The sequence below is a fragment of the Streptomyces sp. NBRC 110035 genome (genome assembly GCF_000829695.1).
Classification (GTDB): Bacteria; Actinomycetota; Actinomycetes; order Streptomycetales; family Streptomycetaceae; genus Streptomyces.
In genome coordinates, this window is sequence record NZ_BBNN01000022.1 from 171,224 (window position 1) to 228,894 (window position 57,671).

The 57,671-nt window shown below is 72.9% G+C and carries 49 protein-coding genes and 2 pseudogenes (1 of these 51 cut by a window edge); 20 read left to right on the forward strand and 31 right to left on the reverse strand.

The genetic code is table 11. From position 1 onward, the window contains the following. On the forward strand, positions 1-79 hold the 3' portion of the coding sequence (locus TU30_RS12615; protein ID WP_042168675.1) for a GntR family transcriptional regulator. The gene continues 671 nt to the left of window position 1, outside the view; 79 of the gene's 750 nt are visible here — the last part of the coding sequence; its start codon lies beyond the left edge, outside the window; the stop codon is at positions 77-79. Between the two features lie 25 nt (positions 80-104). Beyond that, positions 105-1,355: a type ISP restriction/modification enzyme gene (locus TU30_RS12620; RefSeq protein WP_042168678.1), complete on the forward strand. Its 1,251-nt coding sequence runs from the start codon at positions 105-107 to the stop codon at positions 1,353-1,355. A gap of 300 nt (positions 1,356-1,655) precedes the next feature. On the opposite strand, the gene TU30_RS12625 is transcribed toward TU30_RS12620, so the two are convergent. The 3 genes from TU30_RS12625 to TU30_RS12635 all read right to left on the reverse strand — a co-directional run bounded on the left by TU30_RS12625 (position 1,656) and on the right by TU30_RS12635 (position 3,443). After that, positions 1,656-1,928 carry a hypothetical protein gene (locus tag TU30_RS12625; RefSeq protein ID WP_062192966.1) on the reverse strand — a complete coding sequence of 91 codons (273 nt, stop codon included), beginning with the start codon at positions 1,926-1,928 and terminating at the stop codon, positions 1,656-1,658. Between the two features lie 127 nt (positions 1,929-2,055). Next, entirely contained in the window at positions 2,056-2,901 is an 846-nt protein-coding gene (locus TU30_RS12630; RefSeq protein ID WP_042168686.1) for an anti-sigma factor domain-containing protein, read from the reverse strand. Continuing rightward, entirely contained in the window at positions 2,898-3,443 is a 546-nt protein-coding gene (locus TU30_RS12635; protein WP_042168688.1) for a sigma-70 family RNA polymerase sigma factor, read from the reverse strand. Before TU30_RS12635 ends, TU30_RS12630 begins: the two co-directional genes overlap by 4 nt. Positions 3,444-3,684: 241 nt before the next feature. On the opposite strand from TU30_RS12635, the gene TU30_RS12640 reads away from it, so the two are divergent. The 4 genes from TU30_RS12640 to TU30_RS12655 all read left to right on the forward strand — a co-directional run bounded on the left by TU30_RS12640 (position 3,685) and on the right by TU30_RS12655 (position 10,577). Continuing rightward, positions 3,685-5,217 carry a DUF4331 domain-containing protein gene (locus tag TU30_RS12640; protein ID WP_042168690.1) on the forward strand — a complete coding sequence of 511 codons (1,533 nt, stop codon included), beginning with the start codon at positions 3,685-3,687 and terminating at the stop codon, positions 5,215-5,217. Between the two features lie 210 nt (positions 5,218-5,427). Beyond that, positions 5,428-7,218 carry a lipopolysaccharide assembly protein LapB gene (locus tag TU30_RS12645; RefSeq protein WP_078878247.1) on the forward strand — a complete coding sequence of 597 codons (1,791 nt, stop codon included), beginning with the start codon at positions 5,428-5,430 and terminating at the stop codon, positions 7,216-7,218. Then, positions 7,215-8,855 (forward strand): sulfite exporter TauE/SafE family protein, encoded by a 1,641-nt coding sequence (locus tag TU30_RS12650; protein WP_042168692.1) that lies wholly within the window; start codon positions 7,215-7,217, stop codon positions 8,853-8,855. Before TU30_RS12645 ends, TU30_RS12650 begins: the two co-directional genes overlap by 4 nt. Positions 8,856-8,906: 51 nt before the next feature. Then, positions 8,907-10,577: a serine/threonine-protein kinase gene (locus tag TU30_RS12655; protein ID WP_042168695.1), complete on the forward strand. Its 1,671-nt coding sequence runs from the start codon at positions 8,907-8,909 to the stop codon at positions 10,575-10,577. Between the two features lie 72 nt (positions 10,578-10,649). On the opposite strand, the gene TU30_RS12660 is transcribed toward TU30_RS12655, so the two are convergent. Then, on the reverse strand, positions 10,650-11,456 hold the full coding sequence (locus TU30_RS12660; protein WP_042168699.1) for an SGNH/GDSL hydrolase family protein: 807 nt from the start codon (positions 11,454-11,456) through the stop codon (positions 10,650-10,652). 768 nt (positions 11,457-12,224) lie between these two features. Between TU30_RS12660 and TU30_RS12665 the strand changes: the two genes are divergently transcribed. From TU30_RS12665 to TU30_RS12680, 4 genes are all read left to right on the forward strand, one after another. Next, positions 12,225-13,046 (forward strand): glycosyltransferase family 2 protein, encoded by an 822-nt coding sequence (locus TU30_RS12665; RefSeq protein ID WP_042168701.1) that lies wholly within the window; start codon positions 12,225-12,227, stop codon positions 13,044-13,046. Between the two features lie 74 nt (positions 13,047-13,120). Then, complete coding sequence (locus TU30_RS12670) at positions 13,121-14,137, forward strand: glycosyltransferase family 2 protein (RefSeq protein WP_176726156.1); 1,017 nt, start codon at positions 13,121-13,123, stop codon at positions 14,135-14,137. Beyond that, on the forward strand, positions 14,130-14,930 hold the full coding sequence (locus TU30_RS12675) for a polysaccharide deacetylase family protein (protein ID WP_234307844.1): 801 nt from the start codon (positions 14,130-14,132) through the stop codon (positions 14,928-14,930). The genes TU30_RS12670 and TU30_RS12675 overlap by 8 nt, the downstream gene beginning before the upstream one ends. 95 nt (positions 14,931-15,025) lie before the next feature. Beyond that, positions 15,026-16,123, forward strand: a complete 1,098-nt coding sequence (locus TU30_RS12680; RefSeq protein ID WP_042168703.1) for a DUF5925 domain-containing protein — start codon at positions 15,026-15,028, stop codon at positions 16,121-16,123. A 281-nt stretch (positions 16,124-16,404) separates the two neighbouring features. Here TU30_RS12680 and TU30_RS12685 read toward each other — a convergent pair whose 3' ends face one another. Then, positions 16,405-16,773, reverse strand: coding sequence for a GntR family transcriptional regulator (locus TU30_RS12685; RefSeq protein ID WP_042168705.1), 369 nt, complete (start codon positions 16,771-16,773; stop codon positions 16,405-16,407). Between the two features lie 82 nt (positions 16,774-16,855). On the opposite strand from TU30_RS12685, the gene TU30_RS12690 reads away from it, so the two are divergent. Together TU30_RS12690 and TU30_RS12695 are read left to right on the forward strand one after the other, a co-directional pair. Beyond that, entirely contained in the window at positions 16,856-17,800 is a 945-nt protein-coding gene (locus TU30_RS12690; protein ID WP_042168709.1) for a GNAT family N-acetyltransferase, read from the forward strand. After that, on the forward strand, positions 17,781-18,281 hold the full coding sequence (locus tag TU30_RS12695; RefSeq protein ID WP_042168853.1) for a DUF402 domain-containing protein: 501 nt from the start codon (positions 17,781-17,783) through the stop codon (positions 18,279-18,281). The genes TU30_RS12690 and TU30_RS12695 overlap by 20 nt, the downstream gene beginning before the upstream one ends. 16 nt (positions 18,282-18,297) lie before the next feature. On the opposite strand, the pseudogene TU30_RS33975 reads toward TU30_RS12695, so the two are convergent. After that, positions 18,298-18,459 (reverse strand): annotated as a pseudogene (locus TU30_RS33975) (SAM-dependent methyltransferase); the annotation flags it as partial. Between the two features lie 221 nt (positions 18,460-18,680). Here TU30_RS33975 and TU30_RS12700 point away from each other — a divergent pair. Further along, positions 18,681-19,781: a lytic polysaccharide monooxygenase gene (locus TU30_RS12700; RefSeq protein ID WP_042168710.1), complete on the forward strand. Its 1,101-nt coding sequence runs from the start codon at positions 18,681-18,683 to the stop codon at positions 19,779-19,781. Between the two features lie 82 nt (positions 19,782-19,863). On the opposite strand, the gene TU30_RS12705 is transcribed toward TU30_RS12700, so the two are convergent. From TU30_RS12705 to TU30_RS37135, 4 genes are all read right to left on the reverse strand, one after another. After that, on the reverse strand, positions 19,864-20,727 hold the full coding sequence (locus TU30_RS12705; protein WP_042168712.1) for a triacylglycerol lipase: 864 nt from the start codon (positions 20,725-20,727) through the stop codon (positions 19,864-19,866). Between the two features lie 353 nt (positions 20,728-21,080). Then, positions 21,081-22,127 (reverse strand): S1 family peptidase, encoded by a 1,047-nt coding sequence (locus TU30_RS12710; protein ID WP_042168715.1) that lies wholly within the window; start codon positions 22,125-22,127, stop codon positions 21,081-21,083. Positions 22,128-22,905: 778 nt separating this feature from the next. Beyond that, a complete protein-coding gene (locus tag TU30_RS12715; RefSeq protein WP_042168717.1) occupies positions 22,906-23,811 on the reverse strand; it encodes a S1 family peptidase in 906 nt (301 codons plus the stop codon). Positions 23,812-24,178: 367 nt separating this feature from the next. Further along, positions 24,179-25,444 carry a DUF5685 family protein gene (locus TU30_RS37135; RefSeq protein ID WP_042168719.1) on the reverse strand — a complete coding sequence of 422 codons (1,266 nt, stop codon included), beginning with the start codon at positions 25,442-25,444 and terminating at the stop codon, positions 24,179-24,181. A 290-nt stretch (positions 25,445-25,734) separates the two neighbouring features. Here TU30_RS37135 and TU30_RS12725 point away from each other — a divergent pair, with 290 nt between their 5' ends. Then, positions 25,735-26,172 carry a cell division protein SepF gene (locus tag TU30_RS12725; protein ID WP_042168720.1) on the forward strand — a complete coding sequence of 146 codons (438 nt, stop codon included), beginning with the start codon at positions 25,735-25,737 and terminating at the stop codon, positions 26,170-26,172. Positions 26,173-26,228: 56 nt separating this feature from the next. Here TU30_RS12725 and TU30_RS12730 read toward each other — a convergent pair whose 3' ends face one another. Then, positions 26,229-27,419, reverse strand: coding sequence for an acyl-CoA dehydrogenase family protein (locus TU30_RS12730; RefSeq protein WP_042168723.1), 1,191 nt, complete (start codon positions 27,417-27,419; stop codon positions 26,229-26,231). A gap of 165 nt (positions 27,420-27,584) precedes the next feature. Continuing rightward, entirely contained in the window at positions 27,585-29,252 is a 1,668-nt protein-coding gene (locus TU30_RS12735; protein ID WP_042168724.1) for an MFS transporter, read from the reverse strand. Positions 29,253-29,545: 293 nt separating this feature from the next. On the opposite strand from TU30_RS12735, the gene TU30_RS12740 reads away from it, so the two are divergent. Both TU30_RS12740 and TU30_RS12745 read left to right on the forward strand, forming a co-directional pair. Beyond that, positions 29,546-30,841, forward strand: coding sequence for a mannosyltransferase family protein (locus TU30_RS12740; RefSeq protein WP_042168726.1), 1,296 nt, complete (start codon positions 29,546-29,548; stop codon positions 30,839-30,841). Between the two features lie 266 nt (positions 30,842-31,107). Further along, entirely contained in the window at positions 31,108-32,106 is a 999-nt protein-coding gene (locus tag TU30_RS12745) for a phosphatase PAP2 family protein (RefSeq protein WP_042168727.1), read from the forward strand. 84 nt (positions 32,107-32,190) lie between these two features. Here TU30_RS12745 and TU30_RS12750 read toward each other — a convergent pair whose 3' ends face one another. Beyond that, entirely contained in the window at positions 32,191-32,406 is a 216-nt protein-coding gene (locus TU30_RS12750) for an I78 family peptidase inhibitor (RefSeq protein ID WP_042168729.1), read from the reverse strand. Positions 32,407-32,673: 267 nt separating this feature from the next. Continuing rightward, positions 32,674-33,728 (reverse strand): annotated as a pseudogene (locus TU30_RS12755) (helix-turn-helix transcriptional regulator). Between the two features lie 425 nt (positions 33,729-34,153). On the opposite strand from TU30_RS12755, the gene TU30_RS12760 reads away from it, so the two are divergent. Both TU30_RS12760 and TU30_RS12765 read left to right on the forward strand, forming a co-directional pair. After that, positions 34,154-34,975: a hypothetical protein gene (locus TU30_RS12760; RefSeq protein ID WP_042168730.1), complete on the forward strand. Its 822-nt coding sequence runs from the start codon at positions 34,154-34,156 to the stop codon at positions 34,973-34,975. A 127-nt stretch (positions 34,976-35,102) separates the two neighbouring features. Then, the gene (locus tag TU30_RS12765; RefSeq protein WP_042168732.1) at positions 35,103-35,522 is read left to right on the forward strand and encodes a hypothetical protein; all 420 of its coding nucleotides are present in this window, start codon (positions 35,103-35,105) and stop codon (positions 35,520-35,522) included. Between the two features lie 96 nt (positions 35,523-35,618). Here the strand turns inward: TU30_RS12765 and der are convergent, their stop codons facing one another. The 5 genes from der to aroH all read right to left on the reverse strand — a co-directional run bounded on the left by der (position 35,619) and on the right by aroH (position 40,095). Continuing rightward, complete coding sequence (gene der / locus TU30_RS12770; protein WP_042168736.1) at positions 35,619-37,097, reverse strand: ribosome biogenesis GTPase Der; 1,479 nt, start codon at positions 37,095-37,097, stop codon at positions 35,619-35,621. A gap of 75 nt (positions 37,098-37,172) precedes the next feature. Continuing rightward, positions 37,173-37,820, reverse strand: a complete 648-nt coding sequence (locus TU30_RS12775) for a 1-acyl-sn-glycerol-3-phosphate acyltransferase (RefSeq protein ID WP_042168738.1) — start codon at positions 37,818-37,820, stop codon at positions 37,173-37,175. Continuing rightward, positions 37,817-38,497, reverse strand: coding sequence for a (d)CMP kinase (cmk, locus tag TU30_RS12780; protein ID WP_042168739.1), 681 nt, complete (start codon positions 38,495-38,497; stop codon positions 37,817-37,819). Before cmk ends, TU30_RS12775 begins: the two co-directional genes overlap by 4 nt. 153 nt (positions 38,498-38,650) lie before the next feature. After that, on the reverse strand, positions 38,651-39,736 hold the full coding sequence (locus tag TU30_RS12785; protein WP_042168741.1) for a prephenate dehydrogenase: 1,086 nt from the start codon (positions 39,734-39,736) through the stop codon (positions 38,651-38,653). Continuing rightward, positions 39,733-40,095, reverse strand: coding sequence for a chorismate mutase (gene aroH, locus TU30_RS12790; RefSeq protein ID WP_042168744.1), 363 nt, complete (start codon positions 40,093-40,095; stop codon positions 39,733-39,735). Before aroH ends, TU30_RS12785 begins: the two co-directional genes overlap by 4 nt. Before the next feature lie 349 nt (positions 40,096-40,444). On the opposite strand from aroH, the gene TU30_RS12795 reads away from it, so the two are divergent. After that, positions 40,445-41,137 (forward strand): DNA polymerase beta superfamily protein, encoded by a 693-nt coding sequence (locus TU30_RS12795; RefSeq protein WP_042168746.1) that lies wholly within the window; start codon positions 40,445-40,447, stop codon positions 41,135-41,137. 33 nt (positions 41,138-41,170) lie between these two features. Here TU30_RS12795 and TU30_RS12800 read toward each other — a convergent pair whose 3' ends face one another. From TU30_RS12800 to TU30_RS12850, 11 genes are all read right to left on the reverse strand, one after another. Continuing rightward, positions 41,171-42,202: an ADP-ribosylglycohydrolase family protein gene (locus TU30_RS12800; RefSeq protein WP_042168749.1), complete on the reverse strand. Its 1,032-nt coding sequence runs from the start codon at positions 42,200-42,202 to the stop codon at positions 41,171-41,173. Further along, positions 42,199-42,918 carry an NUDIX domain-containing protein gene (locus tag TU30_RS12805; RefSeq protein ID WP_042168751.1) on the reverse strand — a complete coding sequence of 240 codons (720 nt, stop codon included), beginning with the start codon at positions 42,916-42,918 and terminating at the stop codon, positions 42,199-42,201. The genes TU30_RS12800 and TU30_RS12805 overlap by 4 nt, the downstream gene beginning before the upstream one ends. An 82-nt stretch (positions 42,919-43,000) precedes the next feature. Then, entirely contained in the window at positions 43,001-44,071 is a 1,071-nt protein-coding gene (locus TU30_RS12810; RefSeq protein WP_042168754.1) for a pseudouridine synthase, read from the reverse strand. 21 nt (positions 44,072-44,092) lie between these two features. Next, complete coding sequence (gene scpB, locus TU30_RS12815; RefSeq protein ID WP_042168757.1) at positions 44,093-44,746, reverse strand: SMC-Scp complex subunit ScpB; 654 nt, start codon at positions 44,744-44,746, stop codon at positions 44,093-44,095. Continuing rightward, positions 44,743-46,029: a ScpA family protein gene (locus TU30_RS12820; RefSeq protein ID WP_042168759.1), complete on the reverse strand. Its 1,287-nt coding sequence runs from the start codon at positions 46,027-46,029 to the stop codon at positions 44,743-44,745. The genes scpB and TU30_RS12820 overlap by 4 nt, the downstream gene beginning before the upstream one ends. Before the next feature lie 18 nt (positions 46,030-46,047). Next, complete coding sequence (locus TU30_RS12825; RefSeq protein WP_078878251.1) at positions 46,048-46,602, reverse strand: hypothetical protein; 555 nt, start codon at positions 46,600-46,602, stop codon at positions 46,048-46,050. Continuing rightward, positions 46,599-47,726 (reverse strand): ParA family protein, encoded by a 1,128-nt coding sequence (locus TU30_RS12830; RefSeq protein WP_078878252.1) that lies wholly within the window; start codon positions 47,724-47,726, stop codon positions 46,599-46,601. Before TU30_RS12830 ends, TU30_RS12825 begins: the two co-directional genes overlap by 4 nt. A 450-nt stretch (positions 47,727-48,176) precedes the next feature. After that, positions 48,177-49,301, reverse strand: coding sequence for an alanine dehydrogenase (gene ald, locus TU30_RS12835; RefSeq protein WP_042168768.1), 1,125 nt, complete (start codon positions 49,299-49,301; stop codon positions 48,177-48,179). A gap of 135 nt (positions 49,302-49,436) precedes the next feature. After that, positions 49,437-51,494, reverse strand: a complete 2,058-nt coding sequence (locus TU30_RS12840) for a tetratricopeptide repeat protein (RefSeq protein ID WP_042168770.1) — start codon at positions 51,492-51,494, stop codon at positions 49,437-49,439. Between the two features lie 172 nt (positions 51,495-51,666). Continuing rightward, entirely contained in the window at positions 51,667-52,302 is a 636-nt protein-coding gene (locus tag TU30_RS12845) for an NUDIX hydrolase (protein ID WP_042168772.1), read from the reverse strand. A gap of 100 nt (positions 52,303-52,402) precedes the next feature. Beyond that, positions 52,403-54,049, reverse strand: a complete 1,647-nt coding sequence (locus TU30_RS12850; protein ID WP_042168774.1) for a CTP synthase — start codon at positions 54,047-54,049, stop codon at positions 52,403-52,405. 537 nt (positions 54,050-54,586) lie between these two features. Between TU30_RS12850 and TU30_RS12855 the strand changes: the two genes are divergently transcribed. Then, entirely contained in the window at positions 54,587-56,389 is a 1,803-nt protein-coding gene (locus TU30_RS12855; RefSeq protein WP_042168776.1) for a glycoside hydrolase family 15 protein, read from the forward strand. Between the two features lie 73 nt (positions 56,390-56,462). Here TU30_RS12855 and TU30_RS12860 read toward each other — a convergent pair whose 3' ends face one another. After that, entirely contained in the window at positions 56,463-57,599 is a 1,137-nt protein-coding gene (locus TU30_RS12860; protein WP_042168777.1) for a glycosyltransferase family 4 protein, read from the reverse strand. Between the last annotated feature and the right edge of the window lie 72 nt (positions 57,600-57,671).

The window sequence follows — 57,671 nt, forward strand, 5'->3', positions numbered from 1 at the left end:
GGGCAGCCCGCTGGACGTGGCCGTGATCAACTACCGGGGCGACCGCTTCTCCTTCACCGTGACCCTGGAAGCCACCTGATCCCGCCCACCCGTCAGGTCGTACGATGCCCAGCGTGACGCACGACGACGCTCCGCTGCTGGCGGACCTCATGCCGTGGTCCGTCGCACCGCCGCGGCTCGGCCGGGGGTGGCCGGCGGCACCCGATCCGGCGGCCCTGAAAGCCCGCTGGGAGACCCTGGTGAAAGCGGCGGGACCGGACAGGGAGGCCCTGTTCCAGCCGACCCGCTCGCGGACGGGCCGTACGGCGGTCGGCCGGCTCCCGGGAGGAACGGGCGGGACGGAGCGGCTGGAGCGCGCCTCGGGCCCGTGCCCGGATCCGGTCCGCGTGCTGCGCGCCCCCTTCGACGAGCAGTGGCTGATTCCCGACCAGCGGCTGATCGACGCGGCCCGCCCCGAGCTGTGGCGGGTGGCGGACGAACGGCAGGTCTTCGTCGTCGAGGCCGGACCCGCCCCGGGGCGCGGCGGCCGCTCCCGGGGCGACCGTGCGCGGGGCGGCGGCGTCGGCACCGGCGACGCCGGTGGCACCCCCGGCCCGCCGCTGCTCGCCACGTCCCTGCTGCCGGTGTTCCGTCCCGGCCGGGTCCGCCCGCTGTACCGCCGTCCCGGGGGCGCGGAGCCGAATCTGGCCCCGGGCCTGTCCGAGCACCTCACGGCACGCCTCGGCCGAAAGGCAGCGGCCGTCGACGTGCTCGCCTGGACGGTGGCCATGGTGCGGCCCGGCCCCGGAGGGCTCACGGTGCCGCTCACCGGGGACGTCGGCGTCTGGGACGCGGGTGTGGAGGTGGGGCGCCGGATGCTGTGGCTGATGCGGCGCGACGGGGAACGCCCCCGGCTCCCGGGCGGACGCCGCCCCTATGTCCGCGCCCCGCTCCCGTCCCGCCCGCCGTCCGTCCGGTACGACCGTGACGAGGAGGCCCTGTGCTTCGGCGAGGGCCGTATCTCGCCGGTTCCGCCGGCGGCCTGGGACTTCGAGGTGGCCGGGGTGCGGGTGCTGGAGCGGTGGTGCGCGGCCCGCACGGAGGCGGCCGGGCCGGGGACGCTGGAGGCGATCCGTCCGGCCGGCTGGTCGCAGACCTGGACGTCGGAACTCCTGGAGCTGATCACGGTCCTCGCCCTGCTCGCCGAACTGCGCCCGCGGCAGGTTGCGTTGACGGACGGTACGGCAGCCGATCCGGTCACCCCGGCGGAGCTGCGCCGGGCGGGCGTGCTCCCCGTACCGCGGTCGGCGCGCGGGCCCGCCTCGGTCCTGGACGCACACGAGGAGGGGCCGGAGGGCCAGCTCGCGCTGATCTGACACCACGCGGTTCCCGACCGGGCCGCATCCGGCAACGCTCACGGGCAGGGGCAGGGCACGGGCCGGGGACAGCGGGAGTCCGCACGCCCCCGGATCGCTCGCGCCCCCGGATCACGGCCGGGTGGGTCGGGAGCGCCGAGCCGAGGGGCAACGGGGCCTGAAGGAGGTACCGAGAGGTACCGGAAGGGGAGCCGGGGGAGGACGGCGCACCGGTGGGCGGCGCCGCGCGCCGTGGGGTGACAGCGGCACGCACGGTGTGCCACGCCGGGACGGTGGGCCCGTCCGGACGCGGGCGCGGGACTAGCGGCTGCCGAGGAGGGAGCGGCGCAGCCGGCGCAGTGGGGCGAAGAGCGAGACGCGGCTCGTCCGCGCCCGTGCGCCCTTGGCTCCGCGGTCGTGCCGGTCGCGCGCGGTCAGCTCGCGCATCAGTGACGTCGCCTCGGCCGCCTCCCGCTGCGGGACGGCGGGTCCCGCCAGCACCGAGAGGTGGCGGTCCAGTCGCGTACTGGTCGCGTTGCTCCCGCAGGTGATCGCGGGGACCCTGGCCCTGCCGCGCACCGTTATCTGATCCATGTCACTCCCCACCCGTACGAGTCCGCCCGGCCCCGGGCAGAGTAACCCTATCGTCCCGTCCGGGCACTCGCGTATCCCGGCCGCAGGATTCACCTTCCCCGTAAGGAGGTTGACGAACACACGACGGTTACTCTCCGAATCCAACCGTTTTCAGGGCGAGTTGAACAATCGGCTGCGTGGTGGGCTGCGGCGACCCTCCGTCCGGCTCGACGGTTACGGCCAGTGACGTCGCCGAGGCGTCGAGGCCGGAGGCGACGAGGGGTACGTCGCCCTCGAAGAGCCCGAGGGAACGCGGTTGTGCGCCGGGGCGCATGAGCCAGAGCTGACGCACACGTCCGTTCGGCGGGTTGCCGTATCCGCCGAGGGTGACGACGGCGCTCCGCTCCGATACGGAAGCGATCACTCCGATCGTGCCGCCCCGTGCGTCGCGGCCGCTGCCGGCAAGGGCGTCGGGAGCGGCGAGAACGTGGGCGACCTCACGTGCCCGGTCCCGTTCGGCGGTCAGTTGGTCCTGGGTCCGGTTCGCCTGGACGGCGAACAGCGCGGCGACGACGAGGGCAGCGGCGGCGGTGGCCGTCGCGAAGGGCACGAACAACGGCATCCGGTGCCGCCTGCCGCTCTGCGGCACGGACCGGGTCCCCCGTACGCGGGGCGGGAGTTGCGGCGCACGCGAGTGCGACCGCTCCTGGGATCCGGAGACGGCGGCGGGGGCGGGGTCCTGCGGGGTGGTCCGTACGGCGGCCATGACCCGGTCGCGCAGGGCGGGGGGCGCGGGGGCGGCCGTGGACCAGGCGAGGCGGACGGCGTCCTCGGCGAGGACGCGTACCTCGGCGGCGCAGCGCCGGCAGGTCGACAGGTGCCTTTCGAAGCGGACGCGTTCGGCGGGCTCGAGTGCGTCGAGCGCGTAGGGGGCGGCCAGCGAGTGGAGATCTCCGCGGTTCCCGCGGCCGAGCAGCCGGTCCAGGAAGCTCATGCGGCACCTCCCAGGCAGTCGCGCAGTCGGGTCAGGCCGTCGCGCATGCGTGTCTTGACCGTGCCGAGTGGCAGGGAGAGCCGTTCGGCGACCTCGCGGTAGGTGTAGCCGTCGTAGTAGGCGAGGGTGACCGACTGCCGCTGCAGCGCGGTGAGCCGGTCCAGGCAGCGGCGTACCCACTCGCGTTCGAGGCCTGCCTCGACCTCCTCCGCGACCTGGTCGAACGCGGGCCCGCTGCCGCGCCGGGCGGCTTCGCGCTGCTCGCGCTCGCCGGCCGCGCGGGCGCTGCGCACCCGGTCGACGGCCCGGCGGTGGGCGAGGGTGAGCACCCAGGACAGCGCGCTGCCCCGGCCCGGGTCGAACCGGGCGGCGGAGCGCCAGAGTTCGAGCAGCACCTCCTGCACCACCTCCTCCGACTGGGCGGGGTCGCGCACCACCCTTCGTACCAGCCCGTAGACCGGCCCGGACACCAGTCCGTACAGCGCCTCGAATGCCTTCTGGTCGCCCCCTGCCACCCGCACCAGAAGCTCGTCCGCCTCCAACGCGCACCCCCCTCTCCCGGCCCTTTCGGGCCACCCGTTCGCACGAGGCCCGCGCAGTGAGCGCGCCTCCGGAGGGGAGATACGGATCGGCGGACCGAAAACGCGGGTCGAACGGCGAGAAATGCCGGAGACGTTCAGGCGCGGCGGACCCGTGGAAAAGTTTTCGCCCCTCGACCAATCCGGTCCGGGGCCGGCTCCGAATCCCGGTGCGTCAGGCAAGTTGGCACTGAGGACGGACGGCATGACACCTAACTCCAGGACCGGCGCGGGACGCAGGAGCCTCGCGACCCTGATCTGCGGCGCGCTGGCCGCCGGTGGGCTCGCCGCCGCCGGCACGGCAGCGCTGGAACCGGGGGCGGCCTCCGCCTCCAGCCACCGGGAGGCCCCGCTGATCTCGGGCACCCCGCAGTACGACAACACCGACCTGTACGCGTTCGTCAGCCCCGACAAGCCGGACACGACGACGATCATCGCGAACTGGATACCGTTCGAGGAGCCGGCCGGCGGACCGAACTTCTTCACGTTCGCCGAGGACGCGCAGTACGACCTCCACATCGACACCAACGGCGACGCGCAGGGCGAGCTGCTGTTCCGCTACACCTTCCGGACGCATACGAAGAACGAGGAGACGTTCCTCTACAACACGGGCCCGGTCACCAGCCTGGACGACCCGGACCTCAACATCACACAGACCTACGACATCGAGCTGCTCAAGCTGAAGGACCAGCACCTGGTGTCCCGTACGAAGATCGCGGACGACGTCCCGGTGGCACCGTCGAACGTCGGCAAGGCATCCATGCCGGACTACGACACGCTCCGCAAGCAGGCCGTGCACGAACTGGCGGGCGGCGCCACGACGTTCGCCGGGCAGGCCGACGACCCGTTCTTCCTGGACCTGCGCGTCTTCGACCTGCTGTACGGCGGGAACCTCTCCGAGGTCGGCAACGACACCCTCAAGGGGTACAACGTCAACTCACTGGCCCTCCAGGTGCCCACGGACATGATCACCGAGTCGGCGGACCAGCCGGTCGTCGGCATCTGGTCCACGACCCGGCGCAAGAACGCCAAGGGGCAGTTCACCCAGGTGTCGCGGCTGGGCAATCCGCTGGTGAACGAGGTCGTCAACCCGCTGCGGGACAAGGACACGTTCAACGCGTCCGCGCCGCAGGACGACGCGCAGTTCCTCGAGAACGTCACCCACCCCGAGTTGCCGAAGCTCATCGAGGCGATCTACCAGATCGAGGCGCCCGCCGAGCCGCGCGACGACCTCGTCGACGTCTTCCTCAAGGGCGTCGAAGGGCTCAACCAGCCGCCGCACGTGACGCCGTCGGAGATGCTGCGACTCAACACCTCGGTCAAGCCGGCGGCCGAACCGAAGCGGCTCGGTGTGCTGGACGGCGACAACGCGGGCTTCCCCAACGGGCGCCGGCTGACGGACGACGTGATCGACGCGGCGCTCCAGGTCGTCGAGGGCGAGCTGGTCGGCGCGGAGAACGACCTCGGTGACGCGGTCGACGCCAACGACAAGGAGTTCGGCGCCTCGTTCCCGTACCTGGCCAACCCGACGGAGGGGTCGCGCGGCCCGCTCGCCGAGGGTGTGGACAGCGGCAACGACGTACGCAACCAGCTCGGTGACGCGCTGCGGCCGGCCGGGGCCGAGGGCTCCGACGACACCACCCTGATCGCCGCGTCCGCGGGTGCGGGAGCCTTCGGGATCCTGCTGATCGGCGGGGCCCTGATGTGGTGGCGCAGGATGCGCGGCCGGGCGTACTGAACCCACCGCGCCCGCCGGGGCGGGGCGGGGCAAAGCGGGGCCGAGGCCTTTGGCCCCCGCCCCCTCCCCACCGGCAGGCGGGCCTTTCGGCCCGTCCCAGTGACAGGCGCGGCCCGTCCCCTCCGTCCCCCACGGCACGGGCCGCGCCGCCGATTTCCCGCACCGAGTGAGCAAGCGGCCAAGCGGGCCAGCGAGCAACCGAGGAGAGGCATGCCTCCGCGTACGAACGACCACGCCCCGGAGAGCGGCCGGGACCCCGGGCCGACCAGGCTCACCGGACTCACCGGACTCACCGGACTCACCGGACTCACCGGACTCACCGGACTCACCGGGGCCACGGAGCCCACCGCCCCGCCGGATGCCGGACCCGCTCGACCGGGCACCGGGGGCGAGTCCGACACCTCACCCGAGAACCAGGCCGACACCGAGGCCGGGGCCAAAGCCGAAGCCGACACCGAAGCCGACACCGAAGCCTGGGCCGAGGCCGACACCAGGGCCAGGGCCAGGGCCGAGGCCGACACCGACACCAGGGCCGACACCGACACCAGGGCCGGGGCCGACACCGGGGCCGGGGTCGACACCGGGGCAGCAGAACCCGCCGTCCGAACCTTCTCACCCGGCGTGCGAGTGGCTGCCCTGCGCCGGTTCTCCGCCGTTGCGCGCCGCTCACGCGGTGCGCATCTCACGGTGTGCGCGGCGTTGTTGGCGGTCGCGATGACCGCCGGAGCGGTCGCCGTCGGCAGCGGCCGGGACGGAGCGCGGGCCGGTGCCGATGCCGCTCCCGCGGCCGGGACGCTCGCGGCCGGTGTGCTCGCCGGAGGCGACCTGGACGCGGGGATCCGGGCCCTGCAGTCCCACCTCCGTTCCCAGCCCAGGGACTTCGCCGGATGGGCAGGCCTGGGGCTCGCCTACGTCGAGCAGGCGCGGACCAAGGGGGACCCGTCGCGCTATCCGCAAGCCGATCGGGCGTTCGACCGCTCTCTCGGGCTCGAACCCGGCAACGAGCCGGCCCTGGCCGGCCGTGCCGCCCTCGCCGCGGCCCGCCACGACTTCTCCGGCGCCCTGGAATACGCCGACCGGGCCCTGCGGCAGAACCCCTACAGCGAGCGGGCCCTGTCCTCCCGTATCGACGCCCTCGTGGAGCTCGGCCGGTACGACGAGGCTTCCGACGCCGCCGACACCGCCGACAGCCGGCGGCCGGGGCTGCCCGTCTTCACGCGGTACGCGTACGTACGGGAGTTGCGCGGGGACGTGCGGACCGCGCGCGAGGTGCTGGAGCGGGCCCTGAACGGTGCGTCCGCGCCCACCGATGTGGCGTACGTGGCAACCGCTCTCGGCCAACTGGCCTGGAACCAGGGCGACTACGAGACCGCGCTCACCCACTTCGCCCGTGCCCTCGCCGCCGACGAGGAGTACCTCCCGGCGCTGGAGGGCCGGGCCCGTGCCCAGGCCGCGAGCGGTGACCGCGCGGGGGCGATCGGGACGCTGGAGCGGGTCGTCGCCCGCTCCCCGCTGCCCGGCCCGCTGGTCGCCCTCGGCGAGCTGTACGAGGCCCGGGGCGCCGACGGCGACCGTACGAAGGCTGCCGACCAGTACGCCCTCGTCGACGCCCAGGCCTCCCTCGCCCGCGCCGGCGGGGTCAACGCCGACCTGGACACCGCGCTCGCCGCCGCCGACCACGGCGACCCCGAAGCGGCCCTGCGGGCGGCCCGCGCCGAATGGGCCCGCCGGCACAGCGTGCACACCGCGGACGCCCTCGCCTGGGCCCTGCACCGCAGCGGGCGCTCCGAGGAGGCACTCCCCTACGCACTCCGGGCGACGGCCACCGGCTACCGCAACGCCGCCTTCCTCCACCACCGCGGCATGATCGAACGCGCCACCGGTCACGACGCCGACGCCCGCCGGTCCCTCACGGCCGCCCTGGAACTGAACCCCGGGTTCTCCCCCCTCGGCGCGCGTGCAGCCCGTGCCGCCCTCGAGGACCTGGAGGCGGCCCGGTGAACCTCCGCCGTTCCTCCGCCGGCGGCACCGGCCGCCGTCTCGCCACCGGTGCCGCCGTCCTCGCCGCCGCCTGCGCGCTCACGCTGCTCCCGGCGGCCGCGGCGAGCGCGCACCCGCTCGGCAACTTCACCGTCAACCGGTACGACGGTCTGGTCGCCGCGCCGGGCGAACTCCGCGTCCACCATGTCGAGGACCTCGCCGAGATCCCGGCCACCCAGGCGAAGCCGGACGTCGAGGCGCTGGGCACGGCCGGGTGGGCACGCCGACGGTGCGCCGACGCCGCCCGCGGCAGCGAGGTCCGTGTGGACGGGCGCGAGGTCCCGGTCACCGTGCGGAGCAGCCGCGCCCGTGTACGTCCCGGTCAGGCCGGGCTCGACACGCTGCGCGTGGAGTGCGGGCTGACCGCTCCGCTGCCCGAGGGCAAGGCGGTGAACGTCTCCTTCCGCGGGGCCGGGGCGTCCTCGGGGCCCGGCTGGCGGGAGGTCACCGCCCGCGGTGACCGGATGACGCTGGCCGCGTCGGACGTGCCCGAGACATCACTCTCACGTGAACTGACCCGTTATCCCCAGGAGTTGCTGTCCTCCCCTGCGGACACGGCGGCCGCGTCCCTTCGGGTGCGTACCGGCGGGCCGCCCCTGGCGGGTGAGGGGGAGGAGACCGAAGCGCCCGCCGCCTCCGTGCTGCCCCGCGGCGCGGACCGGTGGACGCGCGCCCTCGACGACCTCGTCGCCCGGCACGACCTCACGGCGGGCTTCGCGGCGCTCGCGCTGTTGATCGCGGTGGTCCTGGGCGCGATGCACGCCCTCGCGCCGGGTCACGGCAAGACGCTCATGGCCGCGACGGCGGCGGCCCGGGGCGGCAGGGCCCGGCTACGGGACGTCCTGCCGATGGCCGCCTCGGTGACGGTCACCCACACCCTCGGCGTGGTGGCGCTCGGCCTGCTGGTCACGGCCGGTTCGGCCGCCACGCCCTCGGTCGTCGCCTGGCTCGGCGTCGCGAGCGGCGCCCTGGTCACCCTGGCGGGCGCGAGCCTCCTCCGCCGGGCCCTGCGCAACCGGAAGGCCGCGCAGGGCCACTCGCATCGCCACGGACACGGGCATGACCACAGTCACGACCACACGCACGAGCACGACCACACGCACGGCCATGACCACGGACACGGGCGCACCCACCCGGACGGCGCCCACGACCACCCCGGTCACGCACACCCCCACGCTCACCTCCACCCGGCCGAGCACACCCACACCGTCGAGCACACCCATGGCGGTCGCACGCACACCCACGCCGTCGCCCCCACCCTGCGCGGCACGATCCTGCTCGGTCTCGCCGGCGGGCTGGTGCCCAGCCCGTCCGCGGTGGTCGTGCTGGTGGGCGCCGCTGCGCTCGGCCAGGCCTGGTTCGGGCTGCTGCTCGTCGTCGCGTACGGCGTCGGGCTGGCTCTCACCCTCACCGCCGCCGGGTACGCCGTGGTGAAGGCGGGCAGCGGTGTGAACCGGCTCCTGGCCCGGCGCCCGCGCTGGACCGCACGCCCGGTGGTCTCGCTGATGCGCCGGAGCGCGCCCCTGGGGTCGGCGTTCGTCGTCGTGGCTCTGGGGGCCGGACTGGTGTTCAGGGGGGCGGCATCCGCACTCGGCTGAGCTACGTTCATGAGGAAACGGAGAATTCGCCCGGATGCGATGGGGGGCGCCATGTCCGAGGAACCGGGCAGTGAGCGGGTGATCGCGGGCCGGTACCGGCTGCTGTCACCGCTGGGCGAGGGCGGCATGGGGGCCGTGTGGCGGGCCCGTGACGAGCTGCTGCACCGCGAGGTCGCCGTCAAGGAGGTCCGTGCCCCGGCCGGACTGCCGGCGTCCGACGTGGAGCGGATGTACGCCCGGCTGGAGCGGGAGGCGTGGGCGGCGGCCCGGATCGCCGATCGCAACGTGGTGACGGTGTACGACGTGGCGACCGAGGACGGGCGCCCGTGGATCGTCATGGAGCTGGTCCGCGGCCTGTCCCTGGCCGAGGTGCTGGACGCCGGGGGTCCGTTGGACCCCCGGCGGGCCGCCCACATCGGCGCGGAGGTGCTCACCGCGCTGCGCGCCGCGCACGGCGCCGGGGTGCTGCACCGGGATGTGAAGCCCGCCAACGTGCTGGTCGCGAACGACGGGCGGATCGTCCTCACCGACTTCGGGATCGCCACGGTCGAAGGCAGTTCCGCGCTGACCATGACCGGCGAGGTGATCGGATCACCCGAGTTCCTCGCCCCGGAGCGGGCACTGGGCCGCACCCCCGGCCCCGAGTCCGACCTGTGGTCGCTCGGCGTACTGCTGTACGCGGCGGTGGAGGGCAGCTCTCCGTTCCGTCAGGACACCCCGCTGAGCACGCTGCGCGCCATCGTCGACGAGGAGTTGCCGCCCCCGCGCCGGGCGGGGCCGCTGGCCCCGGTCATCGAGGGCCTGCTGCGCAAGGACCCGGCCGAGCGGCTGTCGGCGGTGCGGGCGCAGCAGGACCTGCGGCTCCTCGGCGCGGGAGGCGCACCGGGCGCCGGTACGACGACCGCCGGTACGACGGGACCGGCCCCGTACGCCCCCACCGTGACGGCCCGCGCGCACCCGCACCCGTCCGGGGCCCCCACGTCCCGGCCTGCCGCGGCGGCCCCGGCCCCGTTCCCACCCCCGTCCGCCGGGAGCACCGCGGTCGCCCGTCCCGGGCGCGGTCGCCGGGCCGCCGTCGTCCTGGTCGCGGGCGTGGCCGTACTGGCCCTGGCGCTGACCGGTCTGACGTACACGCTGCTGAACCTCGGGGACGGCGCGGACGGCCGTGCGGGCGGGGCGGGTTCGTCCGCGCGGACCGGCGACGGCGGCGGGTCCGGGAGCGACGACGGGAGCGGGCGGACCGGCGGATCCGCCCCGGCGACCCCCGAGTACGACGGCGAGGACGGCGACGGAGAGGACGGCGACGGAGAGGAGAGCCCCCCGCCGCGGCAGTCGGTGCGGGTGACCGTGGAGGGTACGCACACGGAGTACTCGGGTGCCTGTCCCCCGCCGCGCGAGGGGACGCCCTCCTTCACGGCGACGTTCACCGTGGGGCGGCTGCCCGCGGAGGTGTCCTACCGCTGGGTGGGCGAGGACGAGTCGGTGGCCGATCCGGGGTGGCGGACGCTGTCGTTCCCGGAGGGCGGCGGGCGTACGAAGCAGGACACGGTGACCGTGACGACGTACCTGGAGTCCGGGACGTTCGAGAACAGCATCGGGGTGGAGGTGCGGGAGCCCGTGCACACGGCGTCGGACTCGGTGCCGTTCTCGGTGACGTGTGAGACGGAGGCCCCGCCGGACGGGGCCTCCTCCTCTCCTGCCGGTTCGGCGGCCGCTCCCTGAGGGAGGAGGTGCGCGGCCTTGGGGTGACGTGGACCTGAGGAAGCGGCCCCGGGGAGCACGGCTCCCCGGGGATCAGGCCGCGCTGTCGAAGGCCGGGAGGTAACCGCCGGACTGGCCGGCCGCCTTCGGGTGGTAGGACTCGCCGATGTTGGCCCAGTTCACGCTGTGCAGCCAGGAGTTGCCGGAGCAGATCTCGTGGCCGGTGAAGGGGGTGCGCACGTCGGCGAAGGTGAAGCCGTGGGCGTTGGCGCGCTGGGCGGTGACGCTGTTGAGGAGGTCGGCCGCGTCGTTGACGGCCGCCCGCTTGGCTTCGGAGAGGCCGATGCAGGTGGTGCCGAGCCGGTAGAAGCGGGGGTAGCCGAGGACGACGACCTCGGCGTTCTGGGCCCGGGTGCGGATGGCCGAGTAGACATTGTCGAGCTTGCCGGGGAGCGTCGAGGTGGCGTACGAGCGGGCGGTGTTGATCCGGGAGAGACAGGTGCTCTCCGACTGGAGCACACAGGTCGTCATGACGTCGGCGAAGCCCGCGTCGTTGCCGCCGACGCTGATCGAGACGAGACCGGTGCCGGCGCTGAGCGGGCCGAGCTGCGACGCCAGAACTTCATCCGTTCGGGCGCCCGAGCAGGCGGTGAAGTCGAAGGACGAGGGTGAGTTGGCGGCGTTCCAGAGGTACGGATAGGCCTTCGTGCTGCGCTTGCAGTCTCCGCTGGAGCTGATGTAGCTGCCTGCGCCGACCCCGGAGGAGTAGGAGTCGCCGAGCGCCACATAGCCGTCTGCGGCGGCCTGTTGGGACGCGTGCGCCGTGGCTGCCCCGGTGAGGGTGGTAGCGACGGCGAGGAGGACGGAACCGAGAAGGACGGAAAGCCGGGAACGTCTCATGGAACCTCCTTTAGCAGGATCTCTGCCGCACCCTTCATAGCGACTACGCGCGTTGACTGGAAGTGTCCATGCCAAAAACGTCGCCCCCTCCCCAGGAACCCCGCAATTCGTCCACAGGAAAACCACCGTACGACCACCACGGGGCCACCATCCGGCCTTCACCGGGCCATTGACGAACCGTCACGGGAGCAGCGCCGGGCCGCCGCCGGCCACCGGAACATCTGTTCAATCCCGGACGAATTCAGGCCTTGGGGCCGTTCGGCCCTTGACGCCCACAACGGGCTGCGCCAGATTGAAGCCCGGCATCCGACGCTTCAGGGGGCAAAGTCGGCCATGCAGACCATCCGCACCGGCACGCCGCTTCGCGTGAGCCACCACGGCCGGAACCGCACGTAACACTCAAACCGACAAAACGTGGGGCCCGGCTCGAGGCCTTGCCATCCGGGCTCAATCGTCAATACCGTCATACATCGCAATACATCTCACCCGCGTCGATCCGTCAGCAAGCGGCTCCAGGGGAGGGCTCAGGGCCGCGACGCACCGGCGCGGGGCGCGGTAGGGGGGTGCCGTGCTCGGTGACCGCAATGGGGACCGGGCCGGGCCGCGCGGTCGGCCGGCGTGTGCCGCGGTCGGCCAGTTTTGCCAGCTCACCCGGCGTGCACGGAGCTCTTGTCGCGTCGTGCGCGGGTGAGAACCCCCCTTTCGAACCGGACGAACAGCCGGGCTGCCCAGGGGCGGGCGGCCCACCGGACGAGAGGGATCAGACTCATGAGTTCCGTTCTGCAGCCGGCGACCGAGGACCAGAACCCGCCGGCCACCGGAAAGTACCGGCCCGTCTCCTCGCACCTGGCCATCGCACCACCGGTGAGCGTGGTGATACCCGCCATGAACGAGGCCGAGAACCTGCCGTACGTCTTCAAGACGCTTCCCGACTGGATCCACGAAGTCGTCCTGGTCGACGGCAACTCCACCGACGACACCGTCGAAGTGGCCCGCGAGCTCTGGCCGGACGTCAAGGTCGTCGAACAGCGCGGCAAGGGCAAGGGGGACGCCCTGAACACCGGGTTCCAGGCCTGCACCGGCGACATCATCGTGATGGTCGACGCGGACGGCTCGGCGGACGGCAACGAGATCGTGTCGTACGTCTCCGCCCTCGTCTCGGGCGCGGACTTCGCCAAGGGGTCCCGCTTCGCCAACGGCGGCGGCACCGACGACATGACCTTCATCCGCAAGCTCGGCAACCGGGTCCTGTGCGGGGTCGTCAACCGCAAGTTCGGCGCCCGCTACACCGATCTCTGCTACGGCTACAACGCGTTCTGGCGGCACTGCCTGAACAAGATCGACCTCGACTGCACCGGCTTCGAGGTCGAGACCCTGATGAACATCCGGGTCGTCAAGGCCGGGCTGAGAGTGCAGGAGATCCCCAGCCACGAGTACCTGCGCATCCACGGCGCGAGCAATCTGCGGGCCGTGCGGGACGGGTTCCGCGTCCTCGGGGTGATCCTCCAGGAGCGCTCCAACCGACGTGCGCTGCGCCGCCGCCCGCACCGCTCCCCGCTGCTCGACACGGTCCGGGGGAAGGTGTCTTGAGCGAGCCCGGCATCACGGGTGCTCCGGGCGGGCCGGGCGGGCCCGACGCGTCCGGCCCGCCCGGCGTCTCGGTCGTGATCTGCGCCTACACCGAGGACCGCTGGGAGGACGTCCTCGCGGCGGTCGCCTCGGTGCGGGCGCAGTCCCGGCCGGCCCTGGAGACCCTGCTGGTCGTGGACCACAACCAGGTTCTGCTGGACCGGCTGGCCGAGGAGTACCAGGAGACCGAGGACGTGCGGGTGCTCGCCAACGCGGGCCCCCGCGGCCTGTCCGCGGGACGCAACACCGGCATCGCCGCCTCGCGCGGCGGGATCGTCGCGTTCCTCGACGACGACGCCGTGGCCGAACGCGACTGGCTCGGGCACTTCGCCGAGGCGTACGCCGATCCGCGCGTGATGGCGGTCGGCGGGCGCACCGAACCCCTCTGGGCGTCGGGGCGGCGCCCCGGCTGGTTCCCCGAGGAGTTCGACTGGGTGGTGGGCTGCACCTACCGGGGACTGCCGCCCGGACGCGTGCGGGTACGCAACGTCCTCGGCGGCAACGCCTCCTTCCGGCGCACCGCCTTCGACGCGGCGGGCGGCTTCGCCACCGGGATCGGGCGGGACGGGAACAAGCGCCCGCTGGGCGGGGAGGAGACGGAACTGTGCATCCGCCTCAGTCGCGCCCGGCCCGACGCGGTCCTGCTGATCGACGACCGCGCGGTGATCCACCACCGGGTGCCCGAGACCCGCGAGCGCTTCCGCTACTTCCGCACCCGCACCTACGCCGAGGGCCTGTCCAAGGCGCTGGTGGCGCGCAGCGTGGGCGCCGGGAAGGGGCTGGAGTCGGAACGCCGGTACACCACACGGGTGCTGCCCGCCGGGGTGGTGCGGGGGCTGCGGGACGCCCTGCTGGCCCGGCCGGGCGGGGCGGGGCGCGCGGGCGCGATCGTCGCCGGGGTGCTCACGGCGGCGGGCGGATACGCGGTGGGGAGTGTGCGGGCGCGGCGGGGCGGGGTCACGTTCTCCGTGGTCGACGTGTCGGACCCGGAAGGCGGGGCGCACGGCGGGGAGGACCGGCCGGACGGGGAGCCAGGGGGTGTCCGTGGCTGACGAACGGGTGCCGATCCTCATGTACCACTCGGTGGCCGACGCCCCCAGCGACGCCACCCGTGCGCTGTCCGTGTCCCCGCGGGCGTTCGCCGGACAGATGGCGGTGATCGCCGCGCGGGGCCTCACCCCCGTCGGCACGGCCGAACTGGCCGCCCGCTGGCGCACCGGGCGGCCGCTGCCCGCGCGGCCGGTCCTCATCACGTTCGACGACGGCTACGAGGGCGTGCACCGGCACGCCCTGCCGGCCCTCGCCGAGCACGGCTTCCCCGCCACGCTGTTCGTCTCCACGGGATGGCTCCGGGGGCCCCACGACACCGGCGGCGGCCCGGACGCCATGCTCGACTGGGAGCAGGTCCGCGAACTGGCCGCCGCGGGCGTGGAGATCGGCGGCCACAGCCACAGCCACCCGCAGCTCGACCAGCTCGACGACCGGCGGCTGCGCTCCGAGCTGATCCTGTGCAAGGAGATCGTCTCGGACCAGCTGGGCCGCGCTCCCACGTCGTTCGCCTATCCCTACGGCTACTCCAGCCGCCGGGTGCGGGAGGCGGTGCGGGAGACGGGGTACGCGCAGGCACTCGCCGTCGGCAACGGGCTCGCCCGCCGCGTGCAGGGGCCGTACGCGCTGCGGCGCGTGACCGTGCGCCGGTCGACGGACGCCGCCGAGTTCGAGCGGCTGGTGGACGGCCGCGACCTGGCGCGCGTCTTCGCCCGGGACCGGGCCCTGACCAAGGGGTACGCGGTGCTCCGGCGGGCACGGCACGCGCGGCGGGCGGCGGCGCGCGTCCTGCGGTGACCCGGGCACACGGTGCGCTTCACGTACGGCGCGCGTCCCGCGCGCCTCGGGGAAACCGGGTGCGCGGGGGCGTCCGCGTGCCCGATCATGGCGGTATGCCAGCGAACCCGCACGACGCACTGCCGATCCGGCTCAACGTCGACGACAGCGACTCCCCGTCCGACGTCGTCGACGCGCTGTTCCTCGGCCGCTTCGCGACGGGCGAGCAGCCGTTCTCGCACGCGGCGAGCATCGACCGCGTGCGCTCCGGCGCGACCCTGCTGCCGAAGGGCGCCGAGGTGCTGCGGACCGCCCGGGACGACGACCGCAGCGCCACCCTGGCCCAGGGCGACGGCTGGACGCTGCTGGTCTCCCGCTGGAACCGGGGCGCCGACGTCACCGTCACCGCGACCACCGCCGAACTCGCGGCGAAGATCCTCGACGAGGCCACGGACGGCGCTGCGGACGAAACGGAACCGCAGCCGGAGAACGTCACCATGGGCTTCTGGTACGTGTCCCCCCGTCGCGGCCCGCACCGCACCACCCGGCAGATCTCCGCGGGCACCTGGGACGAGATCCGGTCCAACTACACCGCGCCGGTGGCGGACGCCATGGACGGTCTGATGAAGACCGGGCCCGAGGACATCGCGGGCCGGCTGCTCCTGCTGCACGGCCCGCCGGGCACCGGGAAGACGTCCGCGCTGCGCACGCTGGCCCGCTCCTGGCAGGACTGGTGCCGGGTGGACTGCGTCCTGGACCCGGAGCGGCTCTTCTCCGACGTCGGCTATCTGATGGACATCGCGATCGGCGAGGAGGACACGACGACGGGCAAGGGGCGCTGGCGGCTGCTGCTGCTGGAGGACTGCGACGAGCTGATCCGCGGCGAGGCCAAGCACACCGCGGGGCAGGCCCTGTCCCGGCTGCTGAACCTCACCGACGGCCTGCTCGGCCAGGGCCGCAACGTACTGGTGGGCGTCACCACCAACGAGGACCTGGAGCGCCTCCACCCGGCCGTGGTCCGCCCCGGCCGCTGTCTCGCCCGGATCGAGGTGGGGCCGCTGACCCGGGCCGAGGCGGTGGACTGGCTGGGCCACGAGGACGGCGTCGGCCGCGAGGGCGCCACCCTGGCCGAGCTGTACGCCCTGCGCAGGGGCACCTCCCCGACGGCACTGCCGCAACCACGGAAGGACGCGGAGGCGGGGCTGTACTTGTAAGCACGAGGGCACGGGGCCGGTGCTCCGGAACCGGGCCGGCCTGCTCCCGCACGACGGCCCGCGGCTGGGGCCTGTGGCGGAAGGGGCGTCGTCGCCCGGAGGGCGGCCGCGCGGCGTCCTGGGGGTCCCCTGCTCGAGCGAAGCCGGGAGCTCGGGGGAGCGTGCTCGGGGCGTGCCGCCCGGAAGCCCTCGCACCGGGCGGGCGCACCCGGGCTTCCGGGAGGTGCGGCGGGAGCGCGTGCCGGGCGTCGCGCGGCAGACGCCTCTTCCGTCCCAAGGCCCTACGCCTCGTACGCCGCCCGCAGCGCGTCCCGGGCGGCGGCCAGGGCCGCGTCCTCGTCCAGCCCGAGCCGTCGTGCCCGCTCCGCGTACGCCCGGGCCGCCACCGCGACCTCACGCTCCGCGGCCGAGCCCGCGGCGGCGACGAACGTGCCGTTGCGGCCGCGGGTCTCGATCACGCCGTCCGCCTCCAGCGCGCGGTAGGCCTTGGCCACCGTGTTCGCGGCGAGGCCGAGGGACTGGGCCAGGCCCCGTACCGTCGGCAGCCGGTGGCCCACCGGCAGCACCCCCGACCGGGCCTGCTCGGAGATCTGCACCCGCACCTGCTCGTACGGCGGCGCGCTGTCGTCGATATGGATCTTCAGGGTCACGGCCCGATTGTCCCGCACCCGGCGAGGAACGAGCGGAAAATGAGAGGCTGCCCCGGCACGTCTCCCCGTAGCGTGCGCGTCCATGACTGTGACCGTCCGCGATCTGCGCCCCGAAGCCCGAGCCGACCTCGAGGGCTTCGCCCGCGTCCGGCACGCCGCGCTGCCGTTCGTCCTCCTGACCCCGGAGTCCCTCGCCCACGACCTCACCCGTCTGCACCCCGACGCCCGCTGCCGTCCCCTCGTCGCCGTGGCCGACGGCGAGGTGATCGGCACGGCGCAGGTGCACCTGACCCACGAGAGCTCCGAGCCGGGCCAGGGCAACATCAACGTGTACGTGCATCCCGGGCACACGCGCCGGGGCGCCGGGACGGCGCTCGTGCGCGCCGCCGAGAAGCACCTGACCGCGCACGGGGCGACCAGGCTGTTCGCCCGGGTGCTGGACGAACCCGGCAACCGCGCCTTCGCCGAACGGCACGCCTACCGGGCGAGCCGCACCGCTCACTTCCTCCGTCTGGACCTGGCGAACGGCACCCTCCCCCCGCTCCAGGACCCGCCACCCGGCGTCGAGCTGCGCACGGGCTCGGACTTCGCCGACGACCCGCACCCGCTGTTCGCGCTGGACGCGGAAACCAGCGCGGACGAACCGAGCGATGTGGACACGGAGTTCACCGACTACGAGGCCTGGCTGGAGGGGACCTGGCTGGAGGAGACCTGGCGGCACCCGCTGTTCAGCCCCGAGCTGACCTCGGTGACGGTGCTGGACGGCCGGCCCGCCGCCTTCTCCGCGGCCCGCACGGACGGCGGCACCCGGTACGGCACGGCCATGACCGGCACCGCCAGGGCCCACCGCGGCCGGGGTCTGGCCAAGCTCGCCAAGAACGACTCCCTGCACCGCGCCCGCGCCGCCGGGTGCACGGAGGCGTTCACGGGCAACGACACCGGGAACGAGCCGATGATCGCGATCAACCGGTGGTTCGGCTACGAGGTCTGTGGCACGGAGGTGCGGTATGTCCGTGAACTCGGCTGACCGCCCGGTCCTCCTGGACGTCGTCCTCGTCAAGGGGGGGCGCACGAAGACCGCCTACCCGGCCGAACTGCTCGCCGACGACGGCACCCGCGTCACCGTGCGCGCCCCCTGGGCGGGCGACGGCGTGCGGGACTTCGGCTTCGTCCGCTTCGAGCCCGGCGACGTCTTCACCGAGTACTACTGGCGGGACCGGTGGTACGCGGTGAAGGAGGTGCGCACCGCCACAGGCACCCTCAAGGGCCACTACTGCGACATCACCCGTCCGGCCGAGCTCTCCGGCAACCGGCTGGTGGTCGAGGACCTCGACCTGGACCTGTGGGTCCCGGCGGACGGCACGGACGTACGGCGGCTGGACGAGGACGAGTTCGAGGCGAGCGGCCTCGCCTCGACGGATCCCGGGGCCGCTGCCGCCGCGGTGGCCGCCCTCGACGAACTGGACGCCCTGGCCCGCGGGGGCGGACTGGGCACGCTGCTCGCGTGAGGGGGCCGGGTCCGGGTCAGTCGTCCGTCGCCACGACCACCGCGTAGCGCCCGTCGTCCACCTCCCGGCCCCACAGCGCCACGTCGTCCGACAGCCGCTCCGCACTCACCCGCCCGCCGAGCGGGGCCAGGAGGGCGGTGAGCCGGTCCGCCGGTGTCCCGACCGGGCTCACCGTCCCCCGCCTCCCGCACGTCCCTGCCGCCCACCCCCACAACTCCTCGGCCGGGGCCGCTCACGGGTGGCAACCTGATCCCAGCCTGAGCACCCCCTTAACGGGGCCATAAGGATCAGCGCGAGCGGCCTTCGGCAGGCGATTTCCGGGATTCCTGGCGCTAGTTTCTGAGCCACCCCCCACAGGATCCCCCCGAGCCCGTTGATCGTCCGAGGAGTTGCTGCCCCATGCCCGCACGCCGCAAGGCCGCTGTCGCCGCCGTCGGTATCGTCCCGCTCGCCCTGACCGGACTGTCCGCCTCGCCGGCGGCCGCGCACGGTTCGATGGGTGACCCGGTCAGCAGGGTCGCGCAGTGCTTCGCCGAGGGTCCGGAGAGCCCGAAGTCGGCGGCGTGCCGGGCGGCGGTCGCGGCCGGCGGCACCCAGGCGCTCTACGACTGGAACGGCGTACGCATCGGCGACGCGGGCGGACGTCACGAGGAGCTGATCCCCGACGGCACGCTGTGCAGCGCGAACAACGAGGCGTTCAAGGGGCTCGACCTGGCCCGCGCCGACTGGCCCGCGACCTCGGTGAGCAGCGGCTCGTACACCTTCAAGTACCGGGTGACCGCCCCGCACAAGGGTGACTTCAAGGTGTACATCACCAAGCCCGGCTACGACCCGGCGGAGCCGCTGGGCTGGGGCGACCTGGATCTGGCGAACCCGGTGGCTTCGTCCACCGACCCGGCCGCGGCCGGCGGTTTCTACACGTTCTCCGGCGCCCTCCCCGAGCGGTCGGGCAAGCACCTGCTGTACGCGGTGTGGCAGCGCTCGGACAGCCCGGAGGCGTTCTACTCCTGCTCGGACGTCTCGTTCGGCGGAGGGCAAGGAGACGCGAACGGGGGCGCCGACGACAGCGGAAGCGGGTCCGGCGCCGGTGACACGCCCACCGGTGACACGCCCAAGGGCGAGGCCGCCCCGGCGCCGGTCGCCTCCGCGCCCTCCGAGGAGCAGATCGACGACGGCACCGACAGGTCGACCGTCGAGAACCACGGTCACGGGGACGACGACCCGCACACCACCGCACAGCCTGCCCCGGCCGGCGCGGACACCGCCGGCGGGAAGACGGGCGACGGCGCGGACGCGGACGCGGACGGCGCCGACGGTGCCCCCGAGGCCGCCGTCAACCAGCCCAAGGCGGCCGGCGCTTCGGGGAACCTCGCGGAGACCGGCGGCGACGGGGCCGCCCCGTACCTGATGGTCGGCGGGGCCGCCGCCCTGGCGCTCGGTTCGGCGGCGCTGTTCGCCTCCACCCGGCGGCGCGCGGTGAGCGGGCGGCACGGCCGCTGACCTCACGTCGACCGCGACCCGGGGCCTGTCCGGCGGCTCAGGCCGGACAGGCCCCGACACACGTACGGGCCGGTTGCACGTGTCAGCTGAACGCCGAGGCGCAGGTGGTGGGGCGGGCACGGGCCGGGTCGAGGGCGTTGGCGACCTCGTGGAAGGCGATCCGGTCGATCAGCCCGATCGCCACGTGCTCGGACAGGTCGACCGGACACAGGTCCTGGAGCAGCACGTTGCGCACGTTCGGCCCGCTCAGGTACTGGCTGCGGTAGGGGGTGACCACCTGGTCGTACCGGGTGGCGATGACGGTGTAGCGGACGCCGGGCACGGTGTCCCCGCCCGCGTTGAGCCTGGTGAGGAAGTCCGAGCCGGCGACCTGCTGGGCGAGGGCGGGGGTGGCCTCGGTCAGGAGGTCCCCGACGCCGGGGAAGTACGGCAGCAGGTCGGTGAAGCCGGCGAGGGTGGTGCCGTGGTTGCTGGGGGCGATCCCGACGAGGGCGTTCACCTCGTCGGCACCCCCGAGGAACTTGAGGTAGTGGCGGGGCATCATGCCGCCCTGCGAGTGCCCGACGATGTCGGCCTTCGTCGCTCCGGTCGCGGCGAGCACCTTGCCGACGAAGGCGTCGAGCTGTTGCGCGGACTCTTCGATGGGGCCGAGGCCGTGGAAGAAGGGGACGCCGTCGAGCTGCCCGTAGTCGAGGGAGAAGACGCAGTAGTCACGGTGGGTCAGGTAGGGCGCGAGGCCCAGCCAGTTGTCGACGGAGTTCCCGAAGGTGCCGTGGACCAGGACGACGGGGCGGGGATGGTCTGCGGACGGCTTGCAGGAGTAGTCGTTCCAGCCCGAGCTGGGCGCACCCGCGGCGTGGGCACCGGTGGCGGTGGGGACAGCGAGGGCCGCGGCGGCCAGCAGGAGCGCGGCCAGGGGTCTGACCACTCGTTTCCAGGGCAGCATCGTGTGATCTCCTTGCACGTCAAGGGGAGGATGCGAGGACCTTGCGCCCTGTGACCCGGATCACGAGGCTGTTGTTCATCCGTCAAGTTACGGACGAGTAGCCCCAGAGGGAAGTTACGCGTCGGTAAAAACTTCCGGCGGTGCCCGGCGGGACGCCGATGACACCTGGTACGGCGTCACCGGACATCGGGAGCCGTCGCGTCGAGGGCGACGTCCCGCCTCGCGGGCGAGCCGCGCCGCCGGAACCCGTCCGCCGGCGCGGCTCGCCCCGAAGGGACGCGCCCAGGGGGCACACGCGGACGTCCCGCCCCTCGCGTGGAGGGACGGGACGTCGGTGGAGTGCCGCGGGTGGATCAGCCGATCCGGGTACCGGTCGCCGAGAGCGCCTCCGTCACCGGCTGGAAGAAGGTCGTACCGCCCGAGGTGCAGTCGCCGCTGCCGCCGGAGGTGAGACCGACCGCGCTGCTGCCCGAGAAGAGCGAGCCGCCGCTGTCGCCGGGCTCGGCGCAGACGTCGGTCTGGATCAGGCCGTTGACGATGTCGCCGCTGCCGTAGTTCACGGTGGCGTCCAGGCCCGTGACCGTGCCGGAGTGCACCTGGGTCGTGGAACCGCTGCGGGTGACCTCCATGCCGACGGTGGCCTCGGCGGCGCCGGAGATCGCCTGCACGGAACCGTCGTAGAGGTTCACCTCGCTCGGGTGGTCCACGTCGGCGGTGTACTTGACCAGGCCGTAGTCGTCGCCCGGGAAACTGGACGCCTCGTTCTCACCGATCACGGTGCCGGAGGAGTCCGACCAGGTGGTGGCGCCCTCGGTGCAGTGCCCCGCGGTGAGGAAGTACGGCTCGCCGCCCTTGGTCACGTTGAAGCCGAGCGAACAGCGTCCGCCGTTCCCCGTGATGGTGTCGCCGCCTGCGGCATACGGAGTGAACTCGCTCTTGGTGCGCTGGAGTTCGGCCTTGTCACCGAGCCCGGCGACGACCTTCGTCAGCCTGGCCCACTGGGCGCCGGAGACCGTGCGGTCCGCGGTGACGACGACCTTGTTGGCGGTCGGGTCGGTCACCCAGGAGGTACCCGGGATCGTCGCGTCCCGCTTGAGGGTGGTGCGCGCGCCCTTCAGCTCGGCGAGGGAGTTCGCCACGACTCCCGCCCCGGCCCCGGCCTCCTCGACGGTGCCGGCGGCCGCCTCGTCGAGCACGTTCACCACAAGGCTCCTGCTCTTCGCGTCGTAGTACGCCCCCGCCGCGTCGGCACCGAGGCCCTCGGCGAGCGTCGAGGCGAGGTTTCCGGCCGCCGCGACGGAAAGGGGCCGGGGCACGGAGACCTCCGGAGACTCGCTGGCGTTCGCAGTCTGGAAGGTGACTCCGGCGGCGACCAGTGCGGCAACGCCCGCACCCGTCATCGCTGCACGCCGCCCGGGTATGCGTCGGTGCTTCAACTCGCGTCCTCCTGTGGGGGGGGCCGGCCCGGGAGGTTGTGGGGACCCCACGGGCCGGAAGACATACGGCCACGGGCGCGGCATACAGAAAAAGCCGAGTCCAGGGCCGTTGAACGCCGTCCACTATTCCGAGGCCCGCGGGGAGCACACAAGGTCGACTTCAGGACGCGTGCACGGCAACGAGCCCGCGCCCTCCATGTCCTGACAGATCGTGGACACGCAGGACAGTTCGCGCTGCAAACACTACGGGCGAGTAACCGGTGGGCCGATCCGGGAGATCCAGCCGTGTCTTGAAATCGCCCTTGCGGGGTCCGGATTCGGACATGACGCGGCGGGCGGAAAGTGCCCCTGCACCGATTCCAGTACCGGCCGCGGGGCCTCCCGGCACTCCCTCGGCTGCCGCCGCGGCGGCGACTGCCGCTGCGGCTCCGCCGGTGCCGGCGGCCGGGCCCGCTCCAGGAAGCACAGCAGTTCCACCGGGAAGGGCGGCACCGGCGTGGTCTTCTCCTCGGCCACGACCGCCCGCAACACCCGCGGCTGCGGTGCGGGGGGCGTGTCCGCCATCTGCCGGGCCGCTTCGGCGGGCCTCCTGGACGCCTGGAGTTCGGCGTCGTCGGCGGCGGCGAAAGGGCGAGCCCCCGCACGCTGGTTGCGTGCGGGGGCTCGTCGCGTGTCGGCCACTGCGAGGTCCTGCGCCGCGGGACCGGTGGTACCGGCCGGTCCCGGCCGGCGGACGTCCGGCCTAGTAGACGCTGACTCCGTAGGCGCTCAGGGCCTCCGTCACCGGCTGGAAGAAGGTCGTGCCGCCGGAGGAGCAGTTGCCGCTGCCGCCGGAGGTCAGACCGTACGCGGTGCCGTTGCTGCCGTAGAGCGAGCCGCCGGAGTCGCCGGGCTCGGCGCAGACCGTGGTCTGGATGAGACCGGAGACGATTTGGCCGCTGCCGTAGTTCACGGTCGCGTTGAGGGCGGTGACCCGGCCGCTGCGCGTACCCGTGGTGGACCCGTCGCGGATGACGGTGGTGCCCACGCTCGGGGTGGCCGCACCCGTGATGTCCACGCCGTTCGCGGTGCCGGGGCGGCTGACGGACCCGGTGTACCGGACGATGCCGTAGTCGTTGCCCGGGAAGCTGGAGGCGGCGGTCGTGCCGAGCACCGTGGTACGGCTGGAGTTGCCGTACCAGGTGCCTGCGCCGGCGGTGCAGTGACCGGCCGTCAGGAAGTACTCGACGCCGCTGCTGCTGCGGACGTTGAAGCCGAGGGAGCAGCGTCCGCTGTTCGAGTAGATGGCGTCGCCACCCTGGATGAGCTTGGTGAACTTTCCGGGCGTGCGCTTGATCTGCAGCGCGCCGGCGTCGGCGCCGGCCTCCTGCTTGATCTGCGCGATCTCGGCCGCGGACACCGTGCTGTCGACGGTGACGACAACCCGGTTGGTCTTGCTGTCGACGGCCCAGGCGGTGCCCGGGACGTCGGCTTCCAGCACCGAACCGCTGACGCTCTTGAGCTCGGCGGAGCTGAAGGTGGTGGGAGCCTCGGACGCGTTCGCGCTGGGGATCGCGATCGCGGCGGCGGCCACGAGACCGGTGGAGACGGCGATCAGCCGGGTACGTCTCGACATACCGCTGCGGGGGGTGGTGCGCTTGATCCTCACTTCTCGTTCCTCCATGAAGGAAGTAGGGGGCCCTCGTGGGGTTGGGGCCCGTGAGGCGCAGTCAGGGGAGCGGTCACCCGGATTCCGAATATGCCGTGCCCCTGACAAGCGCTGGGGGTGAGTATTCGGTCCAAGGCCCGGTCGACGCAAGAGTGCCTTTCGGTCGTCGCCCTGCGCACCGCCCGTACGGCACGCCCCTCGGCACCCTCGCTTCACCAGCCGATACCTCTGCGCCGCAACCGGTCGCCCGCACCCCTGGGATGTCCGGAAGTAACCCCTCCGAATACTCGTGCCCACGAGTCTCCGAACAGGCACCGAAGGCCTCGGCAACCGCCGGACGGCATGCCGGGCCCCTTGTGTCCCGGGCTCAGCAGTCGCACCCGCAGCCGCCGTCCTCGCCACAGCAGCTGCAGCACTCGCAACAGCTGCAGCAGTCGCAGCACCCGCTGCAGTCGTAGGAGGAGCAGGCCTCCTTGCGCTCGCCGGTCCAGGGGTCCTCATAGGTCCCGCAGCACAACTGGCACGTGCAGAACAGCCCCGCCCACACCGCGCACCCGGCGATCAGCCCGCGCCGGCGCGGCGGCCCGGGCGGCACCGGGCCGCCGGGACCGCCCGGGACTCCGGGGGTGCCGGGGGTGCCGGGGGTGCCGGGGGTGCCGGGGGTGCCAGGGGTGCCGGGGGTGCCGGGGGTGCCGGGGGTGCCGGGGGTGCCGGGGGTTGCGTAGGGATGAGAACCGTGGGCACAAGAAACGGTGTTGAAGGCACGGTCTACGGAGTGGGGCAGTTCATGGACGAGCAACTGGTGAGCCAGTCCGCCGTCGGTGCTGTGCCCTCCCGGGGACGCCCCGGCCCCCCAGTCCACCTCGCGCAGCGCGAGCCGGATGCCACGCACGGCGTCGTCGGCGAGCCGGCGCGCCTCGGCGAGCGGGGTGCCGGTGGCGGTGAGGGGGTTCCACGCACCCGACGCGGCGTCGGCCTCCCGGTCCTCCACGGCGTCCAGGAGATGGGCGAGCCGGCCGAAGAGCCGCCCGGCCTCGGCGAGCGGCCCGGCGTTGCGCGGCCGCCCGGCGAGTACCGCGGTGTGCGCGAAGGCGGCCGCGGTGGCGGTCTCGGCCGGTTCGGTGACGGTGAGGATCGGGGTACCGAGGCCGGCGAGGGTCTCGATGCCGGTCTGCCGGTCGACGGCGTCGACCAGGACGGCCGTGTCGAACCCGACGTCCGAACCGGTCCGCGCCCCGGCCCGGTCCCAGCTCGCGGCGACGCGGCGCGCGGCGAGCGCCACCGGGCGGCGGGCCAGCAGCCCGTCCCGGTCGGCGACGTGGTCGCGCACCTTGGCGGAGGCCAGGACCAGCGAGACGGCCGCCGCGAGCCGCGCGCCCTCACCGTGCGCGACGGAGGCGGTCCGCATCCCGCGCAGCGGACACGGCCCCGCCGTGCGCCGTCCGGCACCGGCCCGTCCGGCCTGAGCCTCCGTCAGGACGGAGACGAGCAGCCCGTCGTAGTGGGTGACGACGCGCGCGAACTGTCCGTGGTCCCCGCGCAACGCCAGACACAGTCCGCACAGATGTGCCGTCCACTGGGCCGTGAGCCGTTCACCGAGCCGGTGCCGGCAGGGCCTGACGATTCCGAACATGACGTCCCCCCGTGGGCGATCCGATATGGAGCGGCGGCATCGTACCCAGGGGCGCGTTCACCCGTACGCGCCGCCGATCACCCATACGCCGAAAAGAATCATATTTCACTCACAGTCAGCATCCCTTTACATCAGGACCCTTGGGGGGCTTGGGCTCTCGACGGATGCGCCCTGCACCAGTACCGTCACAAACCCCCCGCGCGGCGTCCAATCGCTTGGCGCGCCATCCGCATCATGGACGACCATAGGGATGCGGAAAGCAAGAAGGACCGCTGTGAGAGGAGGCGTCCATGGGATCGGTACGCAAGGCAAGTGCCTGGCTTGGCCTCGTCGACGACAACGAAGACGAGCGTTACTACGACGACGACTACTCCGACGGGGCCGAGCCCGGGGACGCCTGGGTCACTGATCCGCGGGTCAAGGTGGCCACGGACGTCGCCGCGGAGAAGGGCCGCCGCATCGGGACGGTGACCCCGGACGGCTTCCGGGACGCCCGCGCCATCGGCGAGCTGTTCCGGGACGGGGTCCCCGTCATCATCAACCTCACCGCGATGGACGCCGGTGACGCCAAGCGCGTCGTCGACTTCGCCGCCGGGCTGATCTTCGGTCTGCGCGGTTCCATCGAGCGTGTGTCCAACCGCGTGTTCCTGCTGAGCCCGGCCGACACCGAGGTCGTCAGCGGGGAACCGGCGGCGCACCGGTCGGACGGCTTCTTCAACCAGAGCTGAGGCGGGGCCGCTCGCCGGCCCCGCACCCGCCCTCCCACCCACACGTCCCACCCGGCCTACCGGAACGCGTCGATCCCGGTCAGCGCCTTGCCCAGCACGAGCTGGTGCATCTCCACGGTGCCCTCGTAGGTGAGCACCGACTCGAGGTTCGTCGCGTGCCGCATGACGGGGTACTCCAGCGAGATCCCGTTGGCACCCAGGATCGTGCGGGCCGTACGGCAGATGTCGATGGCCTCGCGGACGTTGTTCAGCTTGCCGAAGCTGACCTGCTCGGGCCGCAGGCGGCCGGCGTCCATGCGCCGCCCGAGATGATGGGCGAGCAGAATCCCCTTGTGGAGTTCGACCGCCATGTCGGCGAGCTTGGCCTGCGTCAGCTGGAACCCGCCGATGGGCCGCCCGAACTGCTCCCGCGATTTCGCGTAGCCGACGGCGGACTCGAAGCAGGCGCGCGCCGCGCCCATCGCGCCCCAGACGATCCCGTACCGGGCGTGTGTCAGGCAGCTGAGCGGTCCGCGCAGACCGGTCGCCCCGGGCAGTACGGCGTCGGCGGGCAGCCGTACGCCGTCGAGGACCAGCTCGCTGGTGACGGAGGCGCGCAGCGACCACTTGTGCCTGATCTCGGGCGCCGAGAACCCCGCGCTGCCGGTGGGCACCACGAAGCCGCGGATCCCGTCGTCGGTCTGCGCCCACACCACGGCGACGCCGGCGACCGAGCCATTGGTGATCCACGTCTTGCGGCCGTCCAGCACCCAGTCCCCGCCGTCGCGCTTGGCGTGGGTCCGCATGGCGGCGGGGTCGGAGCCGTGGTCGGGTTCGGTGAGCCCGAAACAGCCGATCACCTCGCCGGCGGCCATCTCCGGCAGCCACTGCCGCTTCTGCTCCTCACTGCCGAACCGGTGGATCGCGTACATGGCGAGCGAGCCCTGGACGGAGACCAGGGACCGGATGCCGGAGTCGGCGGCCTCCAGCTCCAGGCAGGCGAGCCCGTACTGCACGGCCGAGGCGCCCGCGCAGCCGTAGCCGCCGAGCGGCATGCCGAGCGCGCCGAGCGCGCCGAGTTCCCGGGCCAGCTCGCGGATACCGGGCAGTTCACCCTTCTCGTACCAGTCGGCGACGTAGGGCAGCACCCGGTCCCCCGCCCAGGTGCGCACGGTGTCCCGGACGGCCAGGTCCTCCGGCTCCAGCAGGTCGTCGAGGCCGAGCGGGTCGGCCGGGTCGAAGGGGGGCGACTTCACGGACATGGACACCCTCCGGGGCGCTCGGGCCGGGGCCGAACCGGGCCGGATGCGGCCGGTACGGACCCGGCCGGTGCCGATGCGGCTCGTGCTGCTCGACCAGCACTGCCGGCCAGGTTCGGAGCGACGTTACGACGCGGTGCCGCGCACGTCCACCCGTCCGCACCGCGGCACGCCTCACACCGAGACGCGGGACTCCGCGGCCTCCCTCGGCGCGGGGACGTCGGCCACCTCGGCGGGCACGTCGGCCGGCCCACGGGCGGGCCCGCCCGTGGGCACCTCGGCGGGCGCCTCCCCCGCGGTCGCCGGCTCGCACTGCATCGTCCGCGGCAGCCGCAGCGCCATGACGGCCCCGAGCAGCAGCAGGGCCGCGCTGACCAGCAGGGTCACATGCAGCCCGTGCACGAAGGCATGGCGGGCCGCGTCCCTCAGAGCGGCTCCGGCGGGCCCGCCCAGCTGTGCGGCGACCCCGTAGGCCTCACCCAGTGAGTGCCGCGCCGCCGAGGACTCCGGGGCCGAGACCCCGGGAACGTCCCTGAGACCGGGCGCGTAGGCCGCGTTCATGACGCTGCCGAGGAGCGCGATCCCTATTCCGGCGCCCAGTTGGTAGGAGGTCTCGCCCATGGCGGCGGCCCCTCCCGCCTGTTCCGACGGCGCCTCGCTCAGCATCGACTCGTACGCCCCGAACAGGGTGGTCTCCAGACCGAAGCCGAGCAGGACGAACCCGCTCAGCAGCAGGAGGCGGTTGTCCTGCCCGCCCATCGGGGTCAGCAGCAGCACCGCGGCGGCCGTCAGACAGAATCCGGAGAAGACCATGCGGCGCGGTCCGAACCGGCGCAGCAGCCGCGCGCCGGCCAGCCCCGCCGCCATCGCGGCGAACGTCAGCGGCAGCAGGCGCAGTCCGGTCTCCAGCGGGGAGAGTCCGAGGACGAGCTGGAGGTACTGCGCGGCGATCAGTTCCAGCCCGACCAGGGCGAGCATCGCCAGCACGATGCAGCCCACCGACGTGCTGAACGCCGGCCGGGCGAACATCCGCAGGTCGACCAGCGGATGCGCGCGCCGGCGCTGCCGGCGGACGAAGGCGGCCAGCAGGGCGGTGCCCCCGGCCAGCGACAGTACGGTCCACAGGCCTCCGGCGGACTCGCCGCCGAGCCGCTTCACGCCGAGGACCACCGCGAACAGTCCGGCGGCTGCCATCAGCGCGCCCGTCACGTCCCAGGGGCCGGTGCCGTCCCCCTTCGACTCGGGCAGCAGGATCCTGCCCACCGGGAGGCTGACCAGCATCAGCGGGATGTTGATGAGGAAGACCGAGCCCCACCAGAAGTGCTCGAGCAGGAAACCGCCGAGCAGCGGTCCGACCGCCGCGCCCACCGCGGCGACCGCGCTCCAGATGCCGATGGCGAGCGCCCGCTCGCGCCGGTGGGGGAAGACCTGGCGCAGGATCGACAGCGTCGCCGGCATGATCATCGCGCCGCCGACGCCGAGCAGCGCCCGCGCCGCGATCAGCACCGGCGCGCTGTCCGCGAGCGCCGCCAGTCCGGAGGCGACCCCGAACAGGGCGTAGCCGAGCAGGAGGACGCGTCTGCGGCCGACCCGGTCGCCCAGTGTGCCGAAGAGGATCAGCAGCGAGGCGCAGACCAGCGGGTAGGCGTCGACGATCCAGAGCAGTTCCATCGCGCCGGGCCTGAGGTCCTCCGTGACGGCGGGGACCGCCACGTGCAGCACTGTGGCGTCGACGGCCACGAGCAGCAGGCTGACGCAGAGGACGACGAGCACGACCCAGCGGTTGGCACCGGCCCCGGCCGCCCGACGGCGCAGCGCGGCAACCGTGGTCGTCCCGGACATGTACAGACCTCCCAGATGTTCCCTCGCCCTCGGCGGGCTCACGGGTGGGGGACTCCCCCGTGACTCGGCCGGAGAGGAGCGGTACGGCTCCGGCCCGCGCAACGAACGGCGAGTGACAGGCAGCGTACGCGAGGCCGCGCCGGTGTCGAGTGGCGGGTCTCTCACATCTCGGGCCCACAGGTGTGGCGTGCGCCACTTCCGCACCGCTGCCCACCGCTTCCGCGCGGCCCCCTCCAGGGGTTCGCACGCCCCGTGGGCCGGACCGACCGCGCGCCCGGTCGATAATCGGGCCCGTGATCGTTCTCGAGAGACATGCCGCCCCGGCCCGCCCCGGAGCACTGCGCAGGGCCGCGCCGGCGCTCCTCGGGTACGCCGCCGTGCGCGCCCTGGGCCTGCTCGTCCTGGCCCTGTGGAGCGAGGCCCGCGGCAAGAGCGCGTACACCTTGCTCACCGCCCGCTGGGACGCCCTGTGGTACACGAGGGTCGCGGAGCTGGGGTACGGCTACGAGGTGCGCCTGGCGAACGGGGACGTGCACTCGAACCTGGCCTTCTTCCCCCTGCTCCCCTGGCTGGAGCGACTGGTGGCGGCGGTGTCGCCGCTGTCGTACGCGGACGGGGGCTTCGTGGTCGCCGTGTCGGCCTCGCTCGCCGCGGCCTGGGGGATCTTCGCGGTGGCGGACCATGTGTACGGGCCGCGGGCCGGGGTGGGCGCGGTGCTGCTCTGGGCGGTGCTGCCGGTCGGGATCGTCCAGTCGATGGCGTACAGCGAGTCCCTGTTCACGGCGCTCGCCGCGTGGTCGCTGTACGCGGTGCTGACCGGGCGCTGGGTGACGGCCGGTGTCCTGGCGGCGCTGGCCGGTCTGACCCGCCCGGTCGGGCTGGCGGTGGTCGCGGCCGTCTGGGCGGCGGGCGTCGTCTCCTTCCTGCACGAGCGCCGCACGCGTGAGGACGAGCGCCGCTCGTTCGGTCGGAGTGGTGGCTCGACGACGGTGGACGGCGCGCGCTCCGGGAAACGCGCCGCCCCGGAGGGGAACACCCGGCGCGTGACCCGCGCCGGGGGCGTGCCCACCCTGCCGGGCGCCCCCGGGACGGGTGTCCGCCGGGCGCTCGGCCTGTTCGTCGCTCCGCTCGGTGCCGCCGGTTACGTTCTGTGGGTCGGGCACCGGACCGGGCAGGGCCCGTTCGGGTATCTCGAGGTGCAGGCGGGCTGGCGGAACGGGTTCGACGGCGGTTTCGCCTTCGCCCGGTTCACGGCAGAGAAGTTCACGTCGTTTCCGTCGGCCCCGGCGGGACTCGGGCTGGTTCTCGGGGTCGGGCTGCTGGTCCGGCTGTACGTGCTCTGCGTACGGCAGCGTCAGCCGCTCCCGCTGCTGGTGTACGCCGGTGCCGTCACCCTCCTCGCCCTGTGCGCCTCGAGCTACTTCGGCTCGAAGCCGCGTCTGCTGATGCCCGCCTTCCCGTTGCTGCTGCCCCCCGCCCTGGCCCTGGCCCGGCTGCGTACGCCCGGGGCGGCGCTGGTGGTGGGGTCCGTCGCGGTGGCCTCCGCGGTGTACGGCGCCTTCTGGCTGAACGGCTCCGGGCCACCCTGACCGCTCCCGCGGGCCGTGCCCGGCCCTTCCCCTGCCGACGGGCGGTGAGCACCGGGGAAAATCTGCGCCAGCCCTCGGTGAACACATTCCAAAAGCGCGACAAAAACGCCCTCTCGAATGATCAAAGGAATTGAGACCGACGCCGTCCGGGGATTGCCGATTCGCGGAAAACAAAGGCCTCCTTGAGAGCAATCCCACATCACATCGTCATCACAAAGCCGCCGATTCGACGGGCAAGCGCGTTCACTCCCTGTAACGTCGATTGGGTGCGTACCGAACGGAAGACCACCCGTCTGGACCGGGTGTTCGCGAGGCTGGATCGTGAGCCGGAACGACCGGCCCACCTCGACGTGCCTCGAATGAGCCGGCACCGGACGGTGCTTTTCGGCTCCACCCTGGCCTTCTACGTGGCGATCGTGTGGGCCGTGGTCATCACGTCCTGGCTGGTCCGGCTGGACTGGCAGGTGATGTTCTTCCGCCCGTACGAGCAGTGGGCGGAGCTGCACGCCTTCGTCGACTACTACGTGGTGCTCGGCCAGCGCGGTCCGACCGCGGTGATGGTCGCGGCCTGGCTGGGCTGGCGCTCCTGGCGGCAGCACACCCTGCGTCCGCTGCTCGCGCTCGCGGTCTCCCTGCTGTTGCTCAACGTCACCGTCGGTGCCGCGAAGTACGGCATGGGGCGCCTCGGACCGCATTACGCGACCGAGATCGGCTCCAACGAGATGTGGCTCGGCGGCAGTATATTTCCCAGCGGCCACACCGCGAACGCCGTGGTGACCTGGGGGATCCTGGCCTACCTGGCCTCCACGCCCTGGGCGCGGCGCTGGTTGTCCGCCCTGTCCGCGGTGACCTCGCTCGGCGTCGGGCTCTCCACCGTCTACATCGGCACCCACTGGCTGAGCGACGTCCTGCTCGGCTGGGTGGCGGGCCTGCTGATCCTGCTGGCCCTGCCCTGGTTCGAGCCGCTGATCGCCCGTGCCGAGGACCGGATCTTCGACTGGCGCGACCACTGGCGGGACCGCCGGGGCCGGACGCCGCTCCCGGCCCCCGCCGTCGCGACACCGGTCATGCTCAAGCCGCTCACCGGCCGCGAGGCCCCCGAGCCGGTCCCGGCGTCCCGGCCGGCCGGGCGGCCGGGCGCGTATCTGGCACCGGGACCGCACTCGACACGCGGGGAGCGCGCACCGGTCACCCCCGCCGGCAGCCGCCGCCCGCCGCACGGCGAGCGCCATCCGCGCGGCAACACCCCGGCGCCCCGCCCCTGACGGCCCCACAGGGCCCCGCGGCGGCGGCCCGGTGCACGCACCCCGGCCCCGGTTCCCTCGTGGAACCGGGGCCTTTGCCGTGCCTCAGCCCTTCCAGGACCTCGCCACCGTGCCGTCCTTCACCTCGAAGTTCAGCCGTCCCACCCGGTACTCCATGGTGATGATCGCGCCCGGCGGCAGCGCCCGGACCGTCGCCCAGCCGCGCTCGCGCGCGAGTTGCTCGGCCCGGTCCGCGGGCAGGCCCACATAGACGTCCGGGCTGTCGTCGGGTTCCGCGGAAGGTGTCGGAATAGGTGCCATACGGTCACGCTATGCCCTGCCCGGCGGACGGGGAAGGCCGGACCGGGAACACCTGCCCGAGATCCCCCGGCGGTCACACTTCTGTCACAGGACCACGACAGACGTTTATGCTCGCCACCCTCACACGAATGGATGATTTGAAGCCTCTTCGCTCGGGAGGCGAACACAATTTCCGGCCATCGCGCCGACGTCGCGGATAAACCCGGAGAAGGGTTCCCGAAGAAGTACCCCGGGGCCCCTTCAGGTCATTCCATTCCGTCGCCGTGACTACAGGGGCACGCCCCCGGCGACGACTCTCCACGGAAAATCCGCCGGTCCCCCACACGGTCCGCACGCTCCGGTGTCAGCTCGCCGCGTCCGCTTCCCCCGCCCGGGACAGGGCGCGGGAGAGCCGGTCGCGGGCCGTGGCGATCTCCTCGACCAGCCCTGCCGGCTCCAGCACCTCGAACTCGAAGCCCAGCAGCAGCACGTGGACCATCAGGGCGTCGAAGCTCGCCGCCCCGGTGCTCAGGACACAGGCGTCCGGCCCGTCCGCCCGGAGCGCGCCGGTGGAGGGCGAGATCCGCTCCGCGGCCTCCTCGACGGGCACCAGCAACCGGATCGCGGCCTGCGAGGCGTACGCGCGCGTGGAGACGCCCCGGGAGACATAGGAGGCCAGGTCCCCGGCCGGGGGCTCGCGCGGGACGAAGCGGGGGCCGTGCGGGGGCTTCGGGGTGACACGGTCCACCCGGAAGGTGCGCCAGTCCTCGCGGCCGAGGTCCCAGGTACCAGCGGCGTTCCGAGCACACCAGACGGTGCGGTTCCACGGTGCGGCGTCTTGTCGCGCCCTCGTGGTCGCGGTACTCGAAGCGCAGGCGCCCGGTGTCGCGGCAGAGCTGGGCGAGTTCGGTGAGCAGGGCCGGGTCGACGGCGTCGGCACCCGGTCCGCGCAGCATCGGCACGGTGACGGCGTTCAGGGCTCCGACCCGGCGGCGCAGCCGGTTCGGCAGCACCTGTTCCAGTTTGGCCAGGGCCCGCACCGAGGTCTCCCCGATGCCTTCGATGCCCTGCCCGGCCGCCGTACGCAGGCCGACCGCGACGGCGACCGCCTCGTCGTCGTCCAGCAGCAGCGGCGGCAGTTCGGCCCCCGCGCCCAGCTGGTAGCCACCGCCGGTTCCGGGACTGGCGTTGACGGGATAGCCGAGTCCGCGCAGCCGGTCCACGTCCCGGCGCAGGGTCCGGGAGCTGACCCGGAGCCGCTCGGCCAGATCGGCTCCGCACCACTCACGATGGGCCTGGAGCAGGGACAGCAGACGCAGCAGACGTGCCGAGGTCTCCACCATGGGCCGAGTCTGTCAGCCCTTGCGGACAGCCGTTGTCCGCAAGGAGGCGGTCCCGCCCGGCGGCCGGGAACCGGCGGCCGGGCGGCACCTCACCTCGGGGCCCAGCCCCTGATCAGCCCCGGTAGCGACATTCTCAGGACACCCGCTCCACTCCCTGGTCTCAGGACGTGCCGACCAGCGGGCCGCGCGCCGTGTGAGCCACCTCACTCGAGCAACAGCATTGGTGTTGCAGACAGTTGACGATGGGTGTCCGGTTCCGTGCCGGAAGTGACCGCGCGCGCGGGACGGTTCGGTTCCGTTCGCTCCCGGGCGTGACTCCCGCCACAGATCGCCCGTTGTCATCTGTACGAGCCGGGGACCCGCCCCGGACCACGGGCCGGGACCCACCCGGCCTCGCCACGCACCGCATCCCGAGGGAGCCACCCGTGCCGCGCATGCTCGACGTCAGCGACGAGGTACGCGCCGAGATCGGCGACGAAGAAGCCGACCGTCTGCTCGCCGGAGATTCCGCCGCGGGCGGTTACGACTGCACCTCCTGCCGCACACCGGGCGATCCGGAGCAGGAGCGGACCAGCACTGTGCTGTTCATCGGGGACGAGACCGCCGTTCTCGCCTTCGCCCATTCCACCTGCCTGCCCTCGCAGGTCGTCCAGGTCACCGAGGCGCAGCTCCAGGGCGCCGTGCGGTCCATCAACGGCGACGCCGCGGCCCCGCCGGCGCCCGTGCAGAACGCGCAGGCCGCCCCCGGCCGGGCCGCACCGCACGTCGTACCGGAGCAGGCGGTGCTCGGCGTGACCAGCGGGCTGGTCCTGATCTCCGGGGAGTTGCACCCGGCGCTGGTCGTCGAGCCGACCGCGCCGGTGGCGCGGCCCGGTTCGCCCGGGTTCGGCGACGACTTCCTGCCGCTGCTCGTCGAGCAGGGCTTCATGCCCGTGACCGAGCTGTCCACCGCGCCGTCCGTGCTGCACGGCTGGTCGGTCCTGCTGGCCGTGGGGCAACTGCACGCGGTGCTCCAGCCGAACCCGAACGGCGGGCAGCCGGTGGCCTGGTGGCAGGCGCACCAGCCGCTCCAGGTCACCGAGGGCTGGCGGGCGGCCGCCAACAAGCACCAGCAGGTACTGCTGTTCGCGGCCCCGGTCGGCTCGATCGGCCGTCAGCCGCGCGAGGACCTGCTGCGCGACGCGCTGGACAGGGCCGCGGCGGACGGAAGGCTGGTCGCGGCGGCCCTGCCGCTCGCCGGTCTCTGACCGGCTGACGGCCGATGACCGACGGCGGACACCCGACTGGCATCCGGCCGCCGGCCGACAGGCCGGTAACCGGCGAAAACCCGTACCACGGCCGCATCCCTTGCCGGGCGGGGTCGTTGGGAGACATGTGCACGCATACGACGCTCCCCGCCGCCAGCCCTTCCCCTTGGTCCCCGCCCCCGTGCGGTCGGCTCAGGACTCCGCGGGCGGCCCTTCGGCCACGCCGATCTACGACGCGCTCTACGCCGAGTACGTGAAGTCCTTCCGCTCGCTGCCGGGCGACCGCAGCGGCGAGGAGAAGCTGGGCTTCACCTCCTTCGGAAGCGGCCCGCACAGTACGGGAACGCCCGTCGGCCACGGGTCGGGGACGTTCGGCGGTTCCGTCGGCGGCGAGTCGTACGGCGCCTACAGCGCGGGGGCGAGCAGCGCCCGTCAGGGTGCGGACCGGCAGCCGCAGTGGCAGCGCGTCCCGGCGGTCGGCCGGCACGCCGTCGGACGGCCCCACGCGCCGGCGGCGCTGCCCCCGGCCCCGCGCCGGGAGACCTGACCCGGGGCCACCGACCCCCGGCCCGGTCGACCGGGCATGGTGGAGGGGGCGGTCCCGGCCGGGACCGCCCCCTCCACCATGCCCGCCGTCGTTACGTCACTTCTTCTTGCCGCGCTTCTCGCGCACCCGCACCGAGATGTGGACGGGCGTGCCCTCGAAGCTGAACTCCTCGCGCAGCCGGCGCTCGATGAACCGTCGGTAGCCCGCCTCGATGAAGCCGGAGGCGAACAGCACGAACCGCGGCGGCCTGGTGCCCGCCTGCGTGCCGAACAGGATGCGCGGCTGCTTGCCGCCCCGCACGGGGTGCGGGTGGGCGGCGACCAGCTCGCCGAGGAAGGCGTTCAGCCTCCCCGTCGGGACGCGGGTCTCCCAGCCCTCCAGAGCCGTCTCGATCGCCGGGACCAGCTTCTCCATGTGGCGTCCGGTGCGGGCCGACACGTTCACCCGCGGCGCCCAGGCGACCTGGCCGAGTTCGGTCTCGATCTCCCGCTCCAGGTAGTAGCGGCGCTCCTCGTCGAGGGTGTCCCACTTGTTGAACGCGAGGACGATCGCGCGCCCCGCCTCGACGGCCATGGTGACGATGCGCTGGTCCTGCACCGAGATGGAGTCGGCGGCGTCGAGGAGGACGACGGCGACCTCGGCCTTCTCGACGGCGGCGGCGGTGCGCAGCGAGGCGTAGTAGTCGGCGCCCTGCTGGAGGTGGACACGCTTGCGGATGCCCGCGGTGTCGACGAACTTCCAGGTCTTTCCGCCCAGCTCGATCAGCTCGTCGACGGGGTCCCTGGTGGTTCCGGCGATCTCGTTGACGACGACGCGCTCCTCACCGGCCACCTTGTTCAGCAGCGAGGACTTGCCGACGTTCGGGCGGCCGATCAGGGCGATCCGGCGCGGGCCGCCGACCGCGGCGTTGAAGGTCTGCGCGGGGGCCTGGGGCAGCGCCTCCAGGACCTGGTCCAGCATGTCGCCGGTGCCGCGGCCGTGCAGGGCGGAGACCGGGTGCGGCTCGCCCAGGCCCAGGGCCCACAGGTAGGAGGCGTCGGCCTCGCCGCTCGGGCCGTCCACCTTGTTGGCGCACAGGACGACCGGCTTGCCGGCCTTGCGCAGCAGCCGGACGACGGCCTCGTCGGTGTCGGTCGCGCCCACCTTGGCGTCCACCACGAACACCACGGCGTCGGCCGCCTCGATCGCGTACTCGGCCTGCGCCGCCACGGAGGCGTCGATGCCGAGGACGTCCTGCTCCCAGCCGCCGGTGTCGACGACCTTGAAGCGGCGGCCCGACCACTCGGCCTCGTAGGTGACGCGGTCGCGGGTGACGCCCGGCTTGTCCTCGACGACCGCCTCGCGGCGGCCGATGATGCGGTTCACCAGGGTCGACTTGCCGACATTGGGCCGGCCGACGACGGCGAGCACGGGCAGCGGGCCGTGTCCGGCCGCCTCGAGGGCGCCCTCGACGTCCTCGAGGTCGAAGCCCTCCTCCGCGGCGAGCTCCATGAACTCCGCGAACTCGGCGTCGCCGAGCGCCCCGTGGTCGTGCTCGTGCTCGGCCGAGCCGTCGGGCTGGATGTGGTCGTTCATGAAGTCCGTACCTCGTTGTTCATCGTGGTGGTCGGTGGAACACCCGGTTCCGGGTGTTCCACTACTCAGTGTCCGCTAACGCCCGGTGAGGCGCCTGGCGTTTTCCAGGTGCGCGGTGAGCTGCTTCTGGATGCGCTCGGTCGCCTCGTCCAGCGCCTTGCGGGTGCGCCTGCCGCTGCCGTCGCCCGCGTCGAACGGGTCACCGAAGACGACGTCGACGCGGGAGCGCAGCGGGGGCAGCGTCTTTGTCAACCGTCCGCCCTGCCCGGAACTTCCCAGGACCGCGACGGGCACGATCGGCGCGCCGCCGCGCAGGGCGAAGTAGGCGAGCCCCGCGCGCAGCGAGGCGAAGTCGCCCTCCCCGCGGGTGCCCTCGGGGAAGATGCCGAGGACGCCGCCCTGTTCCAGGACGCCCAGCGCCCGGGAAATGGCCGTGCGGTCGGTGGTGTTCCGGTCCACCTTCACCTGGCCGATGCCGGTCAGGAACGGGTCGAGCGGCCCGACGAACGCCTCCCTCTTGATCAGGAAGTGCGTCGGCCGGGGCGACACGCCCATGACCATCGGGCCGTCGATGTTGTGGGAGTGGTTCACGGCGAGGAGCACCGGGCCGGCCGTGGGCATCCGCCAGGCGCCCAGCACGCGCGGCTTCCAGAAGCCGTACATCAGGCCGACGCCGATACGCCGCCCGACCTCGGCGCCCCGCGCCGACGGAAGCCCGGTCACCGGCCGGCTCGCTTCTCCTCGACGAGGGTGACGACGCACTCGATGACCTGGTGCAGGGACAGGTCGGTGGTGTCCACCTCGACCGCGTCGTCCGCCTTGGCCAGCGGGGAGGTCTTGCGGCTGGAGTCGGCCGCGTCCCGCTTGACCAGGGCCTCGCGCGTGGCGTGCAGGTCGGCGCCCTTGAGCTCGCCGCTGCGGCGGGCGGCCCGCGCCTCCGGGGAGGCGGTGAGGAAGATCTTCAGGTCGGCGTCGGGCAGCACGGTGGTCCCGATGTCCCGTCCCTCGACGACGATGCCCGTGACGGCGGAGGCGGCGATCGTGCGCTGCAGCTCGGTGATCCGGGCGCGCACCTCGGGGACCGCGCTGACCGCGCTGACCTTGGAGGTGACGTCCTGCTCGCGGATCGGGCCGGCCACGTCGACCCCGTCGACCGTGATGGCGGGGCTCTCCGGGTCGGTGCCGGAGACGATCTCGGGCTTGCCGGCCGCGGCGGCGATCGCGGCGGGGTCGGCGGTGTCGATGCCGTTGGTGACCATCCACCAGGTGATCGCCCGGTACTGGGCGCCGGTGTCCAGGTAGCTCAGGCCGAGCTGTGCCGCCACGGCCTTCGACGTGCTCGACTTGCCCGTGCCGGACGGGCCGTCGATGGCGACAATCACTGGCGTGGAGCTTTCCACAGTGGGGACCTTCCTGGACCTGGCTGCCGGGGGACGGGGCGTGCGAATGCCCCGCACAAGGTTACTGGGTGTGCGTCCCCCGATCGGCCGTACCCGGGCCCGGCCGCCCGTCACCCACCGCGCTCACTGCTCGCCGCCGCCGTCCGGCAGGTGTCACTGCCGGATCGACCAGCCCCGTTCCCGTAGCGCCGCGGTGAGCACCGCAGCCGCCCTGGGCTCCACCATGAGCTGCACCAGGCCGGCCTGCTGCCCGGTCGCGTGCTCGATCCGGACGTCCTCGATGTTGACGCCCGCGCGGCCGGCGTCCGCGAAGATGCGTGCCAGCTGGCCCGGCTGGTCGTCGATGAGCACCGCCACGATCTCGTACGCACGCGGGGCCGTGCCGTGCTTGCCCGGGACCCGGACCTGGCCCGCGTTGCCGCGGCGCAGCACGCCCTCGATGCCGGTGCTGCCCCCGCGCCGCTTGTCCTCGTCACAGGACTGCAGCGCGCGCAGGGACCGCACGGTCTCCTCCAGGTCGGCGCCGATGTCGGTGAGCAGGTCGGCGACCGGCCCCGGGTTCGCGGAGAGGATGTCGATCCACATCCGGGGGTCGGAGGCGGCGATCCTGGTCACGTCCCGGATGCCCTGACCGCACAGCCGTACGGCGGCCTCCTCGGCATGTTCCAGGCGCGCGGCGACCATGCTGGCCACCAGGTGCGGCATGTGGGAGACGAGGGCCACGGCACGGTCGTGGGCGTCGGCCTCCATGACGACCGGGACGGCCCTGCAGTGCGAGACCAGTTCGAGGGCGAGGTTCAGCACCTCGGTGCCGGTGTCCCGGGTGGGCGTGAGCACCCAGGGGCGGCCCTCGAAGAGGTCCGCGCCGGCGGCCAGCGGGCCGGACTTCTCACGGCCGGACATGGGGTGCGTACCGATGTACGCCGAGAGGTCGAGGCCCCGCCGCTCCAGTTCACGGCGCGGCCCGCCCTTGACGCTGGCGACGTCGATGTAGCCGCGTGCCACACCGCGCTCCATGGCGTCGGCGAGCACTTCGGCCACGTGGGCGGGCGGGGCGGCGACGATCGCCAGGTCCACCGGCCCCTCGGGGGCCCCGTCGGTGCCGGCGCCGAGCGCGGCGGCCGTACGGGCCTGCTCCGGGTCGTGGTCGACGAGGTGGACGGTGACGCCCCGCTGGGACAGGGCGAGGGCGGCGGACGTGCCGATCAGTCCGGTACCGATGACGAGTGCGGTTCTCACTGGGCGATGTCCTTGCGCAGGGCCGCCGCGGCACCGAGGTACACGTGGGCGATGTCGGCGCGCGGCCGGTCGGACTCCAGGTGCGCGAGGATGCGGACGACGCGGGGCAGGGCCCCCTCGACGTCCAGTTCCTGGGCGCAGATCAGGGGGACGTCGACGATGCCGAGCTTGCGGGCGGCGGCGGCCGGGAAGTCGCTGTGCAGGTCGGGCGTGGCCGTGAACCAGATGCTGATCAGGTCGTCCGTGGTCAGACCGTTGCGCTCCAGCACCGCGGTGAGCAACGCACCGACCTGTTCCTCCATGTGGCCGGCCTCGTCCCGCTCGAGCTGGACGGCGCCCCGGACCGCTCGTACCGCCACGGCGATGCTCCTTGCTGACGTGCTGAATGTGCCGGATGTTCTGGACGTGCCGGGATTGCCGGGCGTACCGGCGCGCAGGCCGGCCGTCCGGTCGTCCAGCCTAGCCAGAACGGGCACGGCCGGCGTCCGGCGCCCGCCCGCCGAGACAGGGGACGGACAAGTGCTCCGCTCTGCCACGAACCACCCGGGGCCCCTCCCTCCGGAGTGACGGCACCGCCGGCCCGGCGCGACGCACGGCTCTTCTCGCCACGGGCGTGACAGCGCCGGACCGCCCGGCGGGCCGGACAGCGGATCGCGGTGGAGGGAAATCCGGTTCGCCCGGCGCGAGCCGGCCCGTACGCTCCCGGGCCTGCACTCCGCCGCGTACCTGGTCCGCGACCACACGGTCTACGCCTGCGTCACGGGCTCGCGTGCCTTCGGTCTGGCCACCGAGGGCAGCGACACCGACCGCCGGGGCGTCTTCCTCGCCCCCACTCCCCTGTTCTGGCGCTTCGAGAAGCCGCCGGCCCATGTCGAGGGACCGGCCGAGGAGCAGTTCAGCTGGGAGCTGGAACGCTTCTGCGAGCTGGCCCTGCGCGCCAATCCCAACATCCTGGAATGCCTGCACTCACCGCTCGTGGAGTACGCCGACGACACCGGCCGCGAACTGCTCGCCCTGCGCGGTGCGTTCCTCTCCCGCCGGATCCACGAGACGTTCACCCGGTACGCGTACGGCCGGCGCCGCAGACCCGAGGCCGACGTCCGCGTCCACGGGGCGCCCCGCTGGAAGCACGCGATGCATCTGCTCCGTCTGCTGGCCTCCGCCCGCGACGTGCTGCGCACCGGCGAGCTCACCGTCGACGTGGGCAAGCGGCGCGAGCCGTTGCTCGCGGTGAAGCGGGGCGAGGTTCCCTGGTCCGAGGTCGAGGCCCGGATGACCCGGCTGGAGCGGGAGGCCGGTGAGGCGCTGCGCCGTACGACGCTCCCGGCACAGCCCGACCGCCGCCGGGTCGAGGACTTCCTCGTCGGTGTCCGCCGGGCCTCCGCCCTGCGGACACCGTAGGGGCGACCGCTCAGGGGCTCTCCCAGGCCCCTGTCAGGGCCTTTCCCCGGCATCCCAGAGCGCCCCCAGCGCCAGCAGTTCGTCCCGGTACTCGATGCGGTCGGCCCAGGCGTCCGGCCAGGCGTCCGCCCCGAGGTGGGCGCCCGCGAAGGCACCCGCCAGGCAGGCGATGGAGTCGGAGTCGCCGGAGGTGCAGGCGGCGCGGCGCAGGGCGGTGAGCGGTTCGTCGACGAAGAGCAGGAAGCACAGCAGCCCGGTCGCCAGGGCCTCCTCCGCGATCCAGCCCTCCCCCGTCGCCAGGCACGGGTCGGTCTCCGGCGAGACGGTGCGCACGGCGCGCTGGAGGCGTTCCAGGACCTCCAGGCACTCGTCCCAGCCGCGCGTGATGAAGTGCTCGGGGCCGGGGTCCCCCGTGCGGGTCCACAGATCGCCGAGCCACACCGCGTGGTAGCGGGTGCGGTTCTCGTAGGCGTAGGAGCGCAGCAGGCCGATCAGCCCGGCCGGTTCGGCACCTCCGGCGAGCAGGTGTACGGCGTGGGCGGTGAGGTCGGAGGCGGCGAGCGCGGTCGGATGCCCGTGGGTGAGGGCCGACTGCAACTGGGCGGCGCCCGCACGCTGTTCCTCGCTCAGCCCGGGGGCGAGTCCGAGGGGAGCGACCCGCATGTTGGCGCCGCAGCCCTTGGAGCCGACCTGGCTGGCGTCCTGCCAGGGGCGGTCCTCCCCGGCCAGCAGGTGGCATGCCTTGAGGCAGGTGCTCCCGGGCGCCCGGTTGTTCTCGGGCGAGCGGTACCAGTCCACGAACTCCTCGCGCACCGGCCGCTCCAGCCGCTTCGGAGCGAGCCGTCCCCGGTCCATCGCCGTGCGCAGCCCGCGCCCCAGGGCGAGCGTCATCTGGGTGTCGTCGGTGACGGTCGCGGGCGTCGGGAGCCCCACCCCGCGCCACGGCCCGCACGTGGCGAGGATCGAGGGGACGTCGTGGAACTCGGTGGGAAAACCGAGCGCGTCCCCGAGGGCGAGGCCGGTGAGGGCGCCCGTGGCGGCGCGCTTGGTGACGGTGGTGGTCATGCGGGACGTCCTTCCGGAGTGGGCCGGAGCAGCGGCGGGTGGAGGGCGGTGGCGGTGCCGGCCCGGTAGAGCGCGGCGGGTTTGCCCCGGCCGCCGGTGAGGCGTGCGGCCCCCGGGACCGCTTCGACGAAGCCCGGGGAGGCGAGCACCTTGCGCCGGAAGTTGGGCCGGTCGAGCGTGGTGCCCCACACGGTCTCGTAGACCTGCTGCAACTCGCCGAGGGTGAACTCGGGCGGGCAGAAGGCGGTGGCGAGGCAGGTGTACTCGAGCTTGGCGCCGACGCGGTCGCGGGCGTCGGCCAGGATCCGGTCGTGGTCGAAGGCGAGCGCCCGCGCGGAGCCGTGCGGCATCCAGCGGGCCTGCGCCGCGTCGCTGCCGCCGCGCACCTCGGGCGCGTCGGCCAGCAGCGCGGTGAAGGCGACCGAGACGACCCGCATCCGCGGGTCGCGGCCGGGTTCGCTGTAGGTCCGCAACTGCTCCAGGTGCAGTCCGGACGCGTCCGTCAGCCCGGTCTCCTCGGCGAGTTCACGCCGGGCGGCGGTCTCCGCCGACTCGTCCGGCTGCACGAACCCGCCCGGCAGGGCCCAGCGGCCCGCGTACGGCTCCTCGCCGCGCTCGACGAGCAGGACGCGCAGCGAGCCCTCGCGGAGCGTGAGAACAGCGAGGTCGACGGTGACGGCGAAGGGCTCGTAGGCGTACGTGTCGTAGCCGTCCATGAACCACACCCCCTTTTATAGTCGGGGCGACTATAAAAGGGGGTGTGGTTCCCTCACAAGCCCCGGCCTCAGCCTCCGCGCCTCAGAGCTCGACTTCCTGCATCAGCATGCCGACCTCGGTGTTCGACAGCCGCCGCAGCCAGCCCGACTTCTGGTCGCCCAGGGTGATCGGCCCGAAGCCGGTGCGCACCAGCTTGTCGACCGGGAAGCCCGCCTCGGCGAGCATGCGGCGCACGATGTGCTTGCGCCCCTCGTGCAGGGTCACCTCGACGAGGTAGTTCTTGCCGGTCTGCTCCACGATGCGGAAGTGGTCCGCGCGCGCGTAACCGTCCTCCAGCTGGATGCCGTCCTTCAGCCGCTTGCCCAGATCGCGCGGGACCGGACCGACGATGTGCGCGAGGTAGGTCTTCTTCACCCCGTAGCGCGGGTGGGTCAGCCGGTGCGCCAGCTCACCGTGGTTGGTGAGCAGGATCACGCCCTCGGTCTCGGTGTCGAGCCGGCCGACGTGGAACAGCCGGGTCTCACGGTTGGTGACGTAGTCGCCGAGGCACTGACGCCCCTCGGGGTCCTCCATCGTGGAGACGACACCGGCGGGCTTGTTCAGCGAGAAGAACTGGTAGGACTGGGTGGCGACGGTCAGCCCGTCCACCTTGACCTCGTCCTTCTCGGGGTCGACCCGGCGGCCCTGCTCCAGCACGATCTCGCCGTTGATCTCGACCCGCGCCTGCTCGATCAACTCCTCGCAGGCGCGCCGGGAACCGTACCCCGCGCGGGCGAGGACCTTCTGCAGCCGCTCGCCCTCCTGCTCGGCACCCGGGAAGGTCTTCGGGGGCCTGACGTCCTTCTTCTCCGCGTACCGGTCGCGGTTGCGCTCCTCGATCCGCGTCTCGTACTCGCGCGAGCGGCCGGGAGCGGTACGGCCCCCGCCGCCCTTCTGCCCGGACCGGGAGCCCTGGGCGGAGCCACCGGACGGCTTGGCGCCGGTGCGGCCGGATTTCGGGCCCTCCTTGGTGGCCCCGGGCCCCACGTCGTAGCGGCGCTCCTCCGGGCGGGGCTTGCGGGGGCGGCCCTGCCCCTGCTTCTGGTCCCTGTTGCCGCCGGAACCGCGGGGGTTACCGCGTCCACCGCTCTTGCCGCTGCCGCTGCTTCGCATCACATGTCCGTCGTTGTCGTTTTAGGCGTGTTCGTCGGATGGGCCGTCGTCCGGGTCCGGGGCGTCCGGATCGAACGACGGTACGGCTTCCTGGGTCTCGGCCTCGATCGCCTCCGCCTCGGGGAGGAAGGGCGCGAGCTCCGGGAGCTCGTCCAGACCGCGCAGGCCCATCCGCTCCAGGAAGTAGTTCGTCGTCGTGTACAGGATCGCACCTGTTTCGGGTTCCGTGCCCGCCTCCTCGACCAGACCGCGCTGCAGCAGGGTGCGCATGACGCCGTCACAGTTCACTCCGCGCACGGCGGAGACCCTGCTGCGGCTGACCGGCCGGCGGTAGGCGACCACGGCGAGGGTTTCCAGGGCGGCCTGGGTGAGCCGGGCCTGCCGGCCGTCCAGGACGAAGCCCTCGACGGCCGCGGCGTACTCGGGACGGCTGTAGAAACGCCAGCCGCCGGCCACGAGCCGCAGCTCGAAGCCGCGGCCCTGGACGGTGTACTCGTCGGCCAGCGCGCGGAGCGCGTCCGCGACCTGCCGCTCGGGCCGCTCCAGAATCCTCGCCAGGTGCCCCTCGGTCGCGGGCTCGTCCACGACCATGAGAACCGCCTCGAGCGCGGGCCTCAGGTCGAGGTCCGCGGCGGTGCCCGGCCCCGCGGGAACAGCGGCTGTGTCCTCACTCACGTCGTGCCCTCCCCTTTCTCCTTCTGCGGCCCCTTCGGCTCCTTCTGCGGTTCTTCCGGTGGTTCGGGCGGGCGGTCGAACTCGTCGGTGACCGCGGGGACGGCGTCCCCGTCGCCGCCGGTCCAGCGCACGGTCAGTTCACCGAGCGCGGTCTCCTGGTCGAGGGCGACGGCCTTCTCCCGGTACAGCTCCAGGAGCGCGAGGAACCGGGCGACGACGGTCAGCGTGTCGTCCGTGTCCTCGGTCAGGGTCCGGAAACCGGCCTCGCCGAGCTCCTTCAGCCGCGCGACCACGATCCCGGCCTGCTCCTGCACGCTGACCAGCGGCGCGTGGATGTGGTCGACGTACACCTGCGGCTCGGGCCTGGGCTGCATCGCCTTGACGGCGAGCCTCGCGAAGCCCTGCGCGCCGATGCTGATGACGACCTCGGGCAGCAGCTCGGCGTGCTGCGCCTCGAGCCCCACGGTACGGGGGTATCGCCGGGCCTCCTCGTCCAGCCGCCGGCTGAAGATCTCCGCGATCCGCTTGTAGGCGCGGTACTGGAGCAGGCGGGCGAACAACAGGTCCCGGGCCTCCAGCAGGGCGAGGTCCGCCTCGTCCTCCAGCTCGGCGGCGGGCAGCAGGCGGGCCGCCTTGAGATCGAGCAGCGTGGCCGCGACGACCAGGAACTCGGTCGTCTCGTCCAGGTCCCAGTCCGGTCCCAGTGCCCGGATGTACGCCATGAACTCATCGGTCACCCTGGACAGCGCGACCTCGGTGACGTCCAGCCTGTGCTTCGAGATCAGCTGAAGCAGCAGGTCGAAGGGCCCTTCGAAGTTCGACAACCGGACCTTGAACCGGCCGTCGTCCTCCCCCTCGGCCCCCTCGGCCCCCTCGGCCCCCTCGGCCGCCCCGGCCGCCGTGGCCTCGTCGGCCGCCCCGGCACCGGAGGCCACCGCGGGTGCCGTACCGGGTCCGGCCGGACCGTCGCCCGTCCCGGGACCCGCGAGCGCCGTCCCGGACGGCGGACCGGCGCCCGGACCCGGTACGTCGTCCCGGTCGGCCGGTGCGGGCCCCGAAGTCCGTGCGGCCACCGGAGCCCGAACCGCAGCGGGGGGCGCGGCCGCGCGGCCGGCGCCGGCCGCCGCTTCCCTCCCGGTGCCGGCGGTGCCCTCGGTGTCCGTCTCCACTCCCGAGCCCACGGGCCGCGGGGCGGGCGGAGCCGCACCCGGCCCCCGCCCCAGCGCGCGACGGCGGCCGGGCCGCGGGCCGCGGCCGGTGGCGGGGGTGTCGTTCGAGGTCATGGCCTCCGCAGGCTACCGCTACCGTCCACGCAGGCGTCGTACGAGGATGCTGGCGTCTCCGCGGGCTTCGAGGTCGGCGAGGACCACGGCGACCGCCTCGCGGACGATCCTGCCCCGGTCGACGGCCAGGCCGTGCTCCCCCCGGAGTACCAGACGGGCGTGCTCGAGGTCCATGAGCTCCTCGGCGGACACGTACACCGTGATCTTCTCGTCGTGCCGCTCGCGGCCGCTGGGCCGCCGGGCCGCCGCTCTTCCGCGCTTGCGCGGGGCCGCCTCCGCGGCCGGCCCCTCCGGCGCGCCCTGCCGTCGCGCGGAGCGTTCCGGCGCGGCGCGGCTGCGGGACTCGCCCGCTTCGGCCGGCTCCGCGTCCGTGGCGACGTGTTCGGCGCCCTCTCCGTCACCACCCTGCGCGGGCACCGACTGCGGGGTGTCCTCCTGAGCCGCGGCCGCGTCGCCCTCCCCCGCGGGAGCGGGGACCCGGGCCTCACCGCCCCCCTGGCGCCTGGGGGTGGACGCCTGGAGCGCCATCCCCCCTGTCGTACGGAAGAGTTCGTCGGCCCCCGGCAGACTCACTCGGCGTGACACCGGGCGAGCACCTCCCTGGCAAGCTGGCGGTAGGCGGCGGCACCGACGGAGTTGGACGCGTACGTGGTGATCGGCTCACCGGCGACGGTGGTCTCCGGGAAGCGGACCGTACGCCCGATGACCGTGTGGTAGACGTGGTCGTCGAAGGCCTCGACGACCCGCGCGAGCACCTCACGGCTGTGCACCGTGCGCGAGTCGTACATCGTGGCGAGGATCCCGTCGAGCTCCAGCTCGGGGTTGAGCCGCTCCTGGACCTTCTCGATGGTCTCGGTGAGCAGGGCCACACCGCGCAGGGCGAAGAACTCGCACTCCAACGGCACGATCACCTTGTGCGCGGCCGTCAGCGCGTTGACCGTGAGCAGGCCGAGCGAGGGCTGGCAGTCGATCACGATGTAGTCGTAGTCGTCCATGAGCGGCTTCAGGGCGCGCTGCAGGGTCGACTCGCGGGCCACCTCGGAGACCAGCTGGACCTCGGCCGCCGACAGGTCGATGTTGCTGGGCAGCAGGTCCATGTTGGGGACCGCCGTCTTCAGCAGTACCTCGTCGGCCGCCATGCCCCGCTCCATGAGCAGGTTGTAGACGGTGAGGTCGAGTTCCATCGGGTTGACGCCGAGTCCGACCGACAGCGCTCCCTGCGGATCGAAGTCGACGAGCAGCACCCGGCGTCCGTACTCCGCGAGCGCGGCACCCAGGTTGATGGTCGACGTGGTCTTGCCGACGCCGCCCTTCTGGTTGCACATCGCGATGATCTTCGCGGGGCCGTGGTCGGTCAGCGGGCCCGGGATGGGGAAGTACGGCAGCGGGCGTCCGGTCGGGCCGACGCGTTCACGGCGCTGGCGGGCCGCGTCGGGCGCGAGGGTGGCCGCGTACTCGGGATCCGGCTCGTACTCGGCGTCGGGATCGTAGAAGTGCCCCTCGGGCAGTTCGTCGTAGTCGGCGAATTGGTTGTGGGGCGCGCCACTTCCGTCGCCGGCCATGGCGTTCACGTGATGGCCATCCATGCTCTGGTGTGCAGTGGGAGTCGCCTGCTGGATCTGATGGGTTGCGAAGGTGCGCACGGCGACGGAGCCGACCGGAGCGAACCCCGCGGAACCCCGGTCCCGTGCAGTCATTCCTGGGTGACCACCCCCGGGAGTAAATGTCGACTCATTCACAAGTCGTCTTACCTCCTTGGTGACCAGGAAACTTCTAGACAGGTCAGCGTGGCATCATGCCGACGGTTGGCGACTCTATGGCGTGTCGGCGGTCCGCAGCAACACAATCCGCCGGACCCGACTCGATGTGTCGACAATGAAACACCCCTCTGTCAAGGGCGTACGACCGTCGTACGGCAGGTTTCACCGGTGTGCGAATCGGCGGAAGGGGGACGTTCGAGGCGAGTTGCCCCGGATTCGTGAAGTGACCATACACACATCTCGCCGTGCCCGACGGGCAAGGCGGGTCCGGATGCGCGACGTTGACGAACGAAGTTGACGTATCGCCTTGGGCGAGAGGCGACTTGATCGACTTAACGCCCGGAAGACACTTCCGGGCGTCGGGTCGGGTCGGGTGGCGCGGCCGGTTCAGCCGAGCAGCTGGGCGAGTTCGACGTGGTCCAGGCCGTGCGCTTCGGCGACCTCCTGGTACACGACCTTGCCGTCGTGCGTGTTGAGGCCCCTGGCGAGGGCGGGGTCGCGGCGCAGCGCCTCCACCCAGCCGTGGTTCGCGAGTTCGACGACGTACGGCAGCGTGGCGTTGGTGAGCGCGTAGGTGGAGGTGTTGGGCACGGCGCCGGGCATGTTGGCGACGCAGTAGAAGACCGATTCGTGGACCGTGAAGATCGGCTCGGCGTGCGTGGTCGGGTGGGAGTCCTCGAAGCAGCCGCCCTGGTCGATCGCGATGTCGACAAGGACACTCCCGCTCTTCATCCGCGAGACGAGGTCGTTGGTGACCAGCTTCGGCGCCTTGGCGCCGGGGATCAGCACCGCGCCGATGACGAGGTCGGCCTCGAGGCAGGCCTTCTCCAGCTCGAAGGCGTTGGAGACGACGGTCTGGATCTTCGTACCGAAGACCTGGTCCGCCTCCCGGAGCTTGTTGATGTCCTTGTCGAGCAGGGTCACGTGGAAGCCCATGCCGACGGCGATCTGCGCGGCGCTCCAGCCGGAGACGCCTCCGCCGATGACGACGGCACGGCCGGCCGGCACACCGGGGACCCCGCCGGGCAGCACGCCGCGGCCGCCGCCGGCCCGCATCAGGTGGTAGGCGCCGACCTGGGCGGACAGCCGGCCCGCGACCTCGGACATGGGGGCGAGCAGCGGCAGCGCGCGGCTGGGCAGCTCGACGGTCTCGTAGGCGATGGCAGTGGTGCCGGAGGCCAGCAGGGCGTCCGTACACTCCCTGGAGGCGGCCAGGTGCAGGTAGGTGAAGAGCGTCTGGTCCTTGCGCAGCCGGTGGTACTCCTCGGCGACGGGCTCCTTGACCTTCAGCAGCAGGTCGGCGGCGGCCCACACCTCGTCGGCGGTGTCCAGTATCCGCCCGCCCGCGGCGACGTACTCGCCGTCCGGGATCGAGGAGCCCACGCCGGCGCCGCGCTCGATGACGACCTGGTGGCCGTGGCGCACCAGCTCGTGCACGCCGGCCGGGGTGATGGCCACCCGGAACTCGTTGTTCTTGACCTCGCGGGGGATGCCGACCTTCACGTCGATCACGGTCCTTGGTTCGGAGGGTAGGAGATGTTCCTGCACATACCCGGGCACACACGCGCACACCGGGAGAGACCGCAGAAGATGGCGCGGCAAGGCCATCTTAATGAAGGTGTTCCCGCTGTACAGCCTTACAAAGCATCAATCTTGTCCGGAGGGGCTGCGGATTTCGTAGGTGTCGCCTGAGTGTTTCGGGTCGGTTCCAGGCTCCTGGGCCTCTTCTTCCAGCATCCGCTCCGCCGAGCTCCGGTGCAGCGCGGCCGACGCGGGGTCGCCGAGACGGCCGAAGGTGTCGGCGAGCCTGAGGTGCAGCGCGGCCTGCAACCGGGTGTCCTCGGCCCGCCGGGCCCACTCCACCGCCTCCCGGCAGGTACGCAGCGACTCCTCGGGGCGGCCGGCGTACTCCTGGACCCTGGCCAGTTCGCTCAACGCACGCGCCCGGGCGGCCACATCGCCGTTCCTGCGGTGCCCGGCGACCGCCGCCCGCCAGTTGCGCAGCGCCTCTCCGTAGCGGCCGGCGTAGGTGTGGGCGGCGGCGATCCGGCCGTACAGGCGGGCGGCGTCCGCGCGCTCGCCCCGGGCGAGCCGCTCGGCCAGGGACCGGCCGAACCAGTCGGCGGCCCGGTCGAAGTCACCGAGCTCCAGATGGGCGCCTCCCACGGATTCCGTCGCGCGGCCTGTCGCGTAGGAATCGTTCGCCGCCCGGCCGGCGTCCAGCGCGGCCCGGTACCGCGCCAGCGCGTCGGCCGTGCGGCCGGTACGGGCGTCGAGGTCGCCGAGGTTGAGCAGGGCCGCGGCCTGCTCGCGGGGCAGCCTCCGGCGCTCGGCCACGTCGAGAACCAGGTGGTGGATGCCGTAGAGATCGCCGGCGGCGGCCTGGGTGCCGAAGTGGGCCACCATGGCGCGCACCAGCTGGGACATGAGGCGGCGGGCCAGGGTGTCCAGCGTCCCGTCGGCGACCGCGAGGCGGGCCGAGGCCAGCAGGGCCGGCCGGCGGACGCGCAGCCAGTCGGCGGCGTCGCGAGGGCTGGAGAAGCGCAGGGAACGCGGCGTCCCGAGGAGCTTCTCGCGTGCCTGGGGGCTGTCGGTCTCGGTGATGGCCCTGCAGGACTGGAGCAGCCGTACGGCCCGCTCCAGCATGCGGGCGCGGGCCAGCTGGAGCTCACCGGGCCGTTCGTGGGCCTCGGCGAGTCGCTTCAGCAGGGGGTGCAGGCACCCGGGCACCTCGTACTGCGGCAGCGAGGCCCCCACGGGGTGCAGCAGGCCCACGGAGACGAAGTCGTCCAGGGTGGTACGCGCGCTGCTCACCGTGCAGCCGGCGAGCGCGGAGGCGGTGTGCGGGTCGGCCAGGCCGGCCGGGGCGAGGCTCAGCAGACGCAGCATCCGGGCGGCGGGGGCGGGCAGCGCGTCATGGACCAGCCGAAGGACGCGGCCGGTCGCGGTGCCCTCGTCCGTTTCGGCGTGCAGGTGCCGGGCGAGGTCGGCGACGGCGGCCTGGGGCCGGGCGGCGAGCCAGCCGCCGGCCAGGACCAGGGCGGCGGGCTCCCCCTGGCACCGCTCGGCCAGGTCCTCCGCGGCCCGCGGGTCGACGGTGACGCGGACCGGGCCGGCGATCCCGGACAGCAGTTCCACGGCGGACTTGGTGTCGAGGCCGCCGAGGGTGCAGGGGCGGACGTCGCAGATGCCGGTCAGCGGGCCCTGGGAGATGGCGACCACCAGGCACTCGGGGTTGTCGGGCAGGAGGGCGTCGACCTGCTCGGCGTCGGCCGCGTCGTCCAGCAGGAGCAGCGTCCGGCGGCCGGCCAGGGCGGTCCGCAGCGCCTCGGCGAGATCGTCCTCGGCGGCGCCTGCCGGGGCGGGCGCCCCGAGTGACTCGAGCAGTTCCCGCGCGGAGCGCTCGACGGGCACGCGCGTGCCGTCGGTCTCGCTGAGCCGGGCGCGCAGCACCCCGTCGGGGTAGCGGTCGGCGACCTGGCGGACGAGTTCCTCACCGAGCGTCGTCCGGCCGGATCCGGGCCGGCCGGCGATGAGCAGCACACGGGCGCGGGGGGCCTTGCGGCCGGAGAGGGTGTCGAGTCCGGCGCGCTCGATGTCGGCCCGGAGTTCCTTCAACTCCCGCGTGCGGCCCAGGAATCGGGCCTCCATGGCAACGTCCGGGGAGAGCCGCACACCGTCCGTGTCCACCGCCTGATCCGTCACGGGCCACACTCCCGTCCCACCGCACGCGCAAGCCCGCCGGGACTCCGGATCGGGCGTTTTCCAGAGCCTAGTTCACGCTCTGCTACGTTCCGTGTGGAGCACGGCGGACGCGTCCCTCGATCGGATCAGCAGATGGTCACATCGCGAGAGGTGCGCTGAGGGCCGGGGTGGTTCAGGCGTCGAACGGACGCGCAGGCCACGGCGCCTCGGCCGGACGCAGCGCGTCGAGCCCGTCCTGCTCCCGCGCGGCGACGAGCGAAAGCACGCCCACCACCAGGCAGTTGTTGTGCAGTTCGCCGGCCAGCACCCCGCGGACCAGGTCCGCGACCGGCACCCGGGCCAGTTCCATGTCCGCCTCTTCGTCCTCGACCTCGAAACGGTCGCCCTCGGCCTCGGACAGCCCCCGGGCCAGGAAGATCCGTACGGCCTCGTCGCAGCCGCCGGCGGTGGTGTAGACGTCGGTCAGCACCCGCCAGTCCTCGGCCTTGACGTGCGCCTCCTCGTACAGCTCCCGCTGGGCGGCGTGCAGCGGGTTCTCGCCGGGGACGTCGAGCAGACCGGCCGGAATCTCCCACAGCTTGTGGCGCACGGGGTGGCGGTACTGGCGCAGCACCAGGACGCGGTCGGCGGCGTCGAGGGCGAGGACGGCGACGGACCCGGGGTGGACCTGGTAGTCGCGGCGGACCACGGTCCCGTCGGGCATGACCACGTCGTCGGTGCGCACGGAGGTCTTGTTGCCGACGAAGGGCGTCCTGGTCGCCCGGACCTCCCACTCCTCCGGGGTGTCCTTGATGGTCGTTCCGGTCATTGCGGTCCTTCCCAGACGTGCAGGCGTACGGGCGCGCGGCGGCGGCCGGGACGCACCCCGATCGGGGGTTCCGCGCCCCGGCAACCGTACAACCGGTGTGTTACTTCGAGATCTTCCGCTCGACCGCGGCCTTGACGAGGCCCGCGAACAGCGGGTGCGGACGCGTCGGACGCGAGCGCAGCTCCGGGTGCGCCTGGGTCGCGACCAGGTACGGGTGGACCTCGCGCGGGTACTCGACGTACTCGACGAGCTTGCCGTCCGGGGAGGTGCCGGAGAAGACGATGCCGGCCTTCTTCTCCAGCTCCGCGCGGTAGGCGTTGTTCACCTCGTAGCGGTGCCGGTGGCGCTCCTCGACGTACTCCTTGCCGTCGTACACCTCGCGCACGATCGAGCCCTCGGCCAGCTTGGCCGGGTACATGCCGAGCCGCATCGTGCCGCCCATGTCGCCGTCACCGGCGACGATGTCGAGCTGTTCGGCCATGGTGGAGATGACCGGGTGGGAGGTGGCCGGGTCGAACTCGGTGGAGTTGGCGTCGGAGATGCCCGCGAGGTTGCGGGCCGCGTCGATCACGATGCACTGCAGGCCGAGGCAGAGGCCGAGCAGCGGAATCCGGTTCTCGCGCGCGTAGCGGATCGCGCCGACCTTGCCGAGCGCCCCGCGGTCCCCGAAGCCGCCGGGGATGCAGATGGCGTCGACGTCACCGAGCTGCGCCTGGGCGCCGGACGGGGTCTTGCAGTCGTCGGAGGTGACCCACTTGATCTTCACCCGGGCCCGGTTGGCGAAGCCGCCCGCGCGCAGCGCCTCGATGACCGAGAGGTAGGCGTCGGGCAGGTCGATGTACTTGCCGACCAGGGCGAGGGTGATCTCGTGATCGGGGTTGTGGACCCGGTCGAGCAGGTCGTCCCAGGTCGTCCAGTCCACGTCCCGGAAGGGCAGGTCCAGCTTGCGCACGACGTAGGCGTCCAGGCCCTCGGTGTGCACGACCTTCGGGATGTCGTAGATCGAGCGGGCGTCGGGGCAGGCGACCACGGCGGCCTCGTCGACGTCGCACATCAGCGAGATCTTCCGCTTGATCGCGGTCGGCACCTCGCGGTCGCAGCGCAGCACGATCGCGTCCGGCTGGATACCGATGTTGCGCAGCGCCGCGACCGAGTGCTGGGTGGGCTTCGTCTTCAGCTCACCCGAGGGACCGATGTAGGGCAGGAGCGAGATGTGGACGACGAACACGTTGTCGCGGCCGACCTCGTGCCGCACCTGGCGGACGGTCTCCAGGAACGGCAGCGACTCGATGTCGCCGACCGTGCCGCCGACCTCGGTGATCACGACGTCGACCTCGTCCGTCGCCATGCGGCGGATGCGGTGCTTGATCTCGTTGGTGATGTGCGGGATGACCTGCACGGTGTCGCCCAGGTACTCGCCGCGGCGTTCCTTGGCGATCACGGTGGAGTAGACCTGGCCCGTGGTGACGTTGGCGGAGCCGTCCAGGTCGCGGTCGAGAAAGCGCTCGTAGTGCCCGATGTCCAGGTCGGTCTCGGCGCCGTCGTTGGTGACGAAGACCTCACCGTGCTGGAAGGGGTTCATCGTGCCGGGGTCGACGTTGAGATAGGGGTCGAGCTTCTGCATGACGACGCGCAGACCGCGGGCCTTGAGCAGCATGCCGAGGCTGGAGGCCGTCAGACCCTTGCCCAGCGAGGATGCGACACCCCCGGTGACGAAGATGTGCTTGGTCGTCGTGGATTGTGGCATGGCCAAGAGGGGGCTCCCGTGGTCGCGGTCTGAGGGTGCGGAGCGGCTGCCTGCCGGAAAACTCCGACGGCGCCGTCGCTGCGGTTCGGGGGTGCCCTTTTCGGATTTCCCCTCCAAAGAAGGGGCCCACCGGTCCACGGGCTACCAGCGTATCAGCGCCGCGGGACATCGACGTCCGGGCACGCTCCGCACATGCGCGGGCACACGTCGGTGACCTGTTGCACGTCTCTCACCCCTTGGTCACCCGTTCGGCGGGTGCGCGTTGGCCGGAGCGGCACACAGACCCTCCACGTGCGTCGTATCCTGCTCGGACACCCGCTGCCGAGCCCGGCCGGCCGAACGGCACCACCCCCGCCCGTCACACCGGAACAACGCAAGCTCGTCAGTTCGTTGAGCAGCAATGGGCGCTTTGCATTCGCGGCTGAGTGACTGCTTTGCTTCATCGCTCAACGACGCATTACGTATCCGACTGACCCCTTGACCGCACCAGCGACAACCCCCTCGTGGGGTGACGTGGCCGTTCGACTGGAGTTGCACGTGGCCGGGCGCATCGAAGACTACGCACTCATCGGAGACATGCAGACCGCCGCCCTGGTCTGCCGGGACGGCACAGTCGACTGGCTGTGCCTGCCCCGCTTCGACTCGCACGCCATCTTCGCCGGCCTGTTGGGCACCGAAGAACACGGCTTCTGGCGGATCGGCCCGGCACACGCCCCCGACGCCCCGCCGCCGGCTGCGACCCGGCGCGGCTACCGCGGCGACTCGCTGGTCCTGGAGTCCGAGTGGGACACCGGGCGCGGCACGGTCCGGGTGACCGACTTCATGCCCCCGCGCGACGGCGCGCCGCAGCTCATCCGCATCGTGGAGGGCGTCTCGGGCCGCGTGCCGATGCGCTCCACCCTCCGGATGCGTTTCTCCTACGGCCGGGTGGTGCCGTGGGTGCACAAGCACGAGGGGCGCACGGTCGCCGTCGCGGGCCCGGACTCCGTGTGGTTCGACACACCCGCCGACACGTACGGCAAGTCGCTGACGACCTACTCGGACTTCACGGTGGCCCCGGGCGACCGGATCGCGTTCACCGTGTCGTGGCAGCCCTCGCACAAGGAGCCGCCGGCGCTGCCGGAGCCGGAGCAGTCGCTGGAGGCGACGGAGGACTTCTGGCGGGAGTGGGTGGAGCACTGCACGTACCACGGCCCCTACCGCGAGGCCGTGGTCCGCTCCCTGATCACGCTGAAGGCGCTCACCTACGCCCCGACCGGCGGCATCGTCGCCGCGCCCACCACCTCCCTGCCGGAGGACATCGGCGGCGTCCGCAACTGGGACTACCGCTACACCTGGCTGCGGGACGCGGCGATCACCCTGTCCTCGCTGCTGCGCACCGGCTATCGCGAGGAGGCCCGCGCCTGGCGCGAGTGGCTGCTGCGCGCGGTGGCGGGCGACCCGGAGAACCTGCAGATCATGTACGGCATCGCCGGTGAGCGCGAGCTCGGCGAGGCGGAGCTGGACTGGCTTCCCGGCTACGAGAACTCGGCCCCGGTCCGGGTGGGCAACGGCGCGGCGCACCAGCTCCAGCTGGATGTGTACGGCGAGGTCACCGAGGCCCTGCACCTGGCCCACATGACGGGCCTGGCCCGCAACGACTACGCGTCCCTGCTCCAGCTGAAGCTGATCCGCTACCTGGAGAAGCACTGGCAGGAGCCGGACGAGGGCATCTGGGAGGTCCGCGGCCCGCGCCGCCACTTCGTGCACTCCAAGGTGATGGCGTGGGTCGCCGTCGACCGCACCATCAAGCTCATCGAGTCCGGCGACGCGGACGGCCCCCTGGAGCAGTGGAAGGGGCTGCGCGACGACATCCACCGGGACGTGTGCGAGAAGGGCTACGACAAGGAACGCAACACGTTCACGCAGTCGTACGGCTCGAAGGAACTGGACGCCTCGCTGCTGCTGATCCCGCAAATGGGTTTCCTGCCGCCGGACGACAAGCGGGTGATCGGCACCATCGAGGCGATCCAGCGCGAGCTGTCCACGCCGGACGGCTTCATCCTGCGCTATCCGACGGAGGGCGCGGACGAGGGCGTCGACGGGCTGCCGGGCGACGAGGGCGCGTTCCTCGCCTGCTCGTTCTGGATGGCCGACGACCTGGCGATGATCGGCCGGGTGGACGAGGCCCGCAGGCTGTTCGAGAAGCTGCTCTCCCTGCGCAACGACCTGGGCCTGCTCGCCGAGGAGTGGGACCCGGTCGGACAGCGTCAGGTCGGCAACTTCCCGCAGGCCTTCAGCCACGTCCCCCTCATCGACACCGCTCTGCGTCTGACGGCCTCGGGGGCGTACGGGGGCTGAGCCTGTCGGGTGCGAGGTCGGGCGCGGGTCCGGGTCCGGGCCCGCGCCGACGGTTCCAGCTCGTCGGCTCCGATCAGGTCAGCGGCCGTGGCTGCGTCAACTCGTCGTAGACGCTGAGGACCTGGGCCACCGCCTCGTCCTCCGTCGGCCATCCGGCCGCCTGCCGGGCGCCCTTGGCCCGGAGTTCGTCCCGACGTCCGGGGTCGCCGAGCAGCCGTACGACGGCGTCGGCGAGGGCACGCGCGTTGCGGTACGGGACGAGTTCGGCTGCGTCGCCGACGAGTTCGGGGACGCCGCCGGTGTCGGCCGCGACGAGTGGCACGCGCGCGTGGAGGGCCTGCTGGGCGAGGACGGAGCGCCCCTCCCACCGGCTCGGCAGCAGCGCGAGGTCGGCGGCCTCCAGCAGCTCGGTGATGTCGTCGCGCCGTCCGACGAGCCGGACCGGCAGGTCCTCGTCCGTGATCCGCCGCTGGAGTTCACCGCGCAGCGGCCCCTCCCCCGCGACGACGACCAGCGGCTGGGGGTCGAGGCGGCGCCATCCGTGCGTGGCGTCGAGCAGTGTGTGATGGCCGCGGTTGCGTTCGAGGGCGCCGACGGCGATCAGCAACGGGCGTCCGACGGCGCCGAGTTCGGCCAGGAGTTTGGGCCGTGACCCGTCCGGGTCGCCCGTCTTCGGGGCGGTGCGCGGCCCGGGGAAGGCGACCGCCGCCAGCCGCGCGTCCCGCGCTCCTGTCCGGCGTGCCCGCTCGACCAGGGCGGAGGTGGTTCCGAGCACCACGGTGGCCGCCCTGACGACCCGTCGCTCCATCAGCCGCAGGACGTGCGCACGGGCACCGTCGGCGTGCGGCCGGTCGTGCCAGGTGACGGTCAGCGGGGTGCGCCGCCCGCCGAGGGCGAGCACGGTCCGGAAGGAGGCGTGCAGGCCGTGCGCGTGCACCAGGTCGGCGTCCGCGCACGCCGCCCGCAGCGCGGACACCGAGCCGGGGTCGCTGCTGCGCGGCACGTGCACGTGGTCGGCGCCGGCGCCGGTGAAGTCGTAGGTGTGCTCGGCCTCGGTGGGGGCGCACACCGTGACCCGCACGCCCCGCGCGACGAGCCCCGCGGCCAGCGAGCGCACGTGGGCACCGGCCGCGGCGTTGCCGCCGCCCAGCACCTGCACGGTGCGCAGCGGCGACTGGCCGTGCGGTGAGTGGCTGCTCACGGGGGTCACGTGGCCGGGCTCCTGGTTCGGGTCGGGTGGTCCCGAAGAACGTACAGAAGGACCGTGCGGAGAGGATGGACT

Bases quoted from the DNA above. Each gene is read 5' to 3' on its own strand.
- TU30_RS12710 (WP_042168715.1), bottom strand. From the start codon at position 22,127: ATGACGGGTGCGGGCGTTGCCGCACTGGTCGCCGCCGGAGTCACCTTC.
- TU30_RS12735 (WP_042168724.1), bottom strand. From the start codon at position 29,252: ATGTCCGGGACGACCACGGTTGCCGCGCTGCGCCGTCGGGCGGCCGGG.
- TU30_RS12750 (WP_042168729.1), bottom strand. From the start codon at position 32,406: ATGGCACCTATTCCGACACCTTCCGCGGAACCCGACGACAGCCCGGAC.
- TU30_RS12800 (WP_042168749.1), bottom strand. From the start codon at position 42,202: ATGACCACCACCGTCACCAAGCGCGCCGCCACGGGCGCCCTCACCGGC.
- TU30_RS12805 (WP_042168751.1), bottom strand. From the start codon at position 42,918: ATGGACGGCTACGACACGTACGCCTACGAGCCCTTCGCCGTCACCGTC.
- TU30_RS12640 (WP_042168690.1), top strand. From the start codon at position 3,685: ATGACACCTAACTCCAGGACCGGCGCGGGACGCAGGAGCCTCGCGACC.
- TU30_RS12630 (WP_042168686.1), bottom strand. From the start codon at position 2,901: ATGAGCTTCCTGGACCGGCTGCTCGGCCGCGGGAACCGCGGAGATCTC.
- TU30_RS12705 (WP_042168712.1), bottom strand. From the start codon at position 20,727: ATGCTGCCCTGGAAACGAGTGGTCAGACCCCTGGCCGCGCTCCTGCTG.
- TU30_RS12665 (WP_042168701.1), top strand. From the start codon at position 12,225: ATGAGTTCCGTTCTGCAGCCGGCGACCGAGGACCAGAACCCGCCGGCC.
- TU30_RS12695 (WP_042168853.1), top strand. From the start codon at position 17,781: ATGTCCGTGAACTCGGCTGACCGCCCGGTCCTCCTGGACGTCGTCCTC.
- TU30_RS12620 (WP_042168678.1), top strand. From the start codon at position 105: ATGCCCAGCGTGACGCACGACGACGCTCCGCTGCTGGCGGACCTCATG.
- TU30_RS12725 (WP_042168720.1), top strand. From the start codon at position 25,735: ATGGGATCGGTACGCAAGGCAAGTGCCTGGCTTGGCCTCGTCGACGAC.
- TU30_RS12625 (WP_062192966.1), bottom strand. From the start codon at position 1,928: ATGGATCAGATAACGGTGCGCGGCAGGGCCAGGGTCCCCGCGATCACC.
- TU30_RS12850 (WP_042168774.1), bottom strand. From the start codon at position 54,049: ATGCCACAATCCACGACGACCAAGCACATCTTCGTCACCGGGGGTGTC.
- TU30_RS12690 (WP_042168709.1), top strand. From the start codon at position 16,856: ATGACTGTGACCGTCCGCGATCTGCGCCCCGAAGCCCGAGCCGACCTC.
- TU30_RS12810 (WP_042168754.1), bottom strand. From the start codon at position 44,071: ATGCGAAGCAGCGGCAGCGGCAAGAGCGGTGGACGCGGTAACCCCCGC.
- TU30_RS12645 (WP_078878247.1), top strand. From the start codon at position 5,428: ATGCCTCCGCGTACGAACGACCACGCCCCGGAGAGCGGCCGGGACCCC.
- TU30_RS12830 (WP_078878252.1), bottom strand. From the start codon at position 47,726: ATGACTGCACGGGACCGGGGTTCCGCGGGGTTCGCTCCGGTCGGCTCC.
- der (WP_042168736.1), bottom strand. From the start codon at position 37,097: ATGAACGACCACATCCAGCCCGACGGCTCGGCCGAGCACGAGCACGAC.
- TU30_RS12845 (WP_042168772.1), bottom strand. From the start codon at position 52,302: ATGACCGGAACGACCATCAAGGACACCCCGGAGGAGTGGGAGGTCCGG.
- TU30_RS12660 (WP_042168699.1), bottom strand. From the start codon at position 11,456: ATGAGACGTTCCCGGCTTTCCGTCCTTCTCGGTTCCGTCCTCCTCGCC.
- TU30_RS12700 (WP_042168710.1), top strand. From the start codon at position 18,681: ATGCCCGCACGCCGCAAGGCCGCTGTCGCCGCCGTCGGTATCGTCCCG.
- TU30_RS12680 (WP_042168703.1), top strand. From the start codon at position 15,026: ATGCCAGCGAACCCGCACGACGCACTGCCGATCCGGCTCAACGTCGAC.
- TU30_RS37135 (WP_042168719.1), bottom strand. From the start codon at position 25,444: ATGTTCGGAATCGTCAGGCCCTGCCGGCACCGGCTCGGTGAACGGCTC.
- TU30_RS12655 (WP_042168695.1), top strand. From the start codon at position 8,907: ATGTCCGAGGAACCGGGCAGTGAGCGGGTGATCGCGGGCCGGTACCGG.
- TU30_RS12820 (WP_042168759.1), bottom strand. From the start codon at position 46,029: ATGACCTCGAACGACACCCCCGCCACCGGCCGCGGCCCGCGGCCCGGC.